The 54,611-nt window shown below is 60.4% G+C and carries 64 protein-coding genes (2 of these 64 cut by a window edge); 46 read left to right on the top strand and 18 right to left on the bottom strand.

Annotation, left to right across the window (positions count from 1 at the left end; all coding sequences use genetic code 11):
* The 27 genes from AACY25_RS14580 to AACY25_RS14450 form a co-directional block, all read left to right on the top strand.
* A protein-coding gene (locus AACY25_RS14580) for an ABC transporter permease (RefSeq protein WP_339525461.1) crosses the window boundary here: on the top strand, positions 1–399 show its 3' portion. The gene continues 480 nt to the left of window position 1, outside the view; 399 of the gene's 879 nt are visible here — the last part of the coding sequence; its start codon lies off the left edge, out of view; the stop codon is at positions 397–399.
* Between the two features lie 30 nt (positions 400–429).
* Positions 430–1,374, top strand: coding sequence for a choline ABC transporter substrate-binding protein (locus AACY25_RS14575; RefSeq protein WP_339525459.1), 945 nt, complete (start codon positions 430–432; stop codon positions 1,372–1,374).
* Positions 1,375–1,678: 304 nt separating this feature from the next.
* The gene (locus AACY25_RS14570) at positions 1,679–2,539 is read left to right on the top strand and encodes a glycine betaine ABC transporter substrate-binding protein (protein WP_339525456.1); all 861 of its coding nucleotides are present in this window, start codon (positions 1,679–1,681) and stop codon (positions 2,537–2,539) included.
* Between the two features lie 296 nt (positions 2,540–2,835).
* The gene (locus tag AACY25_RS14565) at positions 2,836–3,552 is read left to right on the top strand and encodes a tetratricopeptide repeat protein (RefSeq protein ID WP_339525454.1); all 717 of its coding nucleotides are present in this window, start codon (positions 2,836–2,838) and stop codon (positions 3,550–3,552) included.
* 117 nt (positions 3,553–3,669) lie between these two features.
* Positions 3,670–4,164: a hypothetical protein gene (locus AACY25_RS14560; RefSeq protein ID WP_339525452.1), complete on the top strand. Its 495-nt coding sequence runs from the start codon at positions 3,670–3,672 to the stop codon at positions 4,162–4,164.
* A 190-nt stretch (positions 4,165–4,354) separates the two neighbouring features.
* Positions 4,355–4,516, top strand: a complete 162-nt coding sequence (locus AACY25_RS14555) for a DUF2986 domain-containing protein (RefSeq protein WP_339525451.1) — start codon at positions 4,355–4,357, stop codon at positions 4,514–4,516.
* A 123-nt stretch (positions 4,517–4,639) separates the two neighbouring features.
* Complete coding sequence (locus tag AACY25_RS14550; RefSeq protein ID WP_339525449.1) at positions 4,640–5,167, top strand: RBBP9/YdeN family alpha/beta hydrolase; 528 nt, start codon at positions 4,640–4,642, stop codon at positions 5,165–5,167.
* A 90-nt stretch (positions 5,168–5,257) separates the two neighbouring features.
* Entirely contained in the window at positions 5,258–5,563 is a 306-nt protein-coding gene (locus tag AACY25_RS14545; protein WP_339525448.1) for a cupin domain-containing protein, read from the top strand.
* Positions 5,564–5,611: 48 nt separating this feature from the next.
* Positions 5,612–6,187: a nucleotidyltransferase family protein gene (locus AACY25_RS14540; protein ID WP_339525446.1), complete on the top strand. Its 576-nt coding sequence runs from the start codon at positions 5,612–5,614 to the stop codon at positions 6,185–6,187.
* Positions 6,184–6,642 (top strand): hypothetical protein, encoded by a 459-nt coding sequence (locus AACY25_RS14535; protein ID WP_339525445.1) that lies wholly within the window; start codon positions 6,184–6,186, stop codon positions 6,640–6,642. The genes AACY25_RS14540 and AACY25_RS14535 overlap by 4 nt, the downstream gene beginning before the upstream one ends.
* 98 nt (positions 6,643–6,740) lie before the next feature.
* Positions 6,741–7,436, top strand: a complete 696-nt coding sequence (locus AACY25_RS14530; protein ID WP_339525444.1) for an alpha/beta hydrolase — start codon at positions 6,741–6,743, stop codon at positions 7,434–7,436.
* Between the two features lie 29 nt (positions 7,437–7,465).
* Positions 7,466–8,440, top strand: a complete 975-nt coding sequence (locus AACY25_RS14525; RefSeq protein WP_339525443.1) for an endonuclease/exonuclease/phosphatase family protein — start codon at positions 7,466–7,468, stop codon at positions 8,438–8,440.
* Between the two features lie 71 nt (positions 8,441–8,511).
* Positions 8,512–8,820, top strand: a complete 309-nt coding sequence (locus tag AACY25_RS14520) for an NIPSNAP family protein (RefSeq protein WP_090379344.1) — start codon at positions 8,512–8,514, stop codon at positions 8,818–8,820.
* A gap of 27 nt (positions 8,821–8,847) precedes the next feature.
* Positions 8,848–9,390 (top strand): DinB family protein, encoded by a 543-nt coding sequence (locus tag AACY25_RS14515; protein WP_339525442.1) that lies wholly within the window; start codon positions 8,848–8,850, stop codon positions 9,388–9,390.
* Between the two features lie 34 nt (positions 9,391–9,424).
* Complete coding sequence (locus AACY25_RS14510) at positions 9,425–10,114, top strand: L-2-amino-thiazoline-4-carboxylic acid hydrolase (RefSeq protein ID WP_339525441.1); 690 nt, start codon at positions 9,425–9,427, stop codon at positions 10,112–10,114.
* A 135-nt stretch (positions 10,115–10,249) separates the two neighbouring features.
* Complete coding sequence (gene betI, locus AACY25_RS14505) at positions 10,250–10,840, top strand: transcriptional regulator BetI (protein WP_339525439.1); 591 nt, start codon at positions 10,250–10,252, stop codon at positions 10,838–10,840.
* Positions 10,841–11,272: 432 nt separating this feature from the next.
* Positions 11,273–12,745: a betaine-aldehyde dehydrogenase gene (gene betB, locus AACY25_RS14500; protein ID WP_339525437.1), complete on the top strand. Its 1,473-nt coding sequence runs from the start codon at positions 11,273–11,275 to the stop codon at positions 12,743–12,745.
* 281 nt (positions 12,746–13,026) lie between these two features.
* The gene (gene betA, locus AACY25_RS14495; protein ID WP_339525435.1) at positions 13,027–14,715 is read left to right on the top strand and encodes a choline dehydrogenase; all 1,689 of its coding nucleotides are present in this window, start codon (positions 13,027–13,029) and stop codon (positions 14,713–14,715) included.
* A gap of 215 nt (positions 14,716–14,930) precedes the next feature.
* Positions 14,931–16,670, top strand: coding sequence for an arginine--tRNA ligase (gene argS, locus AACY25_RS14490; protein WP_339525433.1), 1,740 nt, complete (start codon positions 14,931–14,933; stop codon positions 16,668–16,670).
* The gene (locus AACY25_RS14485) at positions 16,671–17,351 is read left to right on the top strand and encodes an SPOR domain-containing protein (RefSeq protein ID WP_339525431.1); all 681 of its coding nucleotides are present in this window, start codon (positions 16,671–16,673) and stop codon (positions 17,349–17,351) included.
* Between the two features lie 140 nt (positions 17,352–17,491).
* Positions 17,492–18,022, top strand: a complete 531-nt coding sequence (gene hslV, locus AACY25_RS14480) for an ATP-dependent protease subunit HslV (RefSeq protein ID WP_298184841.1) — start codon at positions 17,492–17,494, stop codon at positions 18,020–18,022.
* 27 nt (positions 18,023–18,049) lie between these two features.
* Entirely contained in the window at positions 18,050–19,390 is a 1,341-nt protein-coding gene (gene hslU, locus AACY25_RS14475; protein ID WP_339525427.1) for an HslU--HslV peptidase ATPase subunit, read from the top strand.
* Between the two features lie 57 nt (positions 19,391–19,447).
* Positions 19,448–19,822, top strand: coding sequence for a DUF971 domain-containing protein (locus tag AACY25_RS14470; RefSeq protein ID WP_339411739.1), 375 nt, complete (start codon positions 19,448–19,450; stop codon positions 19,820–19,822).
* A gap of 418 nt (positions 19,823–20,240) precedes the next feature.
* Positions 20,241–21,920: a class II poly(R)-hydroxyalkanoic acid synthase gene (phaC, locus tag AACY25_RS14465; protein WP_339525425.1), complete on the top strand. Its 1,680-nt coding sequence runs from the start codon at positions 20,241–20,243 to the stop codon at positions 21,918–21,920.
* Positions 21,921–22,076: 156 nt separating this feature from the next.
* Complete coding sequence (phaZ, locus tag AACY25_RS14460; RefSeq protein WP_339411735.1) at positions 22,077–22,937, top strand: poly(3-hydroxyalkanoate) depolymerase; 861 nt, start codon at positions 22,077–22,079, stop codon at positions 22,935–22,937.
* 193 nt (positions 22,938–23,130) lie between these two features.
* Positions 23,131–24,813: a class II poly(R)-hydroxyalkanoic acid synthase gene (phaC, locus tag AACY25_RS14455; RefSeq protein ID WP_339525422.1), complete on the top strand. Its 1,683-nt coding sequence runs from the start codon at positions 23,131–23,133 to the stop codon at positions 24,811–24,813.
* Between the two features lie 87 nt (positions 24,814–24,900).
* Positions 24,901–25,515, top strand: coding sequence for a TetR/AcrR family transcriptional regulator (locus AACY25_RS14450; protein WP_339525420.1), 615 nt, complete (start codon positions 24,901–24,903; stop codon positions 25,513–25,515).
* A 63-nt stretch (positions 25,516–25,578) separates the two neighbouring features.
* Here the strand turns inward: AACY25_RS14450 and AACY25_RS14445 are convergent, their stop codons facing one another.
* The 3 genes from AACY25_RS14445 to AACY25_RS14435 form a co-directional block, all read right to left on the bottom strand.
* On the bottom strand, positions 25,579–26,337 hold the full coding sequence (locus tag AACY25_RS14445) for a phasin family protein (RefSeq protein ID WP_339525418.1): 759 nt from the start codon (positions 26,335–26,337) through the stop codon (positions 25,579–25,581).
* Positions 26,338–26,347: 10 nt separating this feature from the next.
* Positions 26,348–26,788 (bottom strand): phasin family protein, encoded by a 441-nt coding sequence (locus AACY25_RS14440; RefSeq protein ID WP_339525416.1) that lies wholly within the window; start codon positions 26,786–26,788, stop codon positions 26,348–26,350.
* 205 nt (positions 26,789–26,993) lie between these two features.
* Positions 26,994–27,272 (bottom strand): polyhydroxyalkanoic acid system family protein, encoded by a 279-nt coding sequence (locus AACY25_RS14435; RefSeq protein WP_339525415.1) that lies wholly within the window; start codon positions 27,270–27,272, stop codon positions 26,994–26,996.
* Positions 27,273–27,480: 208 nt separating this feature from the next.
* Here AACY25_RS14435 and ubiE point away from each other — a divergent pair, with 208 nt between their 5' ends.
* From ubiE to AACY25_RS14390, 9 genes are all read left to right on the top strand, one after another.
* Entirely contained in the window at positions 27,481–28,251 is a 771-nt protein-coding gene (gene ubiE, locus AACY25_RS14430; RefSeq protein ID WP_339525414.1) for a bifunctional demethylmenaquinone methyltransferase/2-methoxy-6-polyprenyl-1,4-benzoquinol methylase UbiE, read from the top strand.
* Positions 28,251–28,868: a ubiquinone biosynthesis accessory factor UbiJ gene (locus AACY25_RS14425; RefSeq protein ID WP_339525412.1), complete on the top strand. Its 618-nt coding sequence runs from the start codon at positions 28,251–28,253 to the stop codon at positions 28,866–28,868. Before ubiE ends, AACY25_RS14425 begins: the two co-directional genes overlap by 1 nt.
* On the top strand, positions 28,865–30,472 hold the full coding sequence (gene ubiB / locus AACY25_RS14420; protein WP_339525411.1) for a ubiquinone biosynthesis regulatory protein kinase UbiB: 1,608 nt from the start codon (positions 28,865–28,867) through the stop codon (positions 30,470–30,472). The genes AACY25_RS14425 and ubiB overlap by 4 nt, the downstream gene beginning before the upstream one ends.
* An 80-nt stretch (positions 30,473–30,552) precedes the next feature.
* Positions 30,553–30,954: a phosphoribosyl-AMP cyclohydrolase gene (gene hisI / locus AACY25_RS14415; protein WP_339525410.1), complete on the top strand. Its 402-nt coding sequence runs from the start codon at positions 30,553–30,555 to the stop codon at positions 30,952–30,954.
* Positions 30,955–30,961: 7 nt separating this feature from the next.
* The gene (locus tag AACY25_RS14410) at positions 30,962–31,294 is read left to right on the top strand and encodes a phosphoribosyl-ATP diphosphatase (protein WP_090255176.1); all 333 of its coding nucleotides are present in this window, start codon (positions 30,962–30,964) and stop codon (positions 31,292–31,294) included.
* Positions 31,295–31,322: 28 nt separating this feature from the next.
* On the top strand, positions 31,323–31,553 hold the full coding sequence (gene tatA / locus AACY25_RS14405; RefSeq protein WP_339525409.1) for a twin-arginine translocase TatA/TatE family subunit: 231 nt from the start codon (positions 31,323–31,325) through the stop codon (positions 31,551–31,553).
* Positions 31,554–31,556: 3 nt separating this feature from the next.
* Positions 31,557–31,907, top strand: coding sequence for a Sec-independent protein translocase protein TatB (gene tatB, locus AACY25_RS14400; protein ID WP_339525408.1), 351 nt, complete (start codon positions 31,557–31,559; stop codon positions 31,905–31,907).
* Positions 31,904–32,707: a twin-arginine translocase subunit TatC gene (gene tatC, locus AACY25_RS14395; protein WP_339525406.1), complete on the top strand. Its 804-nt coding sequence runs from the start codon at positions 31,904–31,906 to the stop codon at positions 32,705–32,707. The genes tatB and tatC overlap by 4 nt, the downstream gene beginning before the upstream one ends.
* Positions 32,704–33,411, top strand: a complete 708-nt coding sequence (locus tag AACY25_RS14390; RefSeq protein WP_339525404.1) for a 16S rRNA (uracil(1498)-N(3))-methyltransferase — start codon at positions 32,704–32,706, stop codon at positions 33,409–33,411. Before tatC ends, AACY25_RS14390 begins: the two co-directional genes overlap by 4 nt.
* Before the next feature lie 79 nt (positions 33,412–33,490).
* On the opposite strand, the gene AACY25_RS14385 is transcribed toward AACY25_RS14390, so the two are convergent.
* The gene (locus AACY25_RS14385) at positions 33,491–33,994 is read right to left on the bottom strand and encodes a winged helix-turn-helix transcriptional regulator (protein ID WP_339525402.1); all 504 of its coding nucleotides are present in this window, start codon (positions 33,992–33,994) and stop codon (positions 33,491–33,493) included.
* 101 nt (positions 33,995–34,095) lie between these two features.
* On the opposite strand from AACY25_RS14385, the gene AACY25_RS14380 reads away from it, so the two are divergent.
* Positions 34,096–34,824: an SDR family oxidoreductase gene (locus AACY25_RS14380; protein ID WP_339525400.1), complete on the top strand. Its 729-nt coding sequence runs from the start codon at positions 34,096–34,098 to the stop codon at positions 34,822–34,824.
* 131 nt (positions 34,825–34,955) lie between these two features.
* The gene (locus tag AACY25_RS14375) at positions 34,956–35,543 is read left to right on the top strand and encodes a 2-hydroxychromene-2-carboxylate isomerase (protein WP_339525398.1); all 588 of its coding nucleotides are present in this window, start codon (positions 34,956–34,958) and stop codon (positions 35,541–35,543) included.
* Here the strand turns inward: AACY25_RS14375 and dtd are convergent.
* Entirely contained in the window at positions 35,540–35,977 is a 438-nt protein-coding gene (dtd, locus tag AACY25_RS14370) for a D-aminoacyl-tRNA deacylase (RefSeq protein ID WP_339525397.1), read from the bottom strand. The genes AACY25_RS14375 and dtd overlap by 4 nt on opposite strands.
* Positions 35,974–36,945, bottom strand: a complete 972-nt coding sequence (pip, locus tag AACY25_RS14365) for a prolyl aminopeptidase (RefSeq protein WP_339525396.1) — start codon at positions 36,943–36,945, stop codon at positions 35,974–35,976. The genes dtd and pip overlap by 4 nt, the downstream gene beginning before the upstream one ends.
* 109 nt (positions 36,946–37,054) lie before the next feature.
* Between pip and AACY25_RS14360 the strand changes: the two genes are divergently transcribed.
* Positions 37,055–37,489 (top strand): hypothetical protein, encoded by a 435-nt coding sequence (locus tag AACY25_RS14360; protein ID WP_339525394.1) that lies wholly within the window; start codon positions 37,055–37,057, stop codon positions 37,487–37,489.
* Positions 37,490–37,504: 15 nt separating this feature from the next.
* Here AACY25_RS14360 and AACY25_RS14355 read toward each other — a convergent pair whose 3' ends face one another.
* The gene (locus tag AACY25_RS14355; RefSeq protein WP_339525392.1) at positions 37,505–38,059 is read right to left on the bottom strand and encodes a methyltransferase family protein; all 555 of its coding nucleotides are present in this window, start codon (positions 38,057–38,059) and stop codon (positions 37,505–37,507) included.
* A gap of 159 nt (positions 38,060–38,218) precedes the next feature.
* Between AACY25_RS14355 and AACY25_RS14350 the strand changes: the two genes are divergently transcribed.
* Genes AACY25_RS14350 through AACY25_RS14325 form a run of 6 tightly spaced genes read left to right on the top strand, consistent with a single transcriptional unit; the run spans position 38,219 to position 42,604 of the window.
* Positions 38,219–38,626 carry a beta-hydroxyacyl-ACP dehydratase gene (locus tag AACY25_RS14350; protein WP_339525390.1) on the top strand — a complete coding sequence of 136 codons (408 nt, stop codon included), beginning with the start codon at positions 38,219–38,221 and terminating at the stop codon, positions 38,624–38,626.
* Positions 38,619–39,503, top strand: coding sequence for an ABC transporter ATP-binding protein (locus AACY25_RS14345; protein WP_339525389.1), 885 nt, complete (start codon positions 38,619–38,621; stop codon positions 39,501–39,503). The genes AACY25_RS14350 and AACY25_RS14345 overlap by 8 nt, the downstream gene beginning before the upstream one ends.
* On the top strand, positions 39,500–40,684 hold the full coding sequence (locus tag AACY25_RS14340) for an ABC transporter permease (RefSeq protein WP_339525388.1): 1,185 nt from the start codon (positions 39,500–39,502) through the stop codon (positions 40,682–40,684). Before AACY25_RS14345 ends, AACY25_RS14340 begins: the two co-directional genes overlap by 4 nt.
* Positions 40,666–40,932 carry an acyl carrier protein gene (locus tag AACY25_RS14335; RefSeq protein ID WP_339525387.1) on the top strand — a complete coding sequence of 89 codons (267 nt, stop codon included), beginning with the start codon at positions 40,666–40,668 and terminating at the stop codon, positions 40,930–40,932. Before AACY25_RS14340 ends, AACY25_RS14335 begins: the two co-directional genes overlap by 19 nt.
* Positions 40,929–42,053 carry a beta-ketoacyl synthase N-terminal-like domain-containing protein gene (locus AACY25_RS14330; RefSeq protein ID WP_339525385.1) on the top strand — a complete coding sequence of 375 codons (1,125 nt, stop codon included), beginning with the start codon at positions 40,929–40,931 and terminating at the stop codon, positions 42,051–42,053. The genes AACY25_RS14335 and AACY25_RS14330 overlap by 4 nt, the downstream gene beginning before the upstream one ends.
* A complete protein-coding gene (locus AACY25_RS14325; RefSeq protein ID WP_339525384.1) occupies positions 42,044–42,604 on the top strand; it encodes a hypothetical protein in 561 nt (186 codons plus the stop codon). The genes AACY25_RS14330 and AACY25_RS14325 overlap by 10 nt, the downstream gene beginning before the upstream one ends.
* 80 nt (positions 42,605–42,684) lie before the next feature.
* Here AACY25_RS14325 and AACY25_RS14320 read toward each other — a convergent pair whose 3' ends face one another.
* The 4 genes from AACY25_RS14320 to AACY25_RS14305 are packed head-to-tail and all read right to left on the bottom strand — an operon-like array spanning position 42,685 to position 46,190.
* A complete protein-coding gene (locus tag AACY25_RS14320) occupies positions 42,685–43,686 on the bottom strand; it encodes a BtrH N-terminal domain-containing protein (protein WP_339525382.1) in 1,002 nt (333 codons plus the stop codon).
* Positions 43,683–44,090 (bottom strand): hypothetical protein, encoded by a 408-nt coding sequence (locus AACY25_RS14315; RefSeq protein ID WP_160014827.1) that lies wholly within the window; start codon positions 44,088–44,090, stop codon positions 43,683–43,685. Before AACY25_RS14315 ends, AACY25_RS14320 begins: the two co-directional genes overlap by 4 nt.
* Positions 44,087–45,253: a beta-ketoacyl-ACP synthase III gene (locus tag AACY25_RS14310; protein WP_339525380.1), complete on the bottom strand. Its 1,167-nt coding sequence runs from the start codon at positions 45,251–45,253 to the stop codon at positions 44,087–44,089. The genes AACY25_RS14315 and AACY25_RS14310 overlap by 4 nt, the downstream gene beginning before the upstream one ends.
* Before the next feature lie 19 nt (positions 45,254–45,272).
* Positions 45,273–46,190 carry a dialkylrecorsinol condensing enzyme gene (locus AACY25_RS14305; RefSeq protein ID WP_339525379.1) on the bottom strand — a complete coding sequence of 306 codons (918 nt, stop codon included), beginning with the start codon at positions 46,188–46,190 and terminating at the stop codon, positions 45,273–45,275.
* 86 nt (positions 46,191–46,276) lie between these two features.
* On the opposite strand from AACY25_RS14305, the gene AACY25_RS14300 reads away from it, so the two are divergent.
* Positions 46,277–46,669 (top strand): DUF2141 domain-containing protein, encoded by a 393-nt coding sequence (locus AACY25_RS14300; protein ID WP_339525378.1) that lies wholly within the window; start codon positions 46,277–46,279, stop codon positions 46,667–46,669.
* Between the two features lie 8 nt (positions 46,670–46,677).
* Here the strand turns inward: AACY25_RS14300 and AACY25_RS14295 are convergent, their stop codons facing one another.
* The 7 genes from AACY25_RS14295 to AACY25_RS14265 all read right to left on the bottom strand — a co-directional run.
* The gene (locus tag AACY25_RS14295; protein ID WP_339525377.1) at positions 46,678–47,241 is read right to left on the bottom strand and encodes a lipocalin family protein; all 564 of its coding nucleotides are present in this window, start codon (positions 47,239–47,241) and stop codon (positions 46,678–46,680) included.
* Positions 47,241–47,495: a hypothetical protein gene (locus tag AACY25_RS14290; protein WP_339525375.1), complete on the bottom strand. Its 255-nt coding sequence runs from the start codon at positions 47,493–47,495 to the stop codon at positions 47,241–47,243. The genes AACY25_RS14295 and AACY25_RS14290 overlap by 1 nt, the downstream gene beginning before the upstream one ends.
* Before the next feature lie 69 nt (positions 47,496–47,564).
* Entirely contained in the window at positions 47,565–48,182 is a 618-nt protein-coding gene (locus AACY25_RS14285; protein WP_339525374.1) for a DUF924 family protein, read from the bottom strand.
* Between the two features lie 3 nt (positions 48,183–48,185).
* Entirely contained in the window at positions 48,186–49,193 is a 1,008-nt protein-coding gene (locus AACY25_RS14280) for a class 1 fructose-bisphosphatase (protein ID WP_339525373.1), read from the bottom strand.
* Positions 49,194–49,281: 88 nt separating this feature from the next.
* Complete coding sequence (locus tag AACY25_RS14275; RefSeq protein WP_339525372.1) at positions 49,282–50,925, bottom strand: histidine kinase N-terminal 7TM domain-containing diguanylate cyclase; 1,644 nt, start codon at positions 50,923–50,925, stop codon at positions 49,282–49,284.
* Positions 50,926–51,119: 194 nt separating this feature from the next.
* The gene (locus AACY25_RS14270; protein ID WP_339525370.1) at positions 51,120–52,490 is read right to left on the bottom strand and encodes a DUF3999 domain-containing protein; all 1,371 of its coding nucleotides are present in this window, start codon (positions 52,488–52,490) and stop codon (positions 51,120–51,122) included.
* Positions 52,487–54,611, bottom strand: the 3' portion of a protein-coding gene (locus AACY25_RS14265; RefSeq protein WP_339525369.1) for a DUF2339 domain-containing protein. 1,484 nt of this gene lie beyond the right edge of the window; 2,125 of the gene's 3,609 nt are visible here — the last part of the coding sequence; its start codon lies beyond the right edge, outside the window; its stop codon occupies positions 52,487–52,489. The genes AACY25_RS14270 and AACY25_RS14265 overlap by 4 nt, the downstream gene beginning before the upstream one ends.

The following is a 54,611-nucleotide window of genomic DNA, read 5'->3' as shown; positions in this document are numbered from 1 at the left end:
TTCGCCATGCCACCGGCGGTGCGCCTGACCAACCTGGGCATCCGCCAGGTGAATAAAGAGATCATCGAAGCCGGCCAGTCCTTCGGCTGCACCCCGCGTCAGCTACTGTTCAAGGTCCAGCTGCCCAACGCCATGCCGTCGATCATGGCCGGGGTCAACCAGACCATCATGATGGCCCTGTCGATGGTGATCATCGCCTCGATGGTTGGCGCCGGCGGCCTGGGTAACGACGTACTGGCGAGTATCCAGCGCCTGGACATCGGCCTGGGCTTCGAAAGCGGCATGGCCGTGGTGCTGCTGGCGATCATTCTCGACCGCATCACCGAAAGCTTCGGTACGCCGCAAACCAAACGCAGCACGTTATTCAGCTGGGTCAACAGCAAGCTTCAACGCCAGTAATCTAAATTTAACCATCACAGGGAATCGCAGATGAAGACGATTAAACAGCTCGCAGGTGTCGGCCTGCTCTCCGCGGCCATGCTACAGAGCGCCTGGGCGCAGGAGCCGGAGAGCTGCAAGATGGTGCGCTTCGCCGAAATCGGCTGGGCTGACATCGCCGCCACCACTGGCGTCGCCATGACCCTCAGCGAAGGCCTGGGCTACCAGACTCGCAAGATCATGGCCTCCGTCCCCATCGCCTTTACCGGTGTTCAGAAAGGCCAGATCGACGTCTTCCTCGGTTACTGGGCCCCCTCAATGGACGCAGTAATCGAGCCCTTCACCAAGGATAACGGCGTCAAGGTGCTGCCCAAGCCCAACCTCGAAGGGGCCAAGTACACCCTGGCCGTGCCGACCTATGCCGCCGAAGCCGGGCTAAAAAGCTTTGCCGACATCGCCAAGTTCAAAGACCAACTGGACGGTAAGATCTTCGGCATCGAGCCCGGCAACGACGGCAACCTGCTGATCGAGGGCATGATCAAGAACGACCAGTTCGGCCTCGGCGACTTCAAGATGGTCGAATCCAGCGAAGCCGGCATGCTGGTACAGCTGCAACGCGCGGTGAAGAAGAATGAACCCGCGGTATTCCTCGGCTGGGCACCACACCCAATGAATACCCAGTTCGATATCACCTACCTGGAAGGCGGCGATGACGTCTTCGGCCCGGACTTCGGCGCCGCCAAGGTCTACACCGTCGTACCGCCTGACTACGAAGCGCGCTGCGCCAACGTCGGCAAACTGCTGAACAACCTGCAGTTCACCGTAGAAATCGAAAGCCAGCTGATGGAAAAGGTGCTGGATAAACAGAACCCTACCAAAGTCGCGGCCGACTGGATCAAAGCCAACCCGGCGATCCTCGACCAGTGGCTGGCCGGCGTAACCACCTATGACGGCCAGGACGGCGTTGCAGCGGTGAAGAAACACCTCGGCATGTAAGCCACACCGCGCCGTCCAGGTAATTAATGGACGGCGCAGTGAATCACCCAACGTATTGCGCAACCCAACCAGCGAAGCCACATGGCTATCGCCTGGGTTGCTGCAGCCGCGATTTACCTCGCGGCGCTGATAGGAGCCGGGCCATTACCTAGCCCGAATGCAATATGGGAACGGACTCGCCGGCAAAGCAAGACCCGGACTGCAACCGGGCGACACAACCGCAACATCTTTACCCAGCAAGGCCCGCAAGAAGAACGCGCCAGTAACTCACTGAACTGCCACTCTCACTGACGGAGCACAACCTATGCGAAACCTGAAAAACCTCTGCCTGCAAAGCCTCGGCGTCGCCGCCCTGGCACTCGGCATGAGCACCGCCATGGCGGCTGATAAACCCACCCTGAAAATCGGCTATGTAAACGGCTGGGACGACAGCGTCGCAGCCACTCACGTAGCGGGTGAAATCCTGCAAAGCAAACTCGGCTACACCGTTGAATTGAAGCCCGTAGAGCCAGCCATCATGTGGCAGGGCGTAGCCCGTGGCGACCTCGACGCCACCCTCTCCGCCTGGCTGCCCGCCACCCACGGCGAATACTTTGAAAAACTCAAAGACAAAGTCGAAGTGCTCGGCACCAACTACGCCGGCGCCAAAATCGGCTTGATCGTACCGGACTACGTACAAGCCAAATCCATCGCCGATCTGCAAACCTATTCCAAGGACTTCGACGGCAAAATCACCGGCATCGACGCCGGTGCCGGCGTGATGCGCCGCGCCGAAGAAGCGATCAAGGAATACGCCCTGACCGACATCAAACTGATGCCAAGCTCCGGCCCGGCCATGGCCACCGCCCTGACCCGCGCCGAAAAAGCCCAGAAGCCAATTGTTGTCACCGGCTGGATCCCGCACTGGATGTTCGCAAAATGGAAACTGCGCTTCCTCGAAGACCCGAAAAAAATCTTCGGCGATGACGAGCACGTCGACACAGTGGCCAACCCTAGCATCACTACCAAAGCCCCAGAAGCCGCTGCCTTCCTGAAGAAATTCTCCTGGAGCGGTGAAGAAGTCGGCAGCGTGATGCTCGCCATCCGCGAAGGCGCCAAGCCGGAAGAAGCCGCTAAAGACTGGATCAGCAAAAACCCAGAGCGCGTCGCCGAGTGGCTTAAATAAGCCAAGGCAGCACCTCTATATAGAAGCGGGCTACGGCCCGCTTTTTTGTGGGCGCGAAATAGTTGCAGAGAATGTTCTAGACAATGGGATATGGGGGTGGATAGGGTTGGAGAATGGTGCGCTGAGTAATGGCCAGGCTGTCGCCTAATCCCCTATCCAATCCGACTGACTCGCGACATACGACCCGGGATATTGAAGGGCTGCAGTAGGCAAGAGGGCGTTATACGACAGATAAACGCGAAATTGTTATTTCGCATAATTAATAGCTATACAAAAAACCACCAGCAGAAGCGCTCATGAAATATATAATTAGACTATTACTAATACTCGCAGCGCCTTATGCTGACGCCGATATATCTATTGAACAAGAAACTACTGACTGCCTAAGAGTTAAAAACTTCTCTATTACAGGGAGCAACTACTACAAGCTAGAAGAGTATTCAAAGGCTAGAGAGCAATATGAACAACAAGCCGCATGGTCTGAGAGCTGCCAGTTCAGCGAGCAAGAAATCGCCACTGCCTACAACAATGTCGCACTTACATATATCCACGAGAGAAAATATCTAAAAGCAAAAGCATGGCTCGACGTACAGCCAAGAAACAAAAAATCAATTTTTAATTACAGCAAAGTAAAAGAACAAATAGAAACATCAATAAAAAACCATTCCAACACACCAGAAGGCAGGTATTGGCTTTATGCCGGAAAATCATTATGGAATGAATTCACAATAAGCAAGAAGAACGAGAGCTACGAATTTAACTTTGAAGGCTATTACGCAGGCCTTATGGCAATGTATTACGGTCCGAATATTGGCTCATTTTCCGCATTGCTAAATATAAATAATTCAGAAGCACACCTCGACATGGCCGAGGAAAACGATGCCGGCTCTGACTGCGTATATAAATTTACTTTCGCTGAAACAAAATTAACTGTAGAGCGCGTATCAGGAACATCATGCGGGTTTGGTCATAACGTTTCTGCTGAAGGGATTTATCAGAAAGTTGAGTATTAGATTTATATTTCGTATAACAATCGGTTCAAACCGTTCGCTGCGCTCACTGGGACGGGCTAAAGCCCGCCCATTAACCAAGCGTTAGATGCACTTTGAAATATTCTGGAGCACCAAGAAATGGACAACTCATTCTCCAGCTACAAAGCCTTGATCCGCAAGGCAATACAAGATGCAACCTTTCAACAGCACTCCGCGCTCATCTCGGGGGTTCTACTGCGATTCAGCAGATTGCTAGAAGCATCGGACGTGGCGTCGTTAAGCTCGGAGCAGCTTGAACTTCACAAGCAACTTATCTCAATGGTGCAGACCAATGCGATGGACCTGCAAAATCTGAGACGTTTTCTTCATCTAGCTACTGAAATATCGGATTCGTATGAGGATCATGCAATATATATAGATCCGAACGTAATTCAGTTCTGGTCGGCACTAGATAGCTTTAGTGCATATGAGGCAGATGCATCTCCAGATCAGGTCGCAAGTATTTCGGAGTCCATCCTCAATGTACTTGACTACCACTACACCGGCAGCACCCCGCTTGAGCAGTGGCTAACGACTCCAGAAATCAGACAAGAGTTGGGGCTTCAACTACAAGATCTCGGGACGCGCCTCTAAGAATTCATTCAAGCCGACCCCGTTTCGCGGGTCGGCTTAATTCAGGCGTTAGAAGGCAAGGGTTTTCAAAGCCGCATCGCGACGAAAATACTTATAGAGTCTATTAGCGGACAGGCCGCGATTGCAGCCAGATTAATTATTTAAACAAAGCGACAGACAACTTATTACCATCAACGGCCGAGCTAAACCCATGAACCGCCGCAAAAAAATCAAACAGCTACTAGAAGCACACGCCAAAAAAGCCAATGCCAAATTGGCACCCAAAAAGAAATCCACCTACATCAGCAAAGCCGACCGCTTAAAACTAGCCGCCGAAGCCAACCAAGACTCAGAAGCCATGCCTGAAAGTTGATACATGTGATTCAAGTGCTAAAAATGGCCTGTGTGTTAAGACGAATCACCAGTAGCTTTATCCAGCATGCAATTGCCTAGAAAATTAATAGCGCCACCCGACAGCAAAAGGAAACTTGCAAATATGAACGTACTTATACTTCCAGGTATCGGAAATTCAGGACAAGATCACTGGCAAAGCCACTGGGAACAGACGAATAGCAACTATATCCGCGTCAACCAATCGGACTGGGACAACCCCAGCTGCGCTGACTGGATAGCGTCACTCGAAGACAGCGTCAAACGCTCTGGCACAGATACGATTTTGGTTGCCCATAGCCTGGCATGCCTGCTGGTTGCGCACTGGGCGGCGCAAACGAACATGCCGATCAAAGCGGCCTTGCTGGTCGCAGTACCAAACCCTAAAGGCCCAGCTTTCCCCACCCAGGCAATAGGGTTTGATCCAGTACCAATGCAGCGTCTGCCGTTCAAATCTACTGTTATCGCCAGCACCAACGACCCCTATGGTGGAGTTGCATACGCTGAAGAATGTGCAGCTATTTGGGGCAGCGATCTTGTAAACATCGGCGCGGCCGGCCACATCAACAGCTCTAGTGGCTTGGGTGCTTGGCCCGAAGGGCAGAGGCTCCTGCAGCAACTTAAAGCCGACTGACAACGTTTAATCTTGCTCGCCTCATTTGCAATTAATGAGTACAGCTCGCAGCTTAATAACCCGTGATGGACCACAAGGAAGAACGCTCATATGCCAGGCCAATACCCAAACCGGATCAAACAACTGCCCTTATTCGATGGCCGCTTTGACGCCTATAAGCTTGAAGCTAAAGACAGCACCGTTCTGTTTGCTTCCTACCCTGCCGGCACCTCCATCCCGCCGCACAGCCATGACACCGATAACCATGGCGTAATTACGCGCGGCGAGTTGATCCTGAGCATGAATAACCAAACTATCAGGGTTGGCGTCGGCGAGTGGTATCACGTACCTGCAAACGTTGAGCACTCCGCTTTATTTGAGGTCGAGACCGATGAGGTTGAGTTCTGGTTTGTGTAAGGCATAACCAACCCTTGGATAAACCTGCCGCCTTTTATGTAGATCACCATGCAAGCAAAGTTTCGCGCCGACGTACTGCATAACCGCCATAACGCACAGATCATCGAGCGATGGGATGCGTTGAATCTCACGGATGGCTGGCTAGTCGCCGGCTGCCTTTTTCAGACGGTGTGGAATGTGCTTTCTAGGCAGCCGCCGGAGAGCAAGATCAAAGACTACGACTTCTTCTACTTCGACCCTGCTGACCTGAGCGCAGCGGCGGAAAGCGCTGTTCAGCGCCATGTAGAAACCGTTCTGGCAGACCTGAGCATCACCGTGGAAGTCGCCAATCAGGCGCGGGTGCACCTTTGGTACGAAGAGCATTTTGGCCATCCCTACGCAGCGCTGAGCAGCGCCAGGGAAGGCATCGACCGCTTCTTGATACCGGGAACATGCGTTGGCATTAACCCCAATGAGGTCTATGCACCAAACGGCCTTGAGCTTTTGTATAAGGGAACCTTGACGCCTAACCCGCTGACACCGCACAAAAGACTTTTTGTCGAGAAAGCCGCGTCCTATCAGCTGCGCTGGCCTTGGCTCAGCATCAACGCTACTGAGCAGCCACTTTACGAGTTCAAAACATGAACGGAACATTTCGCACGGACGCCATCGCAACGGCGATAGCTATAGCAGCAGTCACAGCGCTCACCCTGATCAAGGGCGATGTGCTCTTTATGGGACTTTGGTATTACACCTTGGTGCTCCTTGGCACCTTTGCCCTTGCACGACTGGTTAAGCCAAAACCGTTATTTATCACTGGTGGCATTGTTGCAGCCTGCCTCTCATTCAGCATGTACATCTACGCCAACTGGACACCTGCGCCCACTAACGACCTGCTTGGCCTCGGCCATTTATGCTCATTACCCGGAGCGGCTATCGGCCTTTTTATTGGTGCAGTTATCAGCCGGCGTGGAAAACAGCAGAGCAGTACCGCCGCTTTTGTAGCCGGCATAACCGGTTTCGGCCTGGGCTTTGCGGTTAATCAGGCAGTGCTCTGCTCTATAGTTTTGTCCTGTCGTGCGTTGCTGCCGTTCTTATAGCTCGCGTCCACCGCCACTGGAGAACTGGTGCTGACCAGAGCGTCGCAGCAAGACCCAGAGCCTCTTTTCTAGCGCACTTTTTTGCAGAGTTAACCCACATGCGCCTCAGTCTTTATCTCTTGTTGTTTGTCGCACCGGCATCACTGGCTAATGAGTGCGTGGTGCTATTGCACGGGATGGGCCGAACCAGCTACTCGATGAATGCAATCGAAAGCTCGTTAACCAAAGAGCATTACACCGTTATCAACAACAGCTACCCGTCCACGGAAGAAGACATCCAACAGCTTGCATCAGTGGTGGGGAATGGCATTGCCGAGTGTAAAAAAGCGGGAGCGCAGAGCATCCACTTTGTGACCCATTCTCTGGGTGGCATCTTGGTCAGGCAGTATTTTCAGAACAATGTCGTTGCCGAAGCCAAGCGGGTAGTCATGCTTGGCCCACCCAACCACGGCAGCGAGGTGGCAACGAAAAACAAAGACCAGTGGTGGTACAAAATGGCCACCGGTCCAGCCGGGCAGCAGCTCGGCATTGAAGCTGACAGCACGCCCAACCAGCTTAAATCTATCCCTCTGGAGATCGGCATAGTTGCCGGCACGGAAAGCCTGGACCCATGGTTTGCCCGCGACTTGCCCAAGCCAAACGATGGCAAGGTTTCGGTGGAGAGCGCAAAGCTCGCGGAGATGAAGGACTTTATTACTGTTCCGCACAGCCATACGTTTATGGCCAATGCAGATGTTGTGGCCAGTCAGATCAAGCTGTTCCTGCAGCATGGTCATTTCAACCATGACCCCTAACCAGTTGTTGGGAGCGCGAATAATCGAATATGACCATAACTAATCCGCCCGATATGCCCAAGCCAGACCGCGGCGCCTTCTGGGCCAGACGCGTTAATACGCTGGCGCTGCTTTGCCTACTCGGCCTGCTGCTGCCGCTGCTCTCGCACCTGCTTGCGGACTCAGCAGGCACGCTGGCCTGGCTGATCGATCTGGCCAGCCATTGGCAGTGGCTGTTCTTGTTGGGGCTGGTGGTGTTTGGCGGGTTGGCAAGCTGGCGTGATAAGCGCTGGGCCGTTTTGCTGTTGGCGCTGCCGCTGCCCTGGCTAACGGCATCCGTGCCGGCACCGGCGGGCGATCCGCAGGCCCAGGTGTTTACCGTGGCCAGTGCCAACGTCAATCTGCATAGCCGCAACACCCAGGCACTGGCCACTTGGTTGGCGCAGGAAAAGCCGGATGTGCTGGTACTGCTGGAGGTTTCCCCCGTATATGCGCAAGGCTTGCGCACGCTGCGCGATTATCCCTTTCAGCACATCGTTGCCCAGGACAGCCCCTTTGGCATCGCCGTGCTGTCGCGCCATCCGCTGCAGCAGGTAGAGGTGATCGAGGATGCGCAGGGGATTGCCCATATCGAGGCGCAGTTGCAGTGGCACGGCCAGCCGATCGGGATTATCGCCCTGCACCCTATGCCACCGCTTTCGCCGCAGTATCACAGCGTGCGTAACGCCAAGTTGGCGGTCCTGGCCAAGCAAGCTGCAGCTAGCGCCATACCGACAGTTTTAGCCGGCGACCTGAATGCCACGCCCTGGTCGTCGGCCTTTAGCGGGCTGGCGCAATTGGGTTTGCGCCGCGCCAGCGGTTTGGCCGCGACCTGGCCGGCCGTCTTGCAGGGCGTACTCGGGTTGCCTATCGACCATGTGCTGGTCACGCCGCATTGGGCGGTGGTGGCGCGCCAGGTAGGCCCGCAGCTGGGCTCGGATCATTTGCCGATGCTGGTGCGCCTGGTGCCGGCGCTAGAGAAATAAAGGCGACAGGTTTACCTTGCCTAACCGCCTGCACCCACAGAGCAAGCCATTCCAATCATTGAGGGACCACCATGATCACCTGCCATATCCGCTATGTGCTCGACCCGCGCAAACTCAAAGAATTCGAGCATTACGGCAAGCTGTGGATTGCCCTGGTGGCGAAGTTTGGCGGTACGCATCACGGTTACTTTCTGCCCTCGGAAGGTGCCAACAATATCGGCCTGGCGATGTTCAGCTTCCCCAGCCTGGCGGAGTACGAGCAGTATCGGCTGAAATCCTTTGCCGACGCCGAGTGCCTGGCGGCCTTTAAATATGCGGAAGAGACCCAATGCGTGCTCAGCTACGAGCGCACCTTCTTCCGCCCGGTATTCGATGCCTGACTGAACCTTAATTGCCGAGTTAAGCGTATGTCCCAGCTAGCCCACTTTCAGTTAATGGCCCGCTATAACGCGTGGATGAATGACAAGCTCTACGCGGCTGCCGGCCAGCTGTCGCCGCAGGCGCTGAGTGAGGATCGCGGGGCGTTTTTCCCGTCCATCCTCGCCACCCTGAACCATATTGCGGTGGCCGATATCATCTGGCTCAAGCGCTTTGCCGAGCACCCGGCGTGCGCTGAGCTGCGCGAGGCGATTAATGATTTACAGCGGCCGGCGACGCTGGATCAGCTGCTGTTCGACACCTTCGCGCCGCTGCATGCTTTGCGCGGCCGGCTGGATGGGCATATCAGCGACTGGGTAGCGGCGCTGACCGAGCCGGACCTGGAGCATGTGCTGGCCTACGGCAATATGAAGGGCGTGCCGGCGCAGCGCCCCTATGCCAGCCTGATGCTGCACTTCTTCAATCATCAGACTCACCATCGCGGCCAAGCCAGCACCTTGCTGCACCAGGCCGGTCAGGATATCGGCGTGACCGATTTACTGGCGCTGATTGCCGACGTTGAGCCGCGTTAATGCGCTCAACACCCCGCCAGAGCTAAGACAGCCAATGAAGCCACTCGCCCTGCTGCTGGTTTATCTCCCGCGCATCGCCTTTCGCCGAGCGGCACAGACGCAGCTGGGTGCTTGCTTGCCGGCGGCCACCGCAGCAGCGGTATGGGCCAGAACCCTGGAAGTACAGAGCGAGCTGCTACGCACGCGGGTGCGCCATTCGCCTGGGGTGAATCTGCTGCTGCGTTATATGCAATGGGATTGCGCGCTTTACCGTGCCCTGCAGGAGCAAGGCATAGGCCCGCAACAGGCCGGGCAGTGGATCGAGCAGATCAACTGGCAGATCTTCGCCCCGGCCAGCGCCCTGGCGTTCAAGCTGTCGCGCCTGCGTAGCAGCCGTTTGCAGGTACGCATCAAGTGGCTGCTCGATGCGCTATTCAGCCTGGTGTTTACCCGCCCTTTCCGCCGCAGCAATCTGCCCGCCGCCGCTGGCGTGGCCTTTGATGTGCAGGTGTGTCCGCTGGCCAGCTACTTGCGCGACCAGGGTGCGCCGGAGCTGACCCACTTTGCCGCGTGCAGCCTGGATTACCGTATGGCCAGCGATTGGGGCGTGACGCTACGGCGCACGCAAACCCTCGCCAGCGGCGCGACCTACTGCGATTTCCGTTTTAGCGTGCCACCCGTTCAGCTGATTGCTCGCGAAGGCGCGAGCGTCGTTAAAACCGCCGCCGATCAGCCTGGAAACTAGCTCCGTCGGCCCTTGCGCAGCGGCATGCCCCTGACTGACAGGTCATCCCTGAAACGCCATGTTTGATTGATCGCTCAACAATAACCGGCCTAGACTGCGCGCATTCCGGGGTTGCCCCCATTGATGGAGAAGCAGATGCCCAAGGTCGGAATGCAGCCGATCCGCCGCTCGCAATTGATCGCAGCCACCCTCGATGCGGTTGATCAGGTCGGCATGAGTGATGCCAGCATCGCCTATATCGCGCGGATCGCTGGGGTCTCCAATGGCATCATCAGCCACTATTTCCGCGACAAGAACGGCCTGCTCGACGCCACCATGCGCCACCTGATGCAGGCGCTTAGCGATGCCGTGCGCGAACGCCGCGCCAGCCTGCCGCCGGACCAGCCGCGCGAACATCTACGGGCGATGATTGAAGGCAATTTCGATGACAGCCAGGTCAATGGTCCGGCGATGAAAACCTGGCTGGCGTTCTGGGCGGCCAGCATGCATCAGCCGGCGCTGCGGCGTTTGCAGCGGGTCAATGATCTGCGTCTGTATTCCAATCTGTGTGGGCAATTCAGCCTGGTATTGCCGCAGGAGCAGGCGCGCAGTGCGGCCCGTGGTTTGGCGGCATTGATCGATGGCTTGTGGCTGCGCGGGGCGCTGTCGGGCGAAGGCTTCGACACCCGTCAGGCAATTGAAATCGCCTACGAATACCTTGATCTGCAATTGGCCAAGGCAACGTAGGGTGGGTTAGGCGCCGGCCGCTACCGACCAGCCACATATGGCTTGATTGCGCCGTAACCCACCAATGGGGGTCAACTAACCTCCTGCCTGGTGGGTTACGCGACGCTCGATCACCGTGGCAAAGCGAACATGCTGTTCTGCGCCGCTAACCCACCCTACGCACTGCAATTGGCCAAGGCCATCGCGTAGAGCCTGCTTTCGTATTAGCGGAAGGGGCCGGATTTCGGTATGTGCTCTGACACGAGTCAGCTCGCCACCCTCAACAACCCTAATACCACTGCCTGCGAGCCTTACGTGTCGCGTTTGACTGCGCTCTGTCGTTTTTATTGATTGATCGTTCAATTTAGATAATTTAGCCTTGTGCCTCTATTGCCTACACCGACGACCTGCGCCAGGCGGCTCGCGTCGCCCACCGCACACGAGGAACGCGCCATGCCCCGCTTCGACGAACAGCAGCTCTTTATTGGCGGCCGTTATGTAACGGCCAGCAGCGGCGAAACCTTCGACAGCATCAACCCCGCCACCGGCGAAGTACTGGCCCGCGTGCAGCGCGCCAGCCAGGCCGATGTCGAATTGGCCGTGGCCAGCGCCACTGCCGGGCAGAAAGTCTGGGCGGCGATGACTGCCATGCAGCGTTCGCGCATCCTGCGTAAGGCCGTCGACATTCTGCGCGAGCGCAACGATGAGCTGGCCGAGCTGGAAACCCTCGACACCGGCAAGCCGCTGAGCGAAACCCGCTACGTCGATATCGTCACCGGCGCCGACGTGCTGGAGTATTACGCCGGGCTGATTCCAGCCATCGAGGGCGAGCAGATCCCGCTGCGCGAAACCAGTTTCGTCTACACCCGCCGCGAGCCGCTGGGTGTAGTCGCCGGTATTGGCGCGTGGAACTACCCGATCCAGATTGCCCTGTGGAAATCCGCCCCGGCCCTGGCCGCTGGCAACGCGATGATCTTCAAACCCAGCGAAGTGACCTCGCTAAGCGCGCTGAAACTGGCGGAAATCTACAGCGCTGCCGGCGTGCCGGATGGCGTGTTCAACGTGCTGACCGGCAGCGGCCGCGAAGTTGGCCAATGGCTGACCGAGCATCCAGGTATCGAGAAGATTTCCTTTACCGGCGGCACCGTGACCGGCAAGAAGGTGATGGCCAGCGCCTCCAGCTCGTCGCTCAAGGAAGTGACCATGGAGCTGGGCGGCAAGTCGCCGCTGATCATCTTCGAAGACGCCGACCTCGACCGCGCCGCTGACATTGCGGTAATGGCCAACTTCTACAGCTCCGGCCAGGTCTGCACCAACGGCACGCGGGTATTTATACCTCGCATGCTGCAGGCGCGCTTCGAGGCCAAAGTAGTTGAGCGGGTCAAACGCATCCGCCTGGGCGACCCGCAGGACGAGGCCACCAACTTCGGTCCGCTGGTCAGCGCGGCGCATATGGACAGCGTGCTCGGCTATATCGAAACCGGCCGCAGCGAAGGCGCGCGCCTGCTGATCGGCGGCAACCGCGTGACCGAGGGCGACTACGCCAAGGGCGCCTATGTCGCGCCGACCGTGTTCACCGACTGCAACGACGGCATGACCATCGTCCGTGAGGAAATCTTCGGCCCGGTGATGAGCATTCTGGTGTACGACACCGAAGAAGAAGTGATCCGCCGCGCCAATGCCACCGAGTACGGCCTGGCCGCCGGCGTGGTAACCCGCGACCTGAACCGCGCGCACCGGGTGATCCACAAGCTGGAAGCCGGCATCTGCTGGATCAACACCTGGGGCGAGTCGCCGGCGGAAATGCCGGTGGGCGGTTACAAGCAGTCCGGCGTCGGTCGCGAAAACGGCCTGACCACCCTGGCGCACTACACGCGGATCAAATCGGTACAGGTCGAGCTGGGCGGTTACACCTCGGTGTTCTGAGCATCAAAACCTTCGTAGGAGCGGGCCATGCCCGCGAAACGCTATCGCGGGCATGGGACTAAGCGTCGCCCCCACTCCTACAGCTCACTACCCCGAAGATCCTACGTTGATTCTCAAGGCGCTCGACTTCGTAGGGTGGATGACGCTTCACCCATCCACCAATTGCAACGGTGGATGAGAAGAACGTCATCCACCCTGCATAGAGCAACCAGTAGCCCGGATGCAATCCGGGAACAGTCACCGCGTTTTCCCCGGAGTGCATCCGGGCTACAGGAGCTTTTATGCCCCAAGAATTCGACTACATCATCATCGGCGCCGGTTCGGCCGGTAACGTACTGGCCACCCGCCTGACCGAAGACGCTGACGTCAGCGTACTGCTGCTCGAAGCCGGCGGCCCGGATTACCGCCTGGATTTTCGCACCCAGATGCCCGCCGCCCTCGCCTTCCCGCTGCAGGGCCGCCGCTACAACTGGGCTTACCTGACCGAACCCGAGCCGCATATGAACAACCGCCGCATGGAATGCGGGCGCGGCAAGGGATTGGGCGGCTCGTCCCTGATCAACGGCATGTGCTACATCCGCGGCAACGCCATGGATTACGACGGCTGGGCTGAGGAAAAAGGCCTGGAAGACTGGAGCTATCTGGATTGCCTGCCGTATTTCCGCAAGGCGGAAACCCGTGATATCGGCGCCAATGCCTACCATGGCGGCGATGGCCCCGTGTCGGTAACCACGCCGAAGAACGGCAATAACCCGCTATTCCACGCCATGATCGAAGCTGGCGTGCAGGCCGGCTACCCGCGTACCGACGACCTCAACGGTTACCAGCAGGAAGGCTTCGGCCCGATGGACCGCACCGTTACGCCCAAGGGCCGCCGGGCCAGCACCGCGCGCGGTTACCTTGATCAGGCCCGCGAACGGCCGAATCTGACCATCGTCACCCATGCCCTGACTGACCGCATCCTGTTCAGCGGCAAGCGCGCCAGCGGCGTGGCTTATCTGCAGGGCGACAACAACACGCCGATCACCGTCAACGCGCGCCGCGAGGTGCTGCTGTGCAGCGGTGCGATTGCCTCACCGCAAGTGCTGCAACGCTCCGGCGTTGGCCCGGCGGCGCTATTGCGCGAGTTGGACATCCCCTTGGTGCATGACCTGCCCGGCGTAGGCCAGAACCTGCAGGACCACCTGGAGGTGTACCTGCAATACGCCTGCAAGCAGCCGGTGTCGCTGTACCCGGCGCTGCAATGGTGGAACCAACCGATGATCGGCGCCAACTGGCTGTTCCTCGGCAAAGGCATCGGAGCCAGCAACCAGTTCGAGGCCGGCGGCTTTATCCGTTCCAGCGCGGATTTTGCGTGGCCCAATATCCAATACCACTTCCTGCCGGTGGCGATTAACTACAACGGCAGCAACGCGGTGAAAGAGCACGGCTTCCAGGCACACATGGGCTCCATGCGCTCGCCGAGCCGTGGGCGTATTCAGGTCACCTCCAAGGATCCGCGCCAGCACCCGAGCATCCTGTTCAACTACATGGCCCACGAGCAGGACTGGCGCGAATTTCGCGATGGCATCCGCATTACCCGCGAAATCATGGCGCAGTCGGCGCTGGACCCGTACCGCGGCCGCGAGATCAGCCCAGGAGTCGAGCTGCAGAGCGATGCCGAACTGGATGCCTTTATCCGCGAACACGCGGAAACTGCCTACCATCCGTCGTGTTCCTGCAAGATGGGTGAAGACGATATGGCGGTGGTCGACGGCCAGGGCCGGGTACATGGCGTTAAAGGCCTGCGTGTGGTGGATGCGTCGATCATGCCGCTGATCGTCACCGGTAACCTCAACGCGCCGACCATCATGATGGCCGAGAAGATCGCCGACAAAATCCGTGGCCGCGCCCCGCTGCCACGCAGCAGCGCGCCGTATTTCGTCGCTGGCAACGCCGCCGCGCGTGGCACCTCGCAGCGCTCCGCGTAACGCTGCGCGCTACATCCAGACGCCGCAGCGGTTTCGCCTCTGCGGCGTTTCTTTTATAGAGGCCCAGCGCTACGTGATCTGCAGCCCATCGCGGTGGCCTTTAGCCCGGTCAAAACCACACGCTGCTTGAAGCTGCGGGCGAAGGGCGTCGATAATGCGCAGTTTTCAACCAGCGCCTTTGTGCGCCGCCGCCCCAACGGCCGACCGAGCAGACCATGAAAGACAGCATTCGCCACCTGATCCAGCAAGCCCTGACCCGCCTCACTGCCGACGGCGTGCTGCCGGAAGGCCTGAGCCCGGCCATTCAGGTGGAGAACACCAAGGACAAGACCCACGGCGACTTCGCCAGCAATATCGCCATGATGCTGGCCAAGCCGGCTGGCATGAAGCCGCGTGACCTGGCCGAGAAGTTGATCGCCGCACTCCCCGCCGATGCCGACATCAGCAAGGTCGAGATCGCCGGCCCAGGCTTTCTTAATTTCTATCAGAACACCCAGGCCCTGGCCGCGCGCTTGGATACCCTGCTGGCCGACGCCAAACTTGGCGTGCGAAAAAATGGCCCAGCGCAGCGCGTAGTGGTCGACCTGTCGGCACCCAACCTGGCCAAAGAGATGCACGTCGGCCATCTGCGCTCGACCATCATCGGTGACGGCGTGGCGCGGGTGCTGGAGTTCCTCGGTGACGAAGTCATTCGGCAGAACCACGTCGGTGACTGGGGTACCCAATTCGGCATGCTCCTGGCTTATATGCAGGAAAACCCAGTGGCTGCCGAAAGCGAGCTGGCTGACCTGGAAGGTTTCTACCGCGCCGCGAAGAAGCGCTTCGACGAATCCCCTGAGTTCGCCGAGCGTGCCCGCGAGCTGGTGGTGCAGCTGCAAGCTGGCGATGCCGAATGCCTGCGCCTGTGGCACCGCTTCAATGATATTTCCCTCAGCCACTGCCAGGCGCTGTATGACCGCCTTGGGGTGAAACTGAGCATGGCCGACGTCAAGGGCGAGAGCGCCTACAACGACGACCTGGCCAATGTGGTCGCCGACCTCAAGGCCAAGGGCCTGCTCAGCGAAAGCGACGGCGCGCAGTGCGTGTTTATGGAGCAGTTCAAGAACGCTGATGACAACCCGCTGCCGCTGATCGTGCAGAAGGCCGGCGGCGGTTACCTGTACGCCACCACCGACCTGGCCGCCACCCGCTATCGTGCCAACGTACTGAAAGCCGACCGCGCGCTGTACTTCGTCGATCAGCGTCAGGCCCTGCATTTCCAGATGGTATTCACTGCCGCACGTCTGGCTGGCTTCGTCCCGGCCAACATGCAGCTGGAACATATGGGTTTCGGCACCATGAACGGCGCCGACGGCCGCCCGTTCAAGACCCGCGACGGCGGCACGGTGAAGCTGGTCGACCTGCTCGATGAAGCAGAAGAGCGTGCCTACGCCCTGGTCAAAGGCAAGAACCCCACGCTTCCCGAAGCCGAACTACGCCAGATCGCTCGCGCCGTGGGCATCGGTGCAGTGAAATACGCCGACCTGTCCAAGCACCGCACCAGCGACTACCGCTTCAACTTCGAGCTGATGCTCAGCTTCGAGGGCAACACCGCACCGTACCTGCTGTACGCCTACACCCGTGTGGCCAGCGTATTCCGCAAGCTGGGCAAGGGCTTCGAGCAGATCGAGGGCAGCCTCGACCTGCAGGCCGCCCACGAAATCGAATTGGGCGGCAAGCTCGCGCAATTCAACGAAGTGCTTGCCAGCGTCGCCGACAAGGGCGAGCCACACCTGCTCTGCGCCTACCTGTACGACCTGGCCGGTTTGTTCTCCAGTTTCTACGAGAACTGCCCGATCCTCTCCGCCGAAGACGAAGGCGTGCGCAACAGCCGCCTGCGCCTGGCCGCGCTGACAGCGCGCACACTCAAGCAAGGCCTTGAGTTGCTCGGCCTGGAAACCCTGGAGCGCATGTAAGTGGCGGCGAAGAAGAAACCCGCTGCCAAACGCGGTGCCAGCCGTTATCAGGCCCAGGCGAAAAAACCGGTGCCGGGTTGGTTCTGGCTGCTCTGCGGCCTGGTGATCGGCGGCTTTATGGTGTTTCTGTTCAGCCTCGAACCGGGCCGCGACGAGATCAAGCGCACCAAGGTCGAACAGGCACGCGCCACCCAGGCCAATAAAGCGGCGGCCGCCAAGCCGGCCAGCAATGAGCCGATTAAGCCTAAATACGATTTCTATACCTTGCTGCCGGAATCGGAAGTGATCCTGCCGCCGCAAAGCATTGAGCCCGTCGCCCCGCCCGAGCAAAAACCGGTTACCCCGGAAGAAGCGGCAAAGATCGATGCCGCCCGTGCCGAAGCGGCACTCAACGGCCAGGTGCCACCACCACCGCCGGTGGTTGCCAAAGGCCCGGTGAGCTCGCAGTTCTTCCTCCAAGCTGGCTCGTTCCGCCGCAAGGATGACGCCGACAGCCTGCGTGCGCAGATCATCCTGCTCGGGCAGAGCGTACAGGTGGAAACCGGGAAGGTGCGCGAGGAAACCTGGCACCGCGTGCTGGTCGGCCCCTTCGCCACCCGCGAACAGCTCGGCCAGGCGCAAAAATCCCTGGCCGGCAGCGGCTTTAGCAATCTGTTGTTACAGCAGCGCCAGGCGCAATAGCCCCCGCGAGTTCAGGCCCTGCGGCGTCTCTGACGACTATTTGTCGGACGGGAATCGTTCCAGGGCTTGAAGCGGGCTGCCGCTGCCCCCACTTCACTCAGCATTGGGCACTTTCGCCCCGCTGCGTGGAGACTCTCCCCTTGACCACCATCGTTTCAGTGCGCCGCAACGGCAAAGTCGTCATGGGCGGCGACGGCCAGGTGTCCCTCGGCAATACCGTGATGAAAGGCAACGCGAAAAAAGTGCGCCGCCTGTACCACGGCCAAGTGCTGGCCGGTTTTGCCGGCGCCACCGCCGACGCCTTTACCCTGTTCGAGCGCTTTGAAGGCCAGCTGGAGAAACACCAAGGCAATCTGGTGCGCGCCGCCGTCGAGCTAGCCAAAGACTGGCGCACCGACCGCTCGTTGAGCCGCTTGGAAGCCATGCTGGCCGTGGCCAACAAAGACGCCTCCTTGATCATCACCGGCAACGGTGATGTGGTTGAGCCCGAACACGGCCTGATCGCCATGGGTTCCGGCGGCGGCTTCGCCCAAGCCGCCGCCATGGCTTTGCTGCAGAAAACCGAATTGAGCGCCCGTGAAATCACCGAAACCGCGCTGAACATTGCCGGCTCCATCTGTGTCTTCACCAATCAAAACCTGACTATTGAAGAGGAAGACTGCGCCGAGTAAGGCGCGGTCTTTTCTGGAGTACGCCGCATGTCCATGACGCCCCGCGAGATCGTTCACGAACTCAACCGCCATATCATCGGTCAGGACGACGCCAAGCGCGCCGTGGCCATTGCCCTGCGCAACCGCTGGCGGCGCATGCAACTGCCTGCCGAACTGCGCGCCGAAGTGACGCCGAAGAACATTCTGATGATCGGCCCGACCGGCGTCGGCAAGACCGAAATTGCCCGCCGCTTGGCCAAACTGGCCAATGCGCCGTTTATCAAGGTGGAAGCGACCAAGTTCACCGAAGTCGGCTATGTCGGCCGCGATGTCGAGTCGATCATCCGTGACCTCGCCGATGCGGCGATCAAGCTGTTGCGCGAGCAGGAGATGATCAAAGTCCGTCACCGCGCCGAGGACGCCGCCGAAGAACGCATCCTTGATGCCCTGCTGCCGCCGGCCCGCACTGGTTTCAGCGAAGAAGCCGCGCCGGGCAGCGATTCCAACACCCGCCAGCTGTTCCGCAAGCGCCTGCGCGAAGGCCAGTTGGACGACAAGGACATCGATATCGAAGTGGCCGAAGCACCGGCCGGCATCGAAATCATGACCCCGCCGGGCATGGAAGAGATGACCAACCAGCTGCAAAGCCTGTTTTCCAATATGGGCAAGGGCAAGAAGAAGAGTCGCAAACTCAAGGTCAAGGAAGCCCTGAAGATGGTGCGCGATGAAGAAGCCGCGCGCCTGGTCAACGAGGACGAACTCAAGGCCCAGGCCCTGGAAGCCGTGGAACAGAACGGCATCGTGTTTATCGACGAGATCGACAAGGTTGCCAAGCGCGGCAATACCGGCGGCGCCGACGTTTCCCGCGAAGGCGTGCAGCGCGACCTGCTGCCGCTGATCGAAGGCTGCACGGTGAACACCAAGCTGGGCATGGTGAAAACCGACCACATCCTGTTTATCGCCTCCGGCGCGTTCCATCTGAGCAAGCCGAGCGATCTGGTGCCTGAGCTGCAAGGTCGACTGCCAATTCGCGTCGAGCTGAAAGCCCTGACCCCAGGGGACTTCGAGCGCATTCTCACCGAGCCGCACGCCTCGCTCACCGAGCAATACGCCGCACTGCTGAATACCGAGGGCCTGGGCATCCAGTTCGTTGCCGAAGGCATCAAGCGCATCGCCGAGATTGCCTATCAGGTCAACGAAAAGACCGAGAACATCGGCGCGCGCCGCCTGCACACGCTACTCGAACGTCTGCTCGAGGAAGTCTCCTTCAGCGCAGGCGACCTGGCCGGCCAGCAGAACGGCACGCCGATTGTGATCGACGCAGCCTACGTCAACAGCCACCTCGGCGAACTGGCGCAGGACGAAGACCTGTCGCGCTATATCCTGTAACGCGCCCGCACGTAGCCCGGATGCAATCCGGGCTACGGAGCAACCCAGGAAGCAACCATGCGCATGCCTACCGCAATAAAACTGCACAAAGCCTCGAAAACCCTGGAGCTGCACTACGGGACTGACGAGCACTACAGCCTGCCCGCCGAGTTTCTGCGTGTGCATTCGCCATCGGCGGAAGTGCAGGGCCATGGCAAGCCGATCCTGCAAACCGGCAAGCTCGGCGTTGGCCTGAGCAAGATCGAACCGGCGGGCAACTACGCGCTGAAATTGACCTTCGATGACGGTCACGACAGCGGCCTGTTCACCTGGGATTACCTGGAGCAGCTGGCCATGCGTCAGAGCGAACTGTGGAACGATTACCTCGCCACGCTCGCCGCCGCAGGCAAGTCCCGCGACCCCAGCGAAAGCGTGGTCAAACTGATGCTCTGAAGCGCCCGGGCGATATGCCGTCAGGAATTGCCTCAGTCACTCCAGCTATTTCCTCACCCTTGCACAGCCAAGCGGCAATCTGCGGCAGTGCAGCAGCCCGTCTAGCCCGTTGATCCTGACCGGTTAGAGCGCATTTTCTAATCCTTCCCGGCATACTCATCGCGCATTCGGCCTGGATCGCGGCCAGCTTGCACAAATTCTCAAACTCGGGTAACCAAGTAGTTGGAAGTTTTCTTGCATCTGGCTAGGCCAGCGGCAGGGAATATTGCGGAGCGATCCGCCCTTGGTAATCCGGGCAATACCTGGTTCATGGAACCGGTTCAAAGTCTCGCGAGCAGACTTGGAGCAGATTCTAGCCCTGTGTCGCCGTGCACAGCATTACGCCGGTATTTCGTCTCAGGACAATGGAGCGTTGTAGATGACAGATAAGAATAATGATGACCTGAAACACCAGGCCTCCGAGAACACCCTGGGCCTTAACCCGGTGATCGGCATCCGCGGTAAAGACCTGCTTAGCTCCGCCCGGGTCGTGCTCAAGCAAGCTCTCAAGCAACCTCTGCACAGCGCCAAACACCTGGCCCACTTCAGCATGGAGCTGAAGAACGTGTTGCTCGGCCAATCCGACCTCACCCCCGCCGATGGCGACCGGCGCTTTGCCGATCCAGCCTGGAGCCAGAATCCGCTGTACCGCCGTTACCTGCAGACCTACCTGGCCTGGCGCAAGGAGCTGCATGACTGGGTTGAGCACAGCAACCTGTCCGAGCAGGATGCCAGCCGTGGCCACTTCGTGATCAACCTGATGACCGAAGCCATGGCCCCCAGCAACAGCATGGCCAACCCGGCCGCAGTCAAACGCTTCTTCGAAACCGGCGGCAAGAGCCTGCTCGACGGCCTGTCGCACCTGGCCAAGGACATGGTCAACAACGGCGGCATGCCCAGCCAGGTCAACATGAACGCCTTCGAGGTCGGCAAAAGCCTGGCCACCACCGATGGTGCGGTGATTTTCCGCAACGATCTGCTGGAGCTGATCCAGTACAAGCCGATCACCGAGCAGGTGCATGAGCGCCCATTGCTGGTGGTACCGCCGCAGATTAACAAGTTTTACGTATTCGACCTGTCGCCGGAAAAGAGCGTTGCGCGCTTCCTGCTGCGCAATGGCGTGCAAACCTTCGTGGTGAGCTGGCGCAACCCGACCAAGGCCCACCGCGAGTGGGGCCTGTCGACCTATATCGAAGCGCTGAAAGAAGCCATTGATGTGGTCACGGCTGTCACCGGCAGCAAAGACATCAACATGCTCGGCGCCTGCTCCGGCGGCCTGACCACCACCTCGCTGTTGGGCCATTACGCCGCGCTGGGTGAGAAGAAGGTGCATGCCCTGACCCTGCTGGTCAGCGTGCTGGATAACCGCCTGGAAACCGATGTGGCGCTATTCGCCGACGAGAAGAGCCTGGAGCTGGCCAAGCGCCGCTCCTACCAGGCCGGTGTGCTGGAAGGCAGCGACATGGCCAAGGTGTTCGCCTGGATGCGCCCCAACGACCTGATCTGGAACTACTGGGTCAACAACTACCTGCTCGGCAACGAGCCGCCAGTGTTCGACATCCTCTATTGGAACAACGACACCACGCGCCTGCCTGCAGCCCTGCATGGCGAGTTTATCGACATGTTTACCTCCAACCCGCTGATCCGTGCGGGCGCGCTGGAAGTCTGCGGCACCCCGATTGATCTCAAGCAAGTCACCAGCGATCTCTACTGCGTGGCGGGCACCACCGACCACATCACGCCGTGGGAGTCGTGCTACAAGTCAGCCAATCTGTTTGGCGGCAATGTTGAGTTCGTGCTGTCCAATAGCGGACATATCCAGAGCATCCTCAACCCGCCGGGTAACCCAAAAGCACGCTACATGACCAACACCCAGATGCATGCGGACCCGAAAACCTGGCAAGCCAGCTCAACCAAACACGCCGACTCCTGGTGGCTGCATTGGCAGGTCTGGCTTGGCGAGCGCTCCGGCGCACAGAAGAAGGCACCAACTCAACTGGGCAACAAGAAACATCCGGCCGGGGAAGCAGCGCCCGGCACCTACGTTCACGAACGTTGATCACCTGCGCACTGCGCAATACTGCCCGCGGCACTGGAGGTGTCGCTCGCCCACCCGCTTATTTGTGCGGGTGAGGCGAACCAGGCTTTGCCCTGGTGTTTCTGGAAAAGACCCGGAGGGTCTGATCCAGCGTTTTAATTGATAGGGCTTTTGCGCATGTCGCTACCTTTCGTATTCCGTACCATTGAACTGGACGGCCAAACTATCCGTACCGCGGTGCGCCCCGGTAACGGCAAAATGACTCCGCTGCTGATTTTCAACGGCATCGGGGCCAACCTGGAGCTGGTCATGCCTTTCGTGCGGGCTCTGGACCCTGGCCTGGAGGTCATTGCGTTCGATGTACCCGGCGTTGGCGGCTCGTCCACACCCAGTACGCCGTACCGCTTCCCTGGCCTGGCCAAGCTGGCCGCACGCATGCTCGATTACCTCGACTACGGTCAGGTCAATGCGATTGGCGTGTCCTGGGGTGGAGCCCTGGCGCAGCAGTTCGCCCACGACTACCCCGAGCGCTGCAAGAAACTGATCCTCGCGGCCACTTCGGCCGGTGCGGTGATGATTCCAGGCAAACCCAAGGTGCTCTGGTGCATGGCCAGTCCACGGCGTTATGTGCAGCCGTCCTACGGCGTGCAGATTGCCCCGGAAATCTACGGCGGCGCTTTCCGTCGCGACCCGAAACTGGCCCTGGCGCATGCGAGTAAAGTCCGCTCGGGCGGCAAGATGGGCTATTACTGGCAGCTGTTCGCAGGGCTAGGCTGGACCAGCATCCACTGGCTGCACAAGATTCGCCAACCGACGCTGGTGATGGCCGGTGATGACGATCCGCTGATCCCGCTGGTCAACATGCGCCTGCTGGCCTGGCGCATCCCCAACTCGGAATTGCACGTGATCGATGACGGTCACCTGTTCCTGGTAACCCGCGCCGAAGCGGTCGCGCCGATCATCATGAAATTTCTCGAGGAAGAACGTCAGCGCGCGATCATGCATCCGCAGCCCGCGCCAGCCCGGACTCTCGGCTAAGCGCACCGTACCTGGGCAAGCGTCTCAACAGCGCGCCCTGAGGCTGTGCCGAAAGCGCAGTGCTTGACCCACTTTCGGGCACGTTGTATTACCTGGGACTTGGCGCGCGGCAGTCTGGAATGCACATGCGCGCGCATTGGTATAAGCCTTGCTGCTTATCAAGTCTCACGGTTTGACGACGGAGTGTTGCCCAATGCGAGACCAAACTGCCAAACGCGCCCTGCCGGTACGCAGCAGCGTGATGAATGCCCAAAACGCAGTGGTCGGTCTGCGCGGCCGCGACCTGCTATCCACCCTGCGCGGCCTGGCCCTGCAAGGAATCAAGCAACCCATTCACAGCGCACGGCATGTCGCCGCGCTGGGCGGTCAACTGGGCCGCGTGCTGATGGGCGACAAGCCGTTCAAGGTCAACCCACAAGACCCGCGCTTCGCCGACCCGACCTGGCGTGACAATCCAATCTACAGCCGCAGCCTGCAAGCTTATCTGGCCTGCCAGAAACAGCTGAACAACTGGATCGACGAGAGCAACCTGGATGCCGACGACCGCGCCCGCGCGCGCTTTGTCGCCACTCTGCTGGGCGATGCCCTGGCCCCCAGCAATACCCTGCTTAACCCGCAGGTGATCAAGGAGTTGTTCAACACTGGCGGCAGTAGCCTGCTCAAGGGCGTGACGCATCTGTTCGACGACCTGGTGAATAACGACGGCATGCCCAGCCAGGTCAGCAAGAAGGCGTTCGAAGTCGGCCGCAACCTGGCTACCACCAATGGCGCCGTGGTGTTTCGCAGCGAGCTGCTGGAGCTGATCCAGTACAAGCCGATGAGCGAAAAACAGTACACCAAGCCGCTGCTGATCGTGCCGCCACAAATCAACAAGTTCTACATCTTCGACCTCTCCAGCGACAAGAGCTTCGTTCAGTACGCCTTGAAAAACGGCCTGCAGGTCTTTGTCATCAGCTGGCGCAACCCCGATCCACGGCACCGCGAGTGGGGCTTGTCGAGCTATGTGGAAGCACTTGAAGTCGCCATCGACGCTTGCCGTGAGATCACCGGTAGCAAGGACGTCAACCTGCTCGGCGCCTGCGCCGGCGGCCTGACCATTGCCGCCTTGCAGGGCCACCTGCAAGCCAAACGCCAGCTACGCAAGGTGGCCAGTGCCACCTATATGGTCAGCCTGCTCGACAGCCAGATCGACAGCCCAGCCATGCTGTTTGCCGATGAGTTGACGCTTGAGGCCGCCAAGCGCCGCTCCTATCAGCAGGGCGTACTGGATGGCCGCGATATGGCGCGCGTGTTCGCCTGGATGCGCCCGAATGATCTGATCTGGAATTACTGGATCAACAACTACCTGCTCGGCAAGCAGCCACCGGCCTTCGATATCCTCTACTGGAACAACGACAACACCCGCCTGCCGGCTGCCCTGCATGGTGACCTAATCGACTTCTTCAAGCACAACCCGCTGACCCATCCACGCGGTCTGGAAGTCTGCGGCACGCCGGTCGATCTGCAGAAGGTCACAGTGGACAGCTTCAGCGTCGCGGGAATTAACGACCACATCACGCCCTGGGATGCGGTGTATCGCTCGACCCTGCTGCTGGGCGGTGACCGGCGCTTTATTCTGTCCAACAGCGGGCATATTCAGAGCATTCTCAACCCCCCGGGCAACCCCAAATCCAACTACCTGGAAAACTCCAAACTCACCAGCGACCCACGTGCCTGGTACCACGAAGCCAAGCACGTGCAAGGCAGTTGGTGGCCGGTATGGTTGAGCTGGATGCAGGAACGCTCGGGCGAGCAACAGGACACCCAGATGGCCCTGGGCAACCGCCACTACCCAGCCATGGAAGCCGCCCCCGGCACCTATGTGCATGTGCGCTAAAACATCAACACAAGCATGATCAGGCTGGCCGCAAGCTATTGCGGCCAGGTATCGTCAGCCTTCCCGCGGCCAGAATAAGAAGACCGGATGAAAACCCGCGACAGAATCCTCGAATGTGCCCTGCTGCTGTTCAACCAGAAGGGCGAACCAAATGTATCCACCCTGGAAATCGCCAACGAACTGGGCATCAGCCCAGGCAACCTGTACTACCACTTCCACGGTAAGGAGCCGCTGATCCTCGGCCTGTTCGAGCGCTTTCAAGCCGAACTGGCGCCACTGCTATCGCCGCCAGAAGACGTGCAATTGGATGTGGAAGACTACTGGCTGTTTCTGCACCTGATCGTCGAGCGCCTGGCGCACTACCGCTTTCTGTTCCAGGACCTGTCCAACCTAACCAGCCGCCTGCCGAAACTGGAACGCGGTATGCGCCACTGGCTCAACAGCTTGAAACGCGCCTTGGCCGAACTGCTTGCACAACTGCAGCTCGATGGCCAGTTGCACAGCGATACACAGGCGCTGGGTCAACTGGTTGAGCAGATCACCCTAACTCTGCTTTTTTCGCTGGACTACCAGCGCATCATCGGCCGCGAAGGCGAGAGTCGCCTGGTGGTCTATCAGGTCATGATGCTGGTGGCCCCGCACCTGGCCGAAGAATCACGCTACGCCGCCGAACACCTGGCGCAGCGCTACCTGGAAGATTAACCCGCACGTATAAACGCAAACGCCCGGCACTTGGCCGGGCGTTTGCGTTGACTGCTGCGCGTCTTACGACTGGGCGGCAGGTGTCACGGGTGCAGCAGGTGCAGCGGCCGGCGCAGGTGCAGCAGCTACAGGAGCAGCAGCTGGTTTGGCAACTGCAGGCTTAGCTGCGGCCGGCTTGGCTGGCGCCTTGGCGGCTGGTTTAACAGCTGGCTTGGCAGCAGGTTTAGCTGCTGGTTTGGCAGCAGCCTTGGCTACCGGTTTAGCAGCAGGCTTTGCAGCAGCTTTGGCCGCAGGCTTAGCAGCTGGTTTAGCTGCGGCTTTGGCAACCGGCTTGGCCGCTGGTTTAGCAGCAGGCTTGGCAGCCACCTTCTTGACCGCTGGCTTGACCGACTTGACCGAAACGCCGGTCAGTTGCTCGATCTGCTTAGTCAGGCTTTCAACCTTGGCGTTGAGCGCTTTCACTTCGTTGCGGCTCGGTACACCAAGACGCGAAATGGCGTTGTTCAGACGCTTGTCGAAGGCTTCTTCCAGCTCGCCCCACTTGCCAATAGCCTTGCCTCTTACTTCATCGACTCTGGATTTGGCAGTGTCTACCTTCGAACTCACATTGGTCTTCACTGCGCCAACTTGCTTGTCGACTTCGGTCTTGGCTTGCTTCTCAGCTTTTTCGCCATCCTTGACCAGCGTGTCGAACAGCTTGTTGCCGTCCTTGCTGACCTTGGAGTAGGCACCCAAACCAGCCAGCCAGATTTGACGCGAGTATTTTTCTACTTCGCCGATCCAGGAAGTGGTTTGCTTTTCGGTTTTCTTTTTGACAGCCATCCTGCTCTCCTTACTTGGTACGCGCGACGTGCTCGAGCAACGCGCTCAGCTCATCCAGCTTAGCAGAGAGTACTTCAACATCCTGCTTGGACGGGATACCAATGCGGTTCAGGGCGCTGGCAACACGGTTGTCGAAGGCTTTCTCGATCTTGTCGAGCTGCACTTCAAACTTGCCTTTTACGCTGCTGACGTTGCTGGTGACTGTGCTCTTGACGTTGTCGATCTGGCTATTGGCTGCTTCAACTTGTTCGTTGACCAGTTTTTTGCCTTGTTTTTCAACGCCTTCGCCGCTCTTCACGAGCTCTTTGAAGTACTCCGAACCTTCCTGACCGGCTTTGGCGTAAGCGCCCAGACCAGCCAACCAGATTTTGCGGGCGTACACTTTTGCGTCGCTCAGCACGCTGCTGGCTTCTTCGACAACTTCTTTCTTTTTAACGGCAACTTTCGACATGGTGCACCTCACTCTAAGTGTTTCGAGGAAACGCCCACGGGATGCAGGCTTAGATGCACGGTATCGATGAAAATTAGAAACCGCATACTAAGCGTAGAAAAAATTACCCGGAGCAATTTATAACGTCGCGCAGCGACGGCCCACGGGGGTGGCCGCCATGGATGGCTGGCCATAAAAAATTGCCAAGGTGTCGTCAGGCGACACCTTACGCCTGCAGATTCTTATCCAGCACCTCTTCGATTTCACGCTTGATGCTGCCGCTCATGGCTGACAACAGCAGCCCCAGACTGAGCTGCACGCGCACGCTGTGCTCATGCACTTCAATACGCCCATCCGCGCCGCTGCGCTTGAACTCAAGGTTGTCGCCATTCCAGCGATAGCGCACGTCGTATTCGCGAGCCAGGCGCTCGGCCAGTTGCTCGGCTTTCTCGCGGGCGACTTCGCGCCCCAGGGAGTGGGGACGTTCGACGGTGATCTTGGCCATGGCATTTCTCCTCACCAGTTAACTGCGACCTTAGGTCGCTGCGACTATAGCAAGGCTGCGCGTGGCAGGCTGCAGCCGCTTCAGCCAGACACCAGCCGAGCCCCGCTAAAGGTTTACTGGAAGCGTGCAGCTTGAAGCCCATGGTGAACTTTTAGGTTTAGAATGGCCGCCACTTTGATTCCGCCTCTCTGTTAAGGGAAAGGGCAAGATGAACGATCCGCGCAAGAGCAGCGACAGCGAACCCACCACGCACTTTGGTTTCCAGAGCGTGCCGGAAAGCCAGAAGGCGGAAAAAGTCGCCGAAGTCTTTCACTCGGTCGCGGCCAAGTACGACCTGATGAACGACGTACTGTCCGGCGGCATGCACCGTCTGTGGAAGCGTTTCACCATCGAACTGTCTGGCGTGCGCACTGGCAACCGAGTGCTGGATATCGCCGGCGGCACGGGCGACCTGACACGCAAGTTCTCCAGCCTGGTCGGCCCGACCGGCGAAGTGGTGCTGGCCGATATCAACGAATCGATGCTGCGCGTCGGCCGTGACCGCCTGCTCGATACAGGCGTGGCCGGCAACGTCAGCTTCGTTCAGGCCGATGCGGAAAAGCTGCCGTTCCCGGACAACCATTTCGACGTGGTGACCATCGCCTTCGGCCTGCGCAACGTGACGCATAAAGAAGACGCCATCCGTTCGATGCTGCGCGTACTCAAGCCCGGCGGTCGCCTGCTGATTCTGGAGTTCTCCAAACCGTCCAGCCCGCTGCTGTCTAAGTTCTACGACGCCTACTCGTTCAAATTCATGCCGCTGGCCGGCAAGCTGATTACCAACGACGCGGAAAGCTACCGCTACCTGGCCGAGTCGATCCGCATGCACCCGGATCAAGACACCCTCAAGGCGATGATGGTTGAAGCCGGTTTCGAGCGTGTGACCTTCCACAATATGACCGGCGGCATCGTCGCCCTGCACCGCGGCATTAAGCCCTGATGCTCCTGACCGGGCTGCTGGCCGGCGTCGAACTCGGCCTCAATCGCGTGCTGGCCATGGACAGCACCGCGCTGCCACGTCTGGCGCGGTTGAGCGGCAAAGTGATTGCCGTCGAGTGCGCCGCGCCGAATCTGCAGCTGTTTATTCTGCCCAGCGCCAGCGGTCTGCAACTGGCCGCGCAGTGGGCCGGTGACGCTGATTGCCACTTGCGCGCGCCCGCAGCCAGCCTGCTGCGCCTGGCCACCAGCAAGGACAAGACCAGCATCCTGCACAGCGCGGAAGTCAGTCTGGATGGCGACAGCTCTGCCCTGCTGGAGCTGGCCGGGATACTTCAGGATCTTGAGCTGGACTGGGAATACGAACTGTCGCGCTGGCTCGGCCCGGTCGGCAGCCAGCTGCTCGGCGGCCATCTGCGCAGCCGGGTGGACTGGAGCAGCCAGGCGCTCGACAGCCTGCGCCTGAATCTGGCCGATTACCTCAGTGAAGAATCCCGCAGCCTGGTCGGCCAGCGCGAAGCCAATGCGCGCTTCGCCGAACTGGACCACCTCAAGCTGTCCCTCGACCGACTCGACGCGCGCATCGAGCGCCTCGCCCAACGCCATAAGCCCATCGCATGAAGCTGCTTGCCGTTCGTCGTCTGTTGCGTATCCAGCGCGTAGTCATTCGCTACCAGCTGGACGACCTGTTATTCGCTCTGCCGCTGCCTTTCTGGGCGCGCGTGCTGCGCTATGTGCTGCCCTGGCGCTGGCTGCCGCGCCGCGACTTGCTGCTTTCACGCGGCGCACGTTTGCGTCTGGCGGTGGAGGAACTGGGGCCGATTTTTATCAAATTCGGCCAGCTACTTTCCACCCGCCGCGACCTGCTACCCCCGGATATCGCCGATGAGCTGGCCAAGCTGCAGGATCAGGTGCCGCCTTTCGACCCGGCGAAATCACAGGCACTCATTGAGTCACAGCTGGGGGCCAAGGTCAGCGAGGTATTTGCCCGTTTCGATGCCCAGCCATTAGCCTCGGCATCTGTTGCACAGGTGCATGCTGCGCAACTGAAAAGCGGCGAAGAAGTAGTGGTCAAGGTGATTCGCCCGGGCCTGAAACCGGTAATCGAACAGGACATTGCCTGGCTGTTCCTGCTGGCCAAGCTGGCCGAGCGCGCCTCGGCCGATGCCCGCCGCCTGCGCCCAGTGGAAGTGGTCAGCGATTACGAGAAAACCATTTACGACGAACTTGATCTGCTGCGCGAGGCGGCCAACGCCAGCCAGCTGCGGCGCAACTTCGAAGGTTCGCCACTGCTCTATGTGCCGCAGGTGTATTGGGATTATTGCCGGCCGAAGGTGCTGGTGATGGAGCGCATCTATGGCATTCAGGTCACTGACCTGGAAACCCTGGCCGATCAGCGCACCGATATGAAACTGCTGGCCGAGCGCGGCGTGGAGATTTTCTTCACCCAGGTGTTCCGCGACAGCTTCTTCCACGCCGATATGCACCCCGGCAACATCTTTGTCAGTACGCGCACGCCGTGGAACCCGCAGTACATTGCCATCGACTGCGGCATCATCGGCAGCCTCACCGCCGAAGATCAGGACTACCTGGCGCGCAACCTGATCGCCTTCTTCAAGCGCGATTACCGCCGCGTGGCGCAGCTGCATATCGATTCCGGCTGGGTGCCGGCAGAAACCAAGATCAATGACTTCGAGGCGGCGATCCGCACCGTATGTGAGCCGATCTTCGAAAAACCACTGAAGGACATCTCCTTCGGCCAGGTGCTGTTGCGTCTGTTCCAGACCGCGCGGCGCTTCAATATGGAAGTGCAGCCGCAGTTGGTGCTGCTGCAGAAAACCTTGCTGAATATTGAAGGCCTGGGCCGTCAGCTGTACCCGGACCTGGACCTGTGGAATACCGCCCAGCCGTTCCTCGAGCGCTGGATGCGCGAGCGGGTCAGCCCAAAAAACCTGCTGCACAACCTGCACAGCCAGGTTGAGCAGGTTCCGCATCTGGCCAATATGACCCGCAGCCTGCTCGAGCGCATGGCACAGCCCCACGCTTACGACCCGCCACCACCCTGGCGCGACTCGCGCGGCGACCGACCGCTGCGTCTGCTCGGCGCGGCGCTACTGGGCGGCGGCGTGATGCTCGCGTTCAGTGCCGTCAGCTTGAGTGCGCTAGCAGCGTGGCCGGCCTGGTTGATGGGTGCAAGTGGCCTGTATCTGATAGTGCGCCGATAGCCAGTCGCTGCCGCGGCTGGCACACTGGGCGGACGCCGATAAGCGCATGCTGCATGCGCGTTGTGAACCACGGAATTGCAATGACTGACTGGCTCGATGAAATCAACTGGAACAGCGACGGCCTGGTGCCGGCCATCGCTCAAGACCACAAGACCGGCCGCGTGCTGATGATGGCCTGGATGAATCGTGAAGCCCTGAGCCTGACCGCGGCCGAGCAGCGCGCCATCTACTGGTCACGCTCACGCGGCAAACTCTGGCGCAAAGGCGAAGAATCCGGGCATGTGCAGAAACTGCATGAAATGCGCCTGGACTGCGACGCCGACGTGATCATCCTGATGGTCGAACAGTTGGGCGGCATTGCCTGCCACACGGGCCGCGAGAGCTGCTTCTACAGGATGTTCGAGAACGGCACCTGGAAAATCGTCGAGGCCGTGCTGAAAGACCCACACGCCATCTACAGCGCAGGACATACCCATGAGTGATTCGGCCATGACAGATACCCTGAGCCGCCTGGCCGAGGTGCTGGAGTCGCGCAAAGGCGCGGCCGCCGACAGCTCCTATGTCGCCAGCCTGTACCACAAGGGCCTGAACAAGATTCTGGAAAAGGTCGGTGAGGAATCGGTGGAAACCATCCTTGCAGCCAAGGATGCTGCCGTCAGCGGTGACTGCAGCGATGTGATTTATGAAACCGCCGACCTGTGGTTCCACAGCCTGGTCATGCTCGCTGCCCTCGGTCAGCACCCGCAGGCGGTACTGGACGAACTAGACAGGCGCTTTGGCCTCTCCGGGCACGCGGAAAAAGCCGCACGCTCGCAAGACTGATTAAACCTTCACTTACGGAGTACGCGTTATGGGATTCGGTGGCATTAGCATCTGGCAACTCCTGATCGTCCTGCTGATCGTGGTCATGCTGTTCGGCACCAAGCGCCTTAAAGGCCTGGGTTCCGATCTGGGTGATGCGATCAAGGGTTTCAAAAAATCGATGGGTAACGACGAAGAAAAGCCCGCAGTCGATGAGCCCAAGGGCCAGACCATCGATGCCCAGGCACGCAAAGTCGAAGAACCGGCGAAAAAAGACTAAGCCATGTTCGATATCGGCTTTACCGAACTGCTGTTGGTCGGCATCGTCGCCCTGGTGGTACTAGGGCCCGATCGCCTGCCCGGCGCGGTGCGCACTGCCGGTTTGTGGATCGGCCGGATCAAGCGCAGCTTCAGTGCGATCAAGGCTGAAGTTGAGCGTGAGATTGGCGCAGATGAAATCCGCCGCCAACTGCATAACGAGCAGATTCTCGAGCTTGAGCGGGAAATGAACGCGATGAAGCAAAATCTCAACGCGCCGCTTAGCAGCATCACTGAACCGAGCTCAGCCGCCCCTCCAGCAGCAGAGCCAACCGCAGCTACCGATACCCGCCAGGATAAAAGCCCGCAGCCATGAGCCAACGACCGGACAGCGATCAGGAAATGCCCCTGGTCTCGCACCTGACCGAACTGCGCACGCGTCTGCTGCGTATTGTGGCGGCAGTATTCGCGCTGTTTGCCGGGCTGTTCTATTTCTCCCAGGACATCTATGCGCTAGTCGCCGCGCCGCTGCGCGCCTACCTGCCGGAAGGCGCGACGATGATTGCCACGGGAGTGGCCTCGCCGTTCCTCACGCCGTTCAAACTGACCCTGATGGTCGCGCTGTTTCTGGCGATCCCGATCATCCTGCATCAGATCTGGGGCTTTATCGCGCCAGGGCTGTACAAGCACGAGAAGCGCATCGCCATACCGCTGCTGATCTCCAGCATCTTGCTGTTCTATGCCGGCATGGCCTTCGCCTATTTCGTGGTGTTCCCAATCATGTTTGGCTTCTTCGCCAGCGTGACCCCGGAAGGCGTGGCGATGATGACCGATATCGGTCAGTACCTGGATTTCGTCCTCACCCTGTTCTTCGCCTTCGGCGTGGCGTTCGAAATCCCAATTGCCACTTTTCTGCTGATCTGGGTCGGGGTTGTCGATGTCGCGACACTGCGCAAGAGCCGGCCCTATGTAGTTGTCGGCTGCTTTGTTGTCGGCATGGTGCTGACCCCGCCGGACGTGTTTTCGCAGACCCTGCTGGCCTTACCCATGTGGCTGCTATTCGAGGCAGGCCTGCTCTGCGGCAGCCTGGTCAAGCGCCGCGCCGACGAGGACGCAGCGGCTGAAGCCGATAGCGACAGCCCCTCCAACGATCAGCCACCTGCCGCGCAACCGTGAACCTGCTGCTCCTCGAAGACGGCGACTTTATCGCCGCTGACCGCGTGCTGCTAAGCGGCCGCCGCCTCAAGCATCTGCATGAAGTGCATCGCGCCGAGGCCGGCGATAGCCTACGCGTCGGTCGCATGAATGGCCTGATGGGCAGCGGCCAGTTACTGCGTCTGGATGCGGAGCAAGCCGAACTCTCGGTACAACTCGATCAGCCGCCACCGGAGAAGTTGCCGCTTACCCTGCTGCTGGCCCTGCCGCGACCGAAGATGCTGCGCCGCGTGCTGCAAACCGTCAGCGCCATGGGCGTGCCCAGGCTGATTCTGCTGAACAGCTACCGGGTGGAAAAAAGCTTCTGGCAGACGCCTTTCCTCGAACCTGCAGCGATTCGCGAACAGCTGATCCTCGGCCTGGAGCAGGCCCGCGATACAGTGCTGCCGGAAGTGATTATCGAGAAACGCTTCAAGCCCTTTGTCGAGGACCAACTGCCCAACATCGTTGCCGGCACCCTTGGTCTGGTTGGCCATCCAGGCAACTTCCCAGCCTGCCCTCGGGCAGTCGAGCAGGCCGTTACGCTGGCCATTGGCCCAGAAGGCGGCTGGATTCCCTATGAAGTGGACAAGCTGCAGGAAGCTGGCCTGCAGCCGGTGCAACTGGGCGCGCGGATTCTACGAGTCGAGACGGCGGTTACCGCCTTGCTGGCGCGACTGTTCTAAGCGAACACCGACTCCGTAGGAGCGGGTCATGCCCGCGAGTGGCGGTATCTGGGAAATCGCTCGCACGCATGGCGCGCTCCTACAGGTTCTCTCCAACCTCAAGAACGTGCCAGTGCGCCGGCAGTAGCTGGCCCTTGAGCGCAGGCGCCTCCTCCAGCTGAACATCCCTCGGCTCCAGCGGCTCACCACAATCCGAACACACCAGCACGCCGTGCATCGGCTGGCCGCAGGTGCGGTGGATATGCCGAATCGGCGCACCTTCCGCGCCGCTCATATGGCGGTCGCCCCAGTTCACCAGGGCCATAATGGCTGGGTATAAATCGCGGCCCTTGGCGCTCAGGCAGTATTCCTCACGCAGTGGCCGCTGCTGATAGGCCACCTTGTCCAGCACCCCGGCTTCCACCAGCTTTTTCAGGCGCTCGGCCAGCACGTGGCGGGTAATCCCCAAGCGTTTTTCGAACTCGTCGAAGCGGCGGATACCTAGAAAACTCTCGCGCAGCACCAGCAGCGTCCAGCGGTCACCCACCACCGACAGGGTACGGGCCAGGGAGCAGGGTTGCTGCTCTAGTTCTTCCCAACGCATAAGCCAATCTCCAACTGCGATGGCTCACCATAGCTTGACAGGTTCCAAAATGGAACCGACTATCAAGCCAAGTTCCAAAACAGAACTTATGGAGAGCAACGATGATAGAACGCAAAGCAATTCTGGTAGTAGGCGCCGGTGACGCCACTGGCGGCGCCATCGCCAAACGCTTCGCTCGCGAGGGCTATGTGGCCTGCGTGGCACGACGGAATGCGGAAAAACTCGAGCCGCTGGTAGCGGAGATTGAATCGGTAGGTGGCAGCGCGCGCGCCTTTGGCTGCGATGCGCGAGTCGAGGAACAGGTCATCGAACTGTTTGCCACCATCGAACGCGAGGTCGGCCCGCTGCATGCGGTGGTGTTCAACATCGGCGCCAACGTACAGTTCTCCATCACCGAGACCACCGAACGGGTCTACCGCAAGGTCTGGGAGATGGCGGCGCTGGCCGGCTTTCTCACCGGTCGTGAAGCCGCCAAGGTCATGCTGCCGCGCGGGCAAGGCACGATTATCTTTACCGGTGCCACCGCCTCGTTGCGCGGCCGCGCGAATTTCTCCGCCTTCGCCAGCGCCAAGTTCGCCCTGCGCGCCCTGGCCCAGAGCATGGCCCGCGAGCTCGGCCCCAAGGGTATCCATGTCGCCCACCCGATCATCGACGGGGCCATCGACACCGCGTTTATCCGCGACACCTTCCCTCAGCTGTACCAGCTCAAGGATCAGGACGGCATCCTCAACCCGGAGCATATCGCCGAGACCTACTGGCAGATCCACGGTCAGCCACGCGATTGCTGGGTGCATGAGCTGGACCTACGGCCATGGAGCGAAACCTTCTAAACAACGCTCACCAACTCGTAGGGTGGATGACGCTTCTCCCATCCACCACTTCGCTTGCCCTGGTGGATGAAAAAAGCGTCATTCACCCTACAGCCTGCCCAGCAATTTCGAACCTGAAGACAGGACATATGATGAACAAGACAGTTGAGTTCTTTTTCGATTTTGGCAGCCCGGCCAGTTATCTGGCCTGGACCCAGCTACCGCGTATTGCCCGCGAGGCCGGCGCGCAGATTGTCTGGCGGCCGATGCTGCTCGGTGGCGTCTTCAAGGCCACCGGCAATCAGTCACCAGTGAATATCCCGGCCAAGGGTCGCTATATGCTGCAGGACCTGGCGCGCTTCGCCAAACGCTATGGCGTGACCATGGCCTTTAGCCCGAGTTTCCCGATCAACACCCTAACGCTGATGCGCGGCGCTGCCGGTTACCATGGCAGCGAGCGCTTCGAGCACTATCTAAAAACCATCTTCGAAGCGCTGTGGGTGCAACAGAAAAACCTCGGCAAGCCCGAAGTGGTTGCCGAAGTGCTTAGCGCCGCCGGCTTCGACCCAGCCGAGTTCGAGCGGTTGGTCAGCGATGATGCGGTCAAGGAACGACTCAAGGCCACCACCGAAGAGGCAATCAACCGCGGCGTGTTTGGCGCACCGACCTTCTTTATCGGCAGCGAGATGCACTTCGGTCAGGATCGCCTCGACTTCGTCGCCGAAGCCCTGGCGCGCTAGCTTTCCAGCAGAAAGGTCACCGGCCCGTCGTTGACCAGATGCACCTGCATATCAGCGCCGAACTGGCCCGTGGCAACCTTCGCGTGTTTGCCACGGGCCTGGGTAACCAACAGATCGAAAAGCTCAGCGCCCAGCGCCGGCGGCGCAGCGCTGGAAAAACTCGGGCGTAGACCGCTCTTGGTGTCAGCTGCCAGGGTGAATTGTGAGACCAGCAGCAGTCCACCGTCGATATCGCTGAGCGACAGATTCATCTTGCCGGCGGCATCGCTGAATACGCGGTAGTTGAGCAACTTGTGCAGGATTTTTTCGACACTGACCGGACTGTCCTGCGGCTCTACGCCAACCAGTGCCAGCAGGCCATGATCAATCGCGCCTACCACCTCACCTGCTACTTCTACTCGGGCGCCACGCACCCGTTGAATCAGTGCCTTCATGCTTCGTCCGGCGCCAGGTTAAGCAGCCGCCGCGCCAGCTCATCGGCAGCGCGTACCAGGGCGTCGGTAATTCCATTCTCGGCCGCCGAATGGCCGGCATCGCGGATGATCTGTAGCTCACTGTTCGGCCAGGCTTGGTGCAGCGCCCAGGCGTTGTCCAGCGGGCAAATCACGTCATAGCGGCCATGCACGATCACCCCCGGTAAATGGGCGATCTTCGGCATATCGCGCAGCAGCTGATCGGGTTCGAGGAAGGCATTGTTAACGAAGTAATGGCATTCGATCCGAGCAATCGATAGCGCGCGATGGCTGTCGCTGAAGCGGTCAACCACTTGCGGGTTGGGACGCAGGGTGGCGGTGCGGCCTTCCCAGGTTGACCAGGCCTTAGCCGCGTGCATCTGGGCGATCTGGTCGGAGCCGGTCAGACGCTTGTGGAAGGCCCGCATCAGATCGCCGCGCTCATCCGTGGGGATTGGTGCCAGGTAGTCTTCCCAGTAGTCGGGAAACAGCCGGCTGGCGCCTTCCTGATAGAACCAGTCGAACTCCTGCGGCCGACAGAGGAAGATGCCGCGCAGAATCAGCCCGTGCACGCGCTGCGGATGGGCCTGGGCGTAGGCCAGGGCCAGGGTCGAGCCCCAGGAGCCGCCGAAAAGCACCCACTTGTCGATGCCGAGGTGCTCGCGAATCTGCTCCATATCGGCGATCAGCGCTTGGGTGGTGTTGTTTTCCAGGCTGGCATGAGGCGTGGAGCGGCCGCAGCCACGCTGATCGAAAGTGACGATGCGATAGAGATTGGGATCAAAATAGCGCCGGCTTGCCGCGTCGCAGCCTGCACCTGGGCCACCATGGATAAACACCACGGGCAAACCATCCGGCGAACCACTTTCGTCCACATACAGCACGTGCGGCGCTTGCACGGCCAGCTCATGACGGGCGTAGGGTTTAATTTCCGGATACAAGGTCTGCATGGCATGCTCCTGAATTGATGCGTAGCTTGGCGGCTTGGCGAAGGTGAGTCACCTGTCACTGCCGTCCAACGCCCTGCCGGGCATCATAACCATGAAAAAGGAGTTCAGCATGCCAACAAGGATATTTGCCTTAGCTTTCGTAATGTTTTGCACCCTGCTCGCCGGTTGCGGCGGCAAGGATGACCCGCAAGCAGCGCTGGAAGCAGCCGTGCAACAGCTGCAGGACAACTTGGAAGCCAAGAAAAACAGCGCAGTGCTCGACCAGCTTCACCCGCAGTTCTCGGCCCAGGGCGAGTTCGACCGCGAGTGGGCACAGCGCACCATGTTGATGCTGTTTATGCGCCACAAGAATGTCGAAATACTGGCTCTGAGCAAGGCCAGCTACGTCCATGAAACCTATCGCGAGAAAGGCTTCACCGAAGCCCAGGTTGCCTTGGTCGGCGCCGAAAGCCTGATCCCCGACAGTGCTCGTCACTTTATCGTTGAGATGGAGTGGTGGCTGGAAGGCGATGAGTGGAAGCTGGCGCGATTGAAGTGGCAATAACAGCCCGGCCACTGATTAAAGCAGCCAGGGGATAAACATCTTGCTGCGCTGCATATAGTCGCGATACGCCTCGCCAAACTGCTGCAGACACTCGGCCTCGTCGCGCTTGGCGGTCAGCCAAAGCGCCAGACTGGCCAACAGCGCCAGGATCAGGCTCAGTCCATTGGGTTGCTTGCAGGCCACGCCCCAGGCCAGCAACAACAGCGAGGCGTACAGCGGGTGGCGGATCAGCCGAAAGATGCCGCTGGTCACCAGCTGCGAGGTGCGCTCGAAGGCGAATAGCTCGGCTTCCGTACGCTGCCCATCGGGGCGACCCATGCGCCGTAGCTGATAGAGGCCGGCAAACAGCAGCAGCAAGGATGCGAACAGCAACAACCAGGACAGACGCTGATGCAGGGCGAAACGGTCGACAAACCAGACCGGCCCATTGAGCACCAGCAAGGCCAGAATCGCCTCCCAAGCGAAGAACCGGTAGAAGCCATGGGACTGCGGGCTGCGCACTGCCCGCCAGGACAGCGCCAGCAAGATCAGAGACCCCAGCGCAAAAGCCAACCCCTGCAGCCACACCATTTAAGTCCTCTCCCACTCCGTCCGTTAGCAGGTCGTTGAAAAACCACCTGCCTGGACAATCCTGCGTTAATAACAGCTCGTTAGCCCGTCAAACCCAGGCGCTGCGAGACCTGCAGGCCCTCTGTTACACTGCCGACCTCTTTGTCTCGGCCGCCCGCAATGGACCGCACCCAACTGCACAGCCTGCTGCCCCATCAAGGCCCAGCCCTCTGGCTGGATGGCCTGTTGGCGCATGACAGCCTGAGCATTCAAGGCCTGAGTGCCTGGCGCTTTCTCGAGACCTTTGGCAGCGACGCCTCACCCTGCCTGCTGTTCGAGGCAGCAGCCCAATTGTGCGCCGCGCATGGTGCCTTATACGGCGATGCCAGTGCCATTGAAATGGCACTGGTCGGCAAGCTCTCGCAATTGCAGCTGCACCATGAACCGACGCAACGCAGCGGCGCGCTGCAAGTCAGCGCCCAGCAAGAAGCGCTAAGCCCGGCCGGCGCGCTGTATGCCTTCAGCATCCACAATGACGAGCAGCTACTGCTCGACGGCAAACTGCTGCTGGTGTTGATCCATGCTTGAACTTCGCCACGTTACGCACAGCTACCCAGGCGCAAGCCGCGCCGCGCTGCAGGGTATCGACCTGCAGCTACAGGCCGGCGAATGCCTCGGCCTACTCGGCAGTAACGGCGCCGGCAAGACCACCCTGCTCTCCTTGCTGAGCGGCGTGCTGGCGCTGCAACAGGGCGAGCTGCGTTGGGAAGGCCAGCCAAGGCTCGGCCTGGTACCGCAGCAGCTGGCCTTCTATGCCGGGCTCAAGGTGGGCGAGAACCTCGAATTATTTGCCGACCTGTATCGCCTGCGCGGCGCCGAACGCCGTCAGCGCCTGCAGCAGTGCATCGATATCTGCGCCTTGGGAGACAAGCTGACGCGACGCAGCGAGCAGCTCTCCGGCGGCGAACAACGGCGCTTGAACTTCGCTATCGGCCTGCTGCAACCCGCTGACCTCTATTTATTCGATGAAGCTACCGTGGGCGTCGACGCCGCGAGTCGCCAACAGCTGCTGGCTGCCGTGGAGCAGCTGACAGCCGATGGTAAGGCGGTGATCTACACCAGCCACTATCTGGAAGAAGTCGAGCGGGTCGCCCAGCGCATTCTGCTGCTGCACGAAGGTCAGGTACGCCTGGATCTGGACAAACGCCAGCTGCTCGGTGACGACCACAGCCTGCTGCTGGAGTGGCCGGACGCGCCCCCCGCCGGCCTTAACCAGCTGCTAGCGAGCCTGCAACTGACGGCCGAAGTGCTGCCTAGGGGTCTGCGTATCGCATCTCTGAATGGCCAGCAGCTGCTGGCAATCACCGATTTTGTCGCCACCCAGGATGGCCTGCCCAACCTGCTGCGCTTTGGTCGCCCCTCGCTTGAACAGCTTTATCTGCGTCTTAACGGAGGCCGGCTATGAGGCTCTGGGCATTGCTGCGCAAGGAAGTGCTGTTGCTGCTGCGCGACCCCCATGCGCTGGCCGTGCTGTTTATTATGCCGACGCTGTTTCTGCTGCTGATGGCCGGGGCCATGTCCAGCTACATGCAGGACAAACCACCGGCGCTGCGCCTGATTATCGAAGCGCCGCAGGGCGACGCCAGCCAGTTCTTCCGCGACGCCTTGCAGGCGCAGCTGGCAGATAGTCAGTTGCTCGCAGACAGCAATGAGCGCCTCGCCCATGTGCGCCTGCCCGCCGACTTTGCCGACACGCTGCTGGATAGCCCGCATCAAGGGCCGAGCCTGAGCTTCCCGGCGCAGTTCGACAAACTGTCGCGCCAGCGTCTGCACAGCGCGGTAAGCATCGCCCTGGCGCAAACCCGGTTGCTGGCTTATCTGGAAGACAGCGGCGTGATCGATGCCGAATTAAGCCGCGCCGAGCGATTGGAGCTGGTGCAGCAGCGCACCCAGAGCCGGATCGACGAGCAGGAACAACTGGCCAGCGGCGACCTCAGCGGCCGTGCCAACGCCACCCAACTAAGCGTGCCGGCCTGGCTGATCTTCGGCATGTTCTTCGTGGTGTTGCCCATGGCCGGTGGCTTTCAGCGTGAGCAACAGAGCGGCACCTTGCTGCGCCTGCGCTGCCTGGGCCTGAACCTCGGCACCCTGGTGCTAAGCAAACTGCTGCCGTACCTGGCGATCAACCTGCTGCAGTTTGTTCTGCTGCTGGGTATCGGCGTCTATGGCCTGCCGCTGCTTGGTCTGCCCGCCCTGAGTTTGCCCGGCAGCGCCGTGGCCTACCCGCTATTGGCCGTCAGCATCGCCCTGGCCACCTGCAGCCTAGGCTTGCTGCTGGCCGCATTGGCGCGTAGCAGCGAGCAGGCACTGCTCCTTGGCGGCGGCATCAACATCCTGCTGGCCGCGATTGGCGGAATCATGGTGCCGAAAAGCGTGATGCCGGCGGCCATGGCCCAACTGGCGGAAATCTCCCCAATGAGCTGGGCGCTGGACGCCTTTCTCACCCTGCTGGTGGGCCACGGCTTACTGGCCGACATCGCCCCCTACTGCGCGCGCCTGCTGCTGTTTGCAGCGCTGTGCGGGATGGCCGGGCTGCTTCTGTTCACCCGACGAGTACAGCGCACGCAATGGACCACTCACTACTAGAACAACAACTCAAACAACTGCTGATCCGCGAGTGCGACAAGGAAGACGATATCGACTGGCAGAGCATCAGCGACGACGAGCCGCTGTTCGGCGCGAAAAGCCGTATCGCCATGGACAGCCTCGACGCCCTGCAAGTCTCCCTGGCGCTGCAGCAGCACTACGGCGTACGCATCGAAGGCGCCAAAGATGGCCGTCGCATCCTCGCTAGCATCGCCAGTATTGCCGCCTATATCAGGCAGCAGCAGTGAATCCGATCTACCTGCAGCGCGCGGCCCTGCACTGCGCTTTGGGCGATGACCTGCACAGCGCAGCACGCGCCCTACAGATGGGCCCGCCGCCACAAGGCGAGCCCTTTGTGCTGCATGAAGTGCATGAGCCGCGCACTTATCTATACGCCACCAAAACCGGCGAAAGCCTGAGCCAGCGCCTGGATCGCCTGCTGGGCGAAGCCCTCGGCGCAAATCTCCAGCCCCTCGACGACTGCCTGCTGATCGTCGCCAGCACCAGCCTGGATATCAGTGAGCTGGAGGCCATAACCCGTCGACAGCAGAGCTTTCGTCCGGACGACTCGACGTCCCTCGACCTGCTTGCCAATCAGCTGCGCCAACGCTGGGGCTTTGCCGCCGCGTTTACCTTGAACACCGCCTGCACCAGTGCCGCCAACGGCCTGCTTTATGGCGCCCGGCTTATCAACGACGGCCAGTACGCCCGCGCCCTAGTGCTAAGCTTCGAAACGCCCAGCGCCATCGCCATGCAGGGTTTCGGCGCGCTGATGCTGACCAGCCCCAGCGGCCAGTATCGCCCGTTTCATCCCGAGCGCGACGGCCTGCTGCTGGGCGAAGCCTATGCCGCCGTGCTGCTCAGCCGCGAGCCGGGTGACGCACCACTGGCGCGCCTGCTGGGCGGTTTTAGCGCCTGCGACACCAGCAGCCTGACCACCACCCGCGAAGATGGCAGTCATATCCACTGGGTCATGCAACAGGCGCTACGCAGCGCCAGCTGCACGGCGGCGCAGATCGACCTGGTGAAACTGCACGGCACCGCCACCAGCGCCAACGATGTAGCCGAAAGCAACGGCATGCGCCTGCTCTATGGCGAACAGATGCCGGCCCTAAGCCTGCTCAAACCATGGCTCGGCCATACCCTGGGTGCCTGCGGTCTGAGTGAAAGCCTGCTGCTGCTCAAGGCCCTGCAAAACGGCCCGCTGCCCGCTGTGAGCTACGCCAACGAAGCCATGCTGCCCTTGGGTGCAGAACCGCAGATGCTGGCGACAGACAGCCTGCTGCTAACAAACTTCTTCGGCTTTGGCGGCAATAACGCCAGCCTAGTCTTGCAGGGTTGCCTCGCAGGAGAAACGCCATGCCGGTAATCGCCGCCAGTGAGATCCACGGCCTGGCCAGCACGGATGACAAACAGCTGAAGACCGCTCTGGGTCAGTGGCTGGACAATCCGCCACGGCGTATCGACCGCTTGATCCTGCAATGCCTGCTGGCCGCAGCGCCCTTGAAACCTCAGGTACGCAGCAACTGCGGTCTGTATCTGGCCTCGGCGCACCCGGCGCGGGCCACCATGGGTGCGCTGCTGGAGGCGGTATGCGTGCAGCACAAACAGCCCAAGCCTTTCGAGTTTGTGAATAGCGTGAGCAATGCCGCGGGCTTCCACATCGCCCAGCAGCTGGGTATCAACGGGCCGAACCTGTTTATCGGTGCTGGAGAGCAGGTCTGGGCGCAGTTGCAGGCCTTGGCCAACCTAGATCTGCAGGATGGCCTGATCGAACAGGCACTCTTACTGGTCTGCGACGAACGTGGAGATTTCTGCGTACAGGCCCTGCTGTTGGAAGGTGCGGTAAGCGGTGCCTACACCAACAGCTTTGCCGAGTTAAGCGTAGGGATCAAAGTCATGCAGCTGCACCTCGAATAGACCGTAGGAGCGGGCCATGCCCGCGATGCTTTTGCAGGCAGAACCTATCGCGGCCATGGGCCGCTCCTACAGACCCCGCCCTACCCTTTGCGCTCGCTCCAGGCAGCCAACTCTTTCATCAGCCCACGCTCCTGCAGGGCAATACCGCGCAGGCTTTCGGCGATAGGGGCAAAGTTAGGTGTCTCGCCCTTGTTGCGGCTGGCGCGCACACAGGCTGAGGCAAACTGGCGCCAGTTGTCGCCGATGGCGGTGAGTTGCGTCGAGGCCTCTTGCAGATTGCTGTCGCCCAGTTTCTCGCCGGCCTCCTGCAGAAAGCTGGCATACATAAAGCGGAAACCCGCACCGCCGGTACCGATCTCTTCCTGCATACGCACGATATGGGTCAGGTACAGGCGGTTGTATTTGCTCTGCGCTGGATCGAGCTTATCGATCTGCTTGGCCAGGTGCTGAATACCGCGAATACCGATCCACGGCAGCGGCATGCCATCGAGGATGCGCGTAGTCGACAGCACGCTCTGACGGATCAGCTTGTTCCAGTCCTGCTCCAGCGGCACATCGTCGAGCCAGTACATCAGGCCTTTGGCGGCCAGCGCACCTTTGGCGAAGCGGGCCTTTTGCAGGTCTTCGACGGCGCAGCGCACCGGTTCTTCAAACACCGGGTCGCTGATCAGGTATTCATTGCCCTCGCGGCCGTAGGCCAGCAGGTTGTGCGCGTTGAAGTGAAAGCGCATCTCCGGCGGAAAGTACGGCAGCCAGAACACCGAACTCTGCAGCCCGGCCAAGCGGCCGCTGTCCAAGGCCGCATCCAGCTCGCGACGGCCTTGCTCGGGGTTACCGAAGGTGCGTGTATGCAGGCGCGCGCCCAGGCGCTTGCTCAGGGTCTTGATCAGGTGCTTGGGCGGCATGCGATAGGCAATCAGCGGCATACCGCTGAGTTTGACGATCGGCAGATAGGCGAAGGCCATCCCGGAAGCCAAACCAAACGCCATCGGCTCACTCATTGGCAGACCGGCATGGGTCAACAGGCTGGCCATCACCCCGCTTTCGCAGTGGGCGCTCTGTTGATGCTGAAAACTGCTCATGCCATGCCCTTCTGATAGGAGATCAATTGCTCAACGGGCAGGCCGAACGCCTCGGCGTAACGCGCCAGAATGGCTGCCGACAGCTTCCGGTAAATCGCCGGGCGGAAATGCCGACGAATGCGCCACTGCCATAGCCCGGTAATCTGCGCCAGCGCCGGCTCATCCAGGCGGTAGCGGTACATCAGACATTTCAGCGGCGACAGCTCGCCGCGTTGCCAGCCCGCTTCGGCCTCGGCTTCCTGCTCCTGCAGCTCGGCCACGGCGAGCTGGGTGGCGAAGGCTTCCGGCTCCCAGCCATCGCTCTGCGCGCCCTGATAATGGCCGCTGGCATCCACGGCATAGACCAACTTGCAGTGGCCGCCGTAAGTGGAGCTGTGATCCTGGGGAACCTCATCGAGCTTCATGTGTTGTCACCGTCCTGGCCAACCACTGTCAACTGCATAAAGGCGCTGGAGAAGCGCCCACTTTCCGGCACATAGCAGAGCAAACGCTGGCCGCTGCGCAGGCTACCTGAATTGAACAACTCATCAAGCATGATAAAGATCGACGCGGCGCCGGTATTGCCCTTGCTGGTCAGGTTGGTAAACCAGCGTTCTTGCGGGATCGGCAAACCCGCATTGGCTAAGCCCACGGACAGGCGCTCACGGAAGAACTCCGAGGAGTAGTGCGGGAGAAAATAATCGACCGCATCGGCATGCAGTTCGCGCCGCGCCATGATGCGCTTTAGGGTTTCTTCCACAGTGTATTTGACGATGTTGTCGTTCAGCAGTTTGACGTCCTGCTTGATCGCCATCAGCGAGCGGCGGTTGCGCTCGGCACCTTCATAGCGGCTCCAGCCTTGCAGCTGGCCGTCAACCATTTCCGCACCGGCGTACATGCACGGCGGCATCTGGTCGGCAAAGGAGAAGATGTCGATCCAGTCGATGCGCAGGCTCAGCCCCGTGCGGTTCGGCTGACCCTGCAGTAACACAGCACCGGCGCCATCGGAGAGCATCCAGCGCAGAAAGTCCTTCTCGAAGGCGATTTCCGGGTGGGTTTCCAGCTCGTCCAGGCGGCTCTCGTACTCGGCGTTGAAGTTGCTTGCCTGCATCAGCGTCGAGGCCACTTCCGAGCCGCAGGCCACGGCATTGCGGCTCTCACCACTGGCTACGCTCATCCAGGCGTATTTCAGCGCGGTCATGCCGCACAGGCAGATACCAGCGGTGGAGACCACTTCACACGGCGGATTGCCCAGCTCGCCTTGCACCATCACCGCATGGCCAGGCATCACCTGATCCGGCGAGGCGCTGCTGGCCACCAGGCAATCGAGATCTTCCAGCTGGAAATCGACGCCCAATAGGCCTCGAATCGCAGCCGCGCTGACCTGGGCATTGTTCATGCTCGGCGCGCCGGTCTGCGGGTCAATTACATAGTGGCGCTGCTGGATGCCATTGCTACGCAGGATCAGCTTGCGCGCACGCGACGGCTTGCCGCCGACCAGGCCCAGGCGCGCTTCCATCTGCTCGTTGTCGACCGGCTCATGGGGCAGGAAGGCGCTGATGCGATTGATAAATACAGGTTGTACCACGGGACTTCCTCGGGTCACTTCACTCGCCAGATGGGCCAGCAAAGTACGCCTTCTCACGCTGAGTGCGCTCTTTTAACAGCGGCGCCAACAGCTTTTTAAGCAAGGCACTGAGCGGCACTACGGTGACGATCAGGCACAACAGAAACAGGATATATACCACCAGCCCGGCACCGCGCCGGCGGCTCTGCTGCGGGCCTAAAGCGGCCAGCAAGCGGCTCCATAACTGGAAGCTGCGATTGCCAACCTTCTCGCTGGCGATCAGCTTTTCATCAATTCGTACCGCGCCAAGCCCGGTCAGCATGGGTTGCTCGATCGGCAGGCTGTCGGCCGTCAGCCGCTGCACCATGGCCTGGCCAAAACGGCTGGCGGCCGCAATCTCCGCCTCATCAATCCCGGCACGCGGCACCCAGCTGTAGGGCTTCTGCCTACCGGTAAACAGCCATAAGGGCGTTGCCAGAAAACTCGCCGCCGTGCCACAGGCGTCGGTCAGGGCAATATTGTCCACCAGTCGCGCACCCAGTTCAGTGAGCCGGTTCTTGAGCTTCTCCTGGGCCATCAGCCACATATTGCGGCAACCGATCAGGGTCACTACCGGCGTACCCTTGAGCAGCTGCGCCGCCTCAGGCGAGGCGAGAAAAGCGGTCATCGGCTGCGACGGCGAGAGGAACCACACCTGATAGGCGAGGATCACCAGGTCGTAACGCTTGCTCGCATCCACCGCCAAGGGCAGCAGAGGCTGCGGGCGCATCAGCACGGTTTCCGGAAAAATCCGGAAAAAGTCGAGAAACGGCCAGGGAAAGGGGTAAGGTTGCGCGGGTTGCAGCTGCAGAAAATCCAGCTGAATATCGCCGTGTTGCTGCAACGGTGCACAAACTGACTGCGCCAACCTGTCTAGCTGGCCGGTTTGCGAAAAATGAACGATCAAGACCTGACGCATCGCCAGCCAATCCCCTGCAAAATGCCCGGATTATGCCACAGAGAATTCTTCAAACCGTAACGAAGACCGGCTATCAAACTGGCCTTTTGCTGCTACTGGTCGGCTCGTACGTGCAGGCCGGCGATATCCTGGTCACCGTAGACGGGATCCAGGCCAACGAAACAGTGAAAGCGGCGTTGGTAAGCGCCGAGCAGAAGCGCTGGCCGGAACAACCGCTGCGCCAGCAACAGACTGACGACGGTCATTTGCACCTGAGCGATGTGCCGCCAGGGCGCTACGCCATTCAGCTGTACCAGGACAGCAATGGCAACGGCCAACTTGATCAGGGCCGGCGCGGCATCCCGCTGGAACCGGTGGGCTTTTCTGCCAACCCACCGCTGCTCAATGGCAAACCCACGCCAGGTGACAGCCTATTCGAGCACGACACTGCGGACACTCAACTGCGCATCCGCCTGCAGAGCCCGAAAGCCAAGAAATAGCAGGACAGTTAACGCTGCAGAGCCATCTCAGCAGCCGTGCGTCGCCAGATCAGCTCGCGGGTGTCATAACCACGGCTGCGCGCCTCTTCAAGTAGCGTCGCAAGGTGTTTCGCGCTGGCGTCCTGATCTCGCGTTAACAACCACAGGTACTTGCGATTGGGATGGCCGACCAGTGCAGTTTGGTAGTCATCATCCAGATAAAGCACCCAATACTCGCCCTTGGTCAGCCCCGGCAGCAGGCGACTGGCCCAGTTGTCGAAGCGCACCCAGAGTTTATTGGTCTCGCCCGGCACCTGAGCCACGGCCTGGCCTTGCACCTGCTGTATATCGCCATCGTAAGTGCGGCAGCGATTGGTTACGCCGATAGCGCCGTCTTCTTGCAACTCATAAAGCGCTTCGGACTGCGCGCAATTACGCTGGAAGAACATCGGCAAACGCGCCTGCTCGTACCAAGTGCCCTGATAACGCTGCAGATCGACACTTTCGACAGTCCTCGGTGGCACCACGCCTGTGCCGGAATTGGCGCAGCCCACCAACAGCGCTGCTGCGGCCAACGCCGCCAGCAGGCGCATCACTTCAGCCCCTTGCCGGAGAACATCATGACCTTGTCGCCAGCGTACTGAACGCTGATAAAGCGCTGCTCATCACCCCAGGTGCAGCTGGACATACCCAGCGCGCCGGCGCACTCGCCTGGTTTACCTAGCAGGCCCTCGACCTCGTTCTTGCTCATACCCGCTTTAAGCTGGGTGTAATTGTCCTGATTGATCTTGTTGCAGGCAGCCAGCAGCAAACAACCGGCAACTAGTGCGACGACGCGCATAGACATGGGGAAAACTCCTGAGGAAATAACCAAGACCAGCTTGGCATAGCTATACCGAGCGTGCCTGCTTGGATGCTAGAAGCGCGAGCCAGGTTCCCGCAGAAAGGCCGATTCCTCGGTACTCGAAAGCCGCCCGAGAGCCTGATTGCGATGGGGAAAGCGGCCAAAGCGCGCGATTACCCGCTGATGACGCTCGGCATAATCCAGATAACCGGCAAACAGTTCGCGCTCAGCGGTTGCAGCCTGCTCAAGCAACACCTGAAACAGCTGCACGGCCTGATTCTGCAGCGCCAGGTCTTCGGCATGCTCCAGCACAAGATAGGCAAATACTCGCTGGATGGGATGCAGCTGCTGATCCCAGCCGCGAGTCAACCCATGTAGGGCCAACGGCCGCGCCAGCAAGTCGCCGGCGAAGGCTTTGGGCGTATCGCGAAAGATCATTCGTGGCAGTTGATCAAGCAACAGCAGCGTCGCCAGCCAGCCTTCAGGCTCGGCTTGCCAGTCTTGCAACTGACCGGCCAGAGCCTGCTCGACCAGCGCGCCAAACTGCTCGCGCGCCTGGACATCCTGGCGGTCCTGCTTGCCAAACCACAGCGCAGTACGACTGGCCGCCACCTCGGCAGCCGACACGCCAGGGCCGCAGCCGGCCGCACCGAACCACCAGTTGAGCAACGGCTGCCAGGGCGCGTTCATTGCTTACTCGCGGTGATAGGCGCTGATGCGCAGCACTTCTTCCTTGGAACCGAGGAAGACTGCGACGCGCTGGTGCAGGGAAGTTGGCTGGATATCGAGAATGCGCTGATTGCCATCGGTGGCCATACCGCCAGCCTGCTCGATGATCATCGACATTGGGTTGGCTTCGTACATCAGACGCAGCTTGCCCGGCTTCTCTGGCTCGCGGCTGTCACGCGGGTACATGAAGACGCCGCCACGGGTCAAGATACGATGCACGTCGGCGACCATCGCGGCGACCCAACGCATGTTGTAGTTCTTGCCCAGTGGCCCGGTCTCGCCCGCCAGCAGCTCGCTGACATAACGCTGTACCGGTGCTTCCCAGTGGCGCTGGTTGGACATATTGATGGCGAATTCTTTGGTCGACTCCGGCACTTTGATGTTGTCATGGGTCAGCACGAAGCTGCCCAGTTCGCGGTCCAGGGTGAAGCCCTTAACGCCATCACCAAGGGTCAGCATCAGCATGGTCTGCGGGCCGTAGATCGCGTAACCGGCAGCCACCTGCTCGGTGCCCGGCTGCAGGAAGGCCTCTTCGCCCAGGTCGCCTTCATCACCATTGCGATCCGGGCAACGCAGTACCGAGAAGATGGTGCCGACCGAAACGTTGACGTCGATGTTGCTGGAACCGTCCAGCGGGTCGAATACCAGCAGGTAGGCACCTTTCGGGTACTTGCCGGGAATCTGGTAGGCGTTGTCCATTTCTTCCGACGCCATGCCAGCCAGGTGACCGCCCCACTCGTTGGCTTCGAGCAGGATTTCGTTGGAAATCACGTCGAGCTTTTTCTGCACCTCGCCCTGAACGTTCTCGGTGCCCATGCTACCCAGCACGCCGCCCAGTGCACCCTTGGATACCTGGTGGCTGATTTCCTTACAGGCCCGTGCGACCACTTCGATAAGGAAACGCAGATCGGCTGGGGTGTTGTTGCAGCGGGTCTGCTCAATCAGGTAGCGGCTGAGGGTAACGCGGGACATGGGGAGCTCCGAGGGAATGAAATCGCGCGCAGTTTACCCCTTTAACAGGAGAAGCGCCTTAGCACTGGATAGATGGAGTTAGCCGCTTTTAGTTCAGGCTACATACCCTATTACGTCCGGCATGCTTGGCCTGATAGAGCGCGGCGTCCGCCACCTGCAGCAGTTGATCGAGCACTACTCCCTGCTCGGGCCACAGTGCAAGACCGGCAGAGAGAGTCACATAGCGCGCGCCGCCGCGGGTTGGCAGCGGTTGTGCAGCCAGCTCACGGCAGATGGTTTCCAGGCGCGCGCGGGCTTCCTGGGCATCGGCCCGCGGCAGGATCAGCAGGAACTCTTCACCGCCGATACGGAATACCGCATCCGAGCTGCGCAGGTTTTCCTGTAGATGCTGCGCCACGCCCTTGAGCACATCATCACCTTCCAGATGGCCATGCTCGTCGTTGAGCTGCTTGAAGTGATCCAGATCGATAAGCGCCAGGGAAATTGGCGTGCGTTCGCGCTGTGCCACGGCCAGCTCACGAGCAAAAAACTCGTCCAGATAGCGCCGGTTATAGAGCCCCGTCAGCGGGTCGCACAGCGCCTGTTCCTGCAGTTGTTCATGCAGGTTGGTAATGGTGCGCAGGCGCTCCTCGCTCAGGGCCAGGGCTTCGGCCAGCTTCAGTTCGCTCAGGTGGCGCTGGGTAACATCACGCAGGTAGAGCATTCGCCCCAGCACCAGAGTACCGCGATGGGTCACCCGCTCAATGGCGCGGATACGCACCTCAAAATAACGCGCCGAGTTGGCCAGGGTCAGCAAACAGTCATGCTCACCTTGTACCTGCTGACTCAGCAGCTGTTGCAGATCAGCGCCGAGGATCGGCCAGTCGACGAGCTGCCGGCCCTGCCAGCCGCTGCGTAGCCCCGCCAGTTTCAATGCAGCGGGGTTGGCCTCGATTACCCGCAATTGCGCATCGACGACCAGCACCGGATCGAGCAATGCATCCAGCAATAGATGGCGCGCTACCGGCAGCAAATCGAACAGGCGCACGCCAACGATCAACCAGGCAAACGCCACCAGAGTAAACGCAAAGCTGAAGGGGGTCGGGTCAAAACCGAACAGCATCCAACCGAAGACCACATAGCTGATATTGGCGGCCCAGGGCACTGCCGTAACAAAGACGAAGGCCAGGTAATGCCGCCGGTGCACGCCATAACTGACGATCGCCGCGCGCAGCACCACACCCATGCAGAAGGTCATAAACAGGTAGACATAAGCGGCGGCAGCGTAGAACAGCGGCCCATGCTGATAGCGAATCGGCGCGCCCGGCTCATCGCTCAGCGGTGCTGTATCCGCGCCGTAGAACAGGCCATGCCAGGGATTGCTCAGGGCCATCAGCCAGATCAGCACCGGCACCACAGCCAAACCCAGGGTACTGCGCAGCGGCAGCGGCTGACGCACGCTGTTGACATATTGCCAGAGGAACACCGCCCAGAAAGTCGGCACCATCAGAATGCCCGGCCAGGCCATGGTGGCCCAGAACACTTTGCACTGCGGGCCCTGCGCGGCCATTTCCAGACTTGCGGCGATCATCCACCAGAGGCTCGCCAGGTGCAGCACGATAAAGCTCTCACGCCCTGGGAAATAGCGCTGCCGCATAACCCAGCGGGCCAAGAGCAGCACACCGAGGCAAACCGCTGAAGTCAGAATCACCGGGCCATTGAGCGCCCAGCCGGAATCACCGCAGGCATTCATCGGTAGGGCACTGCCAAGGAAAACGGCTGGATAGGTTTGCCAAACAAGCCTGGCAAACGCATGGGAATCACCCGAAGACGGGTCAAAGTAGCAATACGCAAGGGCCTTCCTGACCTCAAACGCCAATCAATCGAAGATGCCAACCATACTGCAAAATTCGTTAGGCAGCTGGGCTTTATTTCTGTCATCCAGCGCTATTCAGCACTCGGTCGGCGCAACAGGCTTACTGCCATCAGCGCCAGCAAGCCCACGCCAAGCAGCAGCACCAGCCATAGCCCCCAGCGCTTCCAGTCGCTCTCGCCAACCGCAGCCTGTTCTTGCGGCACTAGATCCTCAGCCGGCAACTGCGCTTCGGCTGTGCCTAGTTGCTGTAGGCGCTGCGGCTGATAACCAGGGATCAAGGTAGACAATGGCAAGGCAGCTGATTGGGCCCCTGCTCGCCCCACCACCAGCCGATAGGGCGGGCTACCACGCTGGAGAAACACCAGCTGGGTGGCACGCACCGCGAGCTTGATTTGCGGCGGTTCGACACCCAGACCGCCGCCGCGCTCATCCACTTGAAGACGCAACTGCTGCACTGCCCAGCCCGGCAACGGCAGTTCGTCCTGACGGATTTCCACGCCATTTTCCGGCAGCCGATAGAGCAGGCCCTGGGCCAGTGATTGCCACGCGCCCTTGGCTTCGCTGCGGCCAGTGACGCGGATCGGCGCCAGGCTATTGGCCTGACTGAGCTCGACGTGCAGACGCTCCAGCGGCAAGGCCAGGGGCAGTTGCCACTGATACTGGCCATCCGGGCTGCGCGTTGCCGCCAATGGCTGCGACCACACCAGCGGCGCCGGCATGCTGTCACTGCGCTGGCTGTGCAGGCTGGCCGCCGTCAGTTGCGGGGCTTGCTGCGGGCTTTGCCAGAGCAGGCGCAGGTAGCGCGCCTTGCTGCCCGGCAGCTCGATCTGGCGCTGCTCGACACGCTCGCCGTCGAACGATAAGCGCGCCAACTGTCCGCTACCCCAGGAGCGCCAGGCTTGCAGGTCGTCACTGGCTTCGATGCTGAAATGCTGGAAACCCTCCTGACCACCGCTCCAGTCCAGTTGCAGGCGCACCAGCGGCTCTTGCAACGCGCTGGCATCCAACAGCCAGCCACGCAGCAGCGCCGGCTTGTCGGCTGGATCCGGCTCATCAAGCAGCTCGATCAAAGTCCCGCTGGTGCTGCGTTGTACTCGCAGGCTCGGCGTGGCGCTGCTATCGCCTTGTTCGGCATATAGCGGAAACCACTTCACCGCCTGCTCCTGCTGGCTGTCGCGCGACTCGCCCTGCCCGGCTACCAAGGCGTAGGCCAGGGCCTGGCCTTCCGCGTTAAACACCCGCAGGTCACGCAAATCGCCATAGCGTGCGGCGAAATGCAGCGCCATCGGTACGTCCAGGCGATACCAGGGCCCTTCCCCACTAAGGCTCAGCGGCAGTTGCACGGCATAATCGCCAGACTGCTCCTGCCCCAAGGCTGGCGCATTGCACAGTAGGCCAAGAAACGCAGCGCTACATGCGCCGAGGATAAAACGATTGATCATGCGGGCTCCTGCGACTGTTGCGCATCCACCTTGCGTGCCGGCAACGGGGCGAAATAGCCCACCACCAACAGCAATACACCAACACCAATAAACGACACGATACGCTCCAGCCCACCGCGATTACCCAACTCAACGAAGAACAGCTTGGCCACCACCAGCGCGATCAGCGCCGCGCCGATCAGCCACAGCTCGCGCCGGCCAAGGCGATTACCGAGGAGCATCAGCGGCAGGGCGATCAGGGTCCAAACGATCGACAAGCCGGCCTGCACCAACATCGAATCGAGCAGCGCATCCAGCTGATATGGCACGCCGCCCCAATGATGAGCCGTGCGCATGACCATGGCTGTCAGCAGCGCGAACAACGAAGCCCCAGCCACCGCCTGGGTCAGCCACTGGCTGCGTATGGCGTCCACTCCCAGCTCAGCCAGGCCCATACGCGCCCAAGCGAATACTGCGCCAAGAGCAAACAACAAGCCCAGTTCCAGCGGATTGAGCAACGGTAGGTAAGCCAGGGGTTCGGCATCCCCAGCGCTGGCGACGTTGGCCAGCCAGAACCAGCCGAGCATCAGCAGCGCCAGCGGGGCCGCTGCCAGCAAACGGTATTCACGCGGATAGGCCGCCACCGGCCAAGGCCAGCGGCGTGGCAGCGCCATCAGCCATAGATAGGCGCTCGGCAGCAGCGCCCAGCCCAGCCAGCGCCAGGCGTTGTAATGCTCCGACAGAGCCAGCAGCAGGTAGCGCAACTCCAGCGCCAGCACGCCCAGCAGCAACCAGCAGCCAAGCACATGGGCGGCGCTCAACGCGCCGGCCGGCAGCTGCACAGCCAAACGCCGCAGCGCCCAGAAGTGCACAACAAACAGCAGCGCCCAGGCCAGCCAGCCGAACTGCGCCGCCGGGTGATAGTGCAGGTGCCAGGCATGCAGCAGCACTACGCCGGCCAACGGCGTCAGCAGGCAACACAGCAGCGCCAATTCGGCCCAGCGCGTGCGCGGCGCCAGGAGCGCCGCCAAGGCCACACTGGCCGCCAGTACCGTGAGCAAGGCACTTGCCTGCCATTCAGGCGCAACAAAACGCAGCACTTCACTGCTTAGCGCCAGCGCCCACCAGGCCGTGCCCCACACCAACAGCAATTGCGCCAAGCCAAGCAAACTGAAATTGCCCAGGGCGCTGGGCGCCTCACGACGCGCCAGCTGTTGCAAACGCCAGGCACCGACCAAAGCGGCGACGCCGAGCACCAGCGGCGTCCAGAAATCCATATGCGCCAGCGGGCGAATCCCCTCAGCCGACAACTGACCGAACAGCAACGGGCTGACCGCAAGAAACACCAGCCCCGCCAACACCTGCAGCAACAGACCGAAGACAAAACTGGCGCGTTGCTGCAGGTGCAAGCTGAGCCAGATAATTAGCAGCCCGCTGCCGCCCCATACCGCACTAGCCGTGGCCCAGGGCAATACGAACAGCACCGCCAGATTGAGAAATACCAGCCCCACCAACAGCACGACGGACAGGCCGCGCAGCAGGCGGCGATCCGCGCCGACCTGCGGGTCCCGCGCCGCCAGCAACATGCCGGCGATCAGGCCGAAACCGATCAAGGACGAGGTCAACAAGCCCTGCCAGCCGGCAGAGAACCCGCCTATACCGCTGGACGCATTGCCGGCCATGTCCAGCATAAATACCAGGCCACCGAGCAGCTGCACGGCAAAGGCGCTGAACAGGAAACTGCGCGCTTGGATGCGCAGGCCCAGCCACAGCGTCAGCAGACCAGCTAGCGCCCAGCTGATCGCCGTGCCCTGCGCCGCGAACAGCAATGGCGCTATCAGATAAAGGAAGCCCAGCCCCGCGCAGGCCAGCACCGGCAGCCCGCGCACTTCCAAGCTACTGGCCAGTGCCGTGTTTTGGCGCAGCTGCCAGTAGCTGAACAGCAAGGCCACGCCGAGCATCAACGCGCCCAGCGGCGCGCCGTCCAGCACGGTCAACTCCCCGCTGCGCAAGCCAATGGCAAATGCCAGCGCCGCGCCAATTTGCAGCAGCAAGGCAAACGCCCGCGCCAGGCTGCGTTGCTGACGCAGGCCGAGCCAGAAGATACCCGCCCCTTCAACCGCCCAGGCGGCCGAGGTCCAG

This window comes from Pseudomonas sp. EA_35y_Pfl2_R111 (assembly GCF_963970955.1).
In the GTDB taxonomy this organism is placed as follows: Bacteria; Pseudomonadota; Gammaproteobacteria; order Pseudomonadales; family Pseudomonadaceae; genus Aquipseudomonas.
This window is presented reverse-complemented; position numbering and strand designations above follow the sequence as displayed.

Excerpts from the sequence above, each read along its gene's own strand:
- AACY25_RS14380 (WP_339525400.1), top strand. The coding sequence starts at position 34,096 with ATGATAGAACGCAAAGCAATTCTGGTAGTAGGCGCCGGTGACGCCACT.
- AACY25_RS14435 (WP_339525415.1), bottom strand. The coding sequence starts at position 27,272 with ATGGCCAAGATCACCGTCGAACGTCCCCACTCCCTGGGGCGCGAAGTC.
- AACY25_RS14410 (WP_090255176.1), top strand. The coding sequence starts at position 30,962 with ATGACAGATACCCTGAGCCGCCTGGCCGAGGTGCTGGAGTCGCGCAAA.
- AACY25_RS14320 (WP_339525382.1), bottom strand. The coding sequence starts at position 43,686 with ATGAGCAGTTTTCAGCATCAACAGAGCGCCCACTGCGAAAGCGGGGTG.
- argS (WP_339525433.1), top strand. The coding sequence starts at position 14,931 with ATGAAAGACAGCATTCGCCACCTGATCCAGCAAGCCCTGACCCGCCTC.
- AACY25_RS14305 (WP_339525379.1), bottom strand. The coding sequence starts at position 46,190 with ATGCGTCAGGTCTTGATCGTTCATTTTTCGCAAACCGGCCAGCTAGAC.
- AACY25_RS14545 (WP_339525448.1), top strand. The coding sequence starts at position 5,258 with ATGCCAGGCCAATACCCAAACCGGATCAAACAACTGCCCTTATTCGAT.
- AACY25_RS14570 (WP_339525456.1), top strand. The coding sequence starts at position 1,679 with ATGCGAAACCTGAAAAACCTCTGCCTGCAAAGCCTCGGCGTCGCCGCC.
- AACY25_RS14555 (WP_339525451.1), top strand. The coding sequence starts at position 4,355 with ATGAACCGCCGCAAAAAAATCAAACAGCTACTAGAAGCACACGCCAAA.
- AACY25_RS14340 (WP_339525388.1), top strand. The coding sequence starts at position 39,500 with ATGAGGCTCTGGGCATTGCTGCGCAAGGAAGTGCTGTTGCTGCTGCGC.
- phaZ (WP_339411735.1), top strand. The coding sequence starts at position 22,077 with ATGTCGCTACCTTTCGTATTCCGTACCATTGAACTGGACGGCCAAACT.
- AACY25_RS14470 (WP_339411739.1), top strand. The coding sequence starts at position 19,448 with ATGCGCATGCCTACCGCAATAAAACTGCACAAAGCCTCGAAAACCCTG.
- AACY25_RS14565 (WP_339525454.1), top strand. The coding sequence starts at position 2,836 with ATGAAATATATAATTAGACTATTACTAATACTCGCAGCGCCTTATGCT.
- AACY25_RS14440 (WP_339525416.1), bottom strand. The coding sequence starts at position 26,788 with ATGTCGAAAGTTGCCGTTAAAAAGAAAGAAGTTGTCGAAGAAGCCAGC.
- hslU (WP_339525427.1), top strand. The coding sequence starts at position 18,050 with ATGTCCATGACGCCCCGCGAGATCGTTCACGAACTCAACCGCCATATC.
- AACY25_RS14375 (WP_339525398.1), top strand. The coding sequence starts at position 34,956 with ATGAACAAGACAGTTGAGTTCTTTTTCGATTTTGGCAGCCCGGCCAGT.
- AACY25_RS14425 (WP_339525412.1), top strand. The coding sequence starts at position 28,251 with ATGCTCCTGACCGGGCTGCTGGCCGGCGTCGAACTCGGCCTCAATCGC.
- AACY25_RS14355 (WP_339525392.1), bottom strand. The coding sequence starts at position 38,059 with ATGGTGTGGCTGCAGGGGTTGGCTTTTGCGCTGGGGTCTCTGATCTTG.
- AACY25_RS14270 (WP_339525370.1), bottom strand. The coding sequence starts at position 52,490 with ATGATCAATCGTTTTATCCTCGGCGCATGTAGCGCTGCGTTTCTTGGC.
- phaC (WP_339525422.1), top strand. The coding sequence starts at position 23,131 with ATGCGAGACCAAACTGCCAAACGCGCCCTGCCGGTACGCAGCAGCGTG.
- AACY25_RS14315 (WP_160014827.1), bottom strand. The coding sequence starts at position 44,090 with ATGAAGCTCGATGAGGTTCCCCAGGATCACAGCTCCACTTACGGCGGC.
- AACY25_RS14540 (WP_339525446.1), top strand. The coding sequence starts at position 5,612 with ATGCAAGCAAAGTTTCGCGCCGACGTACTGCATAACCGCCATAACGCA.
- tatA (WP_339525409.1), top strand. The coding sequence starts at position 31,323 with ATGGGATTCGGTGGCATTAGCATCTGGCAACTCCTGATCGTCCTGCTG.
- AACY25_RS14515 (WP_339525442.1), top strand. The coding sequence starts at position 8,848 with ATGTCCCAGCTAGCCCACTTTCAGTTAATGGCCCGCTATAACGCGTGG.
- AACY25_RS14560 (WP_339525452.1), top strand. The coding sequence starts at position 3,670 with ATGGACAACTCATTCTCCAGCTACAAAGCCTTGATCCGCAAGGCAATA.
- ubiB (WP_339525411.1), top strand. The coding sequence starts at position 28,865 with ATGAAGCTGCTTGCCGTTCGTCGTCTGTTGCGTATCCAGCGCGTAGTC.
- AACY25_RS14325 (WP_339525384.1), top strand. The coding sequence starts at position 42,044 with ATGCCGGTAATCGCCGCCAGTGAGATCCACGGCCTGGCCAGCACGGAT.
- AACY25_RS14575 (WP_339525459.1), top strand. The coding sequence starts at position 430 with ATGAAGACGATTAAACAGCTCGCAGGTGTCGGCCTGCTCTCCGCGGCC.
- AACY25_RS14335 (WP_339525387.1), top strand. The coding sequence starts at position 40,666 with ATGGACCACTCACTACTAGAACAACAACTCAAACAACTGCTGATCCGC.
- ubiE (WP_339525414.1), top strand. The coding sequence starts at position 27,481 with ATGAACGATCCGCGCAAGAGCAGCGACAGCGAACCCACCACGCACTTT.
- AACY25_RS14360 (WP_339525394.1), top strand. The coding sequence starts at position 37,055 with ATGCCAACAAGGATATTTGCCTTAGCTTTCGTAATGTTTTGCACCCTG.
- AACY25_RS14275 (WP_339525372.1), bottom strand. The coding sequence starts at position 50,925 with ATGAATGCCTGCGGTGATTCCGGCTGGGCGCTCAATGGCCCGGTGATT.
- pip (WP_339525396.1), bottom strand. The coding sequence starts at position 36,945 with ATGCAGACCTTGTATCCGGAAATTAAACCCTACGCCCGTCATGAGCTG.
- AACY25_RS14525 (WP_339525443.1), top strand. The coding sequence starts at position 7,466 with ATGACCATAACTAATCCGCCCGATATGCCCAAGCCAGACCGCGGCGCC.
- AACY25_RS14385 (WP_339525402.1), bottom strand. The coding sequence starts at position 33,994 with ATGCGTTGGGAAGAACTAGAGCAGCAACCCTGCTCCCTGGCCCGTACC.
- betB (WP_339525437.1), top strand. The coding sequence starts at position 11,273 with ATGCCCCGCTTCGACGAACAGCAGCTCTTTATTGGCGGCCGTTATGTA.
- tatB (WP_339525408.1), top strand. The coding sequence starts at position 31,557 with ATGTTCGATATCGGCTTTACCGAACTGCTGTTGGTCGGCATCGTCGCC.
- AACY25_RS14285 (WP_339525374.1), bottom strand. The coding sequence starts at position 48,182 with ATGAACGCGCCCTGGCAGCCGTTGCTCAACTGGTGGTTCGGTGCGGCC.
- hisI (WP_339525410.1), top strand. The coding sequence starts at position 30,553 with ATGACTGACTGGCTCGATGAAATCAACTGGAACAGCGACGGCCTGGTG.
- dtd (WP_339525397.1), bottom strand. The coding sequence starts at position 35,977 with ATGAAGGCACTGATTCAACGGGTGCGTGGCGCCCGAGTAGAAGTAGCA.
- AACY25_RS14345 (WP_339525389.1), top strand. The coding sequence starts at position 38,619 with ATGCTTGAACTTCGCCACGTTACGCACAGCTACCCAGGCGCAAGCCGC.
- AACY25_RS14445 (WP_339525418.1), bottom strand. The coding sequence starts at position 26,337 with ATGGCTGTCAAAAAGAAAACCGAAAAGCAAACCACTTCCTGGATCGGC.
- AACY25_RS14535 (WP_339525445.1), top strand. The coding sequence starts at position 6,184 with ATGAACGGAACATTTCGCACGGACGCCATCGCAACGGCGATAGCTATA.
- AACY25_RS14280 (WP_339525373.1), bottom strand. The coding sequence starts at position 49,193 with ATGTCCCGCGTTACCCTCAGCCGCTACCTGATTGAGCAGACCCGCTGC.
- AACY25_RS14520 (WP_090379344.1), top strand. The coding sequence starts at position 8,512 with ATGATCACCTGCCATATCCGCTATGTGCTCGACCCGCGCAAACTCAAA.
- AACY25_RS14530 (WP_339525444.1), top strand. The coding sequence starts at position 6,741 with ATGCGCCTCAGTCTTTATCTCTTGTTGTTTGTCGCACCGGCATCACTG.
- AACY25_RS14295 (WP_339525377.1), bottom strand. The coding sequence starts at position 47,241 with ATGCGCCTGCTGGCGGCGTTGGCCGCAGCAGCGCTGTTGGTGGGCTGC.
- phaC (WP_339525425.1), top strand. The coding sequence starts at position 20,241 with ATGACAGATAAGAATAATGATGACCTGAAACACCAGGCCTCCGAGAAC.
- tatC (WP_339525406.1), top strand. The coding sequence starts at position 31,904 with ATGAGCCAACGACCGGACAGCGATCAGGAAATGCCCCTGGTCTCGCAC.
- AACY25_RS14510 (WP_339525441.1), top strand. The coding sequence starts at position 9,425 with ATGAAGCCACTCGCCCTGCTGCTGGTTTATCTCCCGCGCATCGCCTTT.
- betA (WP_339525435.1), top strand. The coding sequence starts at position 13,027 with ATGCCCCAAGAATTCGACTACATCATCATCGGCGCCGGTTCGGCCGGT.
- AACY25_RS14450 (WP_339525420.1), top strand. The coding sequence starts at position 24,901 with ATGAAAACCCGCGACAGAATCCTCGAATGTGCCCTGCTGCTGTTCAAC.
- AACY25_RS14290 (WP_339525375.1), bottom strand. The coding sequence starts at position 47,495 with ATGTCTATGCGCGTCGTCGCACTAGTTGCCGGTTGTTTGCTGCTGGCT.
- AACY25_RS14550 (WP_339525449.1), top strand. The coding sequence starts at position 4,640 with ATGAACGTACTTATACTTCCAGGTATCGGAAATTCAGGACAAGATCAC.
- AACY25_RS14350 (WP_339525390.1), top strand. The coding sequence starts at position 38,219 with ATGGACCGCACCCAACTGCACAGCCTGCTGCCCCATCAAGGCCCAGCC.
- betI (WP_339525439.1), top strand. The coding sequence starts at position 10,250 with ATGCCCAAGGTCGGAATGCAGCCGATCCGCCGCTCGCAATTGATCGCA.